We start from the raw sequence: 57671 nt of genomic DNA, 5'->3' as shown, positions 1-57671 counted from the left end.
GCCGGGGCCCAATTGGAAAGGTCGCAGTAGCGAAGCGCCGCGCTCAGTTTAGAGACGCTGCCTAAGCAGCCTCCTCAACCCGCGGATCAGGCACGTCGAGCGTCGCGCACGTCCCTACCGCAGCATTTTCGATCGTCACGGTCCCGCGCAACTGTCGCGCAAGGCTGCCGATCATCCGCATCCCGAGACTCTTGCGTGATGCTACCTTCAGGTCGAAATCCACTGGCAATCCGCCGCCCTCGTCAGACACCGTCAGCACAATCCGCCCATCCGCGCTGCGCACGGTGATCAGGATCACGCCACCGTCGTCGCCATAGGCATATTTGATCGCGTTGGTGACCAACTCGGTGACCAGCAGCCCCATCGGGATCGCCACGTCCGCGCTGATCAGGATCGGTTCGATATTGCAGTCGATCCGGTGGTTGAGCGATTGCTCGCCCAGTCCGGTCGCGATCCCGCAGACCAGATCGTTAAGCGCGACGATACCGACCTGATCGCCGCGCCAAAGCTGGTCGTGCGTCTGCGCGATCGCGGTGATCCGCGCCTGCGCATCGCCGAGCAGCCGCCGGATCCGCGGATCATCGTCCTCCTGCATCTGGAGGTTGAGCATCGCCGAAACCAGAGCAAGGCTGTTCTTGACGCGGTGGCTGGCCTCCCGCGTGAGCAACTCCTGATGCTCCATCGCTTCGCTCAGCCGCTGCTCCGCCTGCTGCCGCTCGATCGCGACGCCAATGAGGTTTGCAAACCCCTGCATGAAGGCGAAATCGGCCGGCTCGAACTGGCCCTCGTCGGGGCTGTCGACTTCGAGCACGCCAAAGCGCTTGCCCGACGTCTCGACCAGCACGTTGATCGCGCGCCGGATATTGTGCCGTGCCATGAACTCGGGGGTCCGAAACCGCTGCTCGTTCTCGAGGTGGTTCGAGATCACTGGCAGGCCCGTCTCCAGCGCAAACCCCGCGGGCGATCCGAGATCGGTCCGCATCTCGGTCGACCCGACCACCCCCGGCTCCCAGCCGATGCCCGCCCGCACCAGCAGCGTATCCTGTTCGGGACGATATTCGAGGAACTTGCAATATTTCGAGCGCATCCCCTCGCCGCACAATTCGGTGGCGCGCTGCAACATCGGCTGCAGATCGCGCGCGCGCAGAGCCTCGATCCCGAAATCGGCGAGGATCGACTGCTGGCGAAGGCGATACTGAAGCTCGCCCGCACCCGGAGCAGTATCCCCGCCGGGAGAGTTTTCGACGATAGCCACGTTGAACTCCGCTATACTGGACGCGTCCGGGGGCGTGATCGGAACGCCTTGGGGACTCTTGCAGATCATGGTAGATTGCCCCCATGAACGAGATGGTGCCTCTTACCACCGTGCCGCTCCCCGTAAAGCTTCGGGTCGAGGACTATCTGATGCTCGACGCCGCCGGCGCGTTCGAGGGCTATGGCAAGACCGAGCTGCTGGACGGGGAAATCGTCTACATGAACGCGCAGCACCGGCCGCACGCGCGGATCAAGTCACGGCTGTTCCGCCTGATCGCTGATGCGCTCGATAATCTGCCGATCAATCTGGAGGCGTTGGTCGAAGGATCGGTTTCGATGCCGCCCTACAACGTCCCGGAGCCCGATATCGCCGTGACCGCAGAGCCGGAGGGCGAGGGCCTGATCCCGCTTGCATCGCTCGCACTGGTGATCGAAGTTGCCGATACTACGCTGCGCAACGACCTCGGCCGCAAGCGCAAGATCTATGCGCGCGAAGGTATTGCTGAATATTGGGTAGTCAACGTCCGCGCCGGGATGATCCACCAGATGTGGGCGCCAGTCGGTGATCGCTTCACCCAGTCGCGTGATGTGCCCTTCGACACGGGAATCGAGTCAACGACGATCTCGGACTTGAGGGTAAACACCACCGCGCTTTAGTCAGTGCATCGCCTGCCGGACGAAACTCTGTGCGCCTGCCGGATCGAGCAACGCCAACGTGCCGCCCTGAAAGTTCGGATCATACGTGACCTCGGACCGGGCCCATTCGGGCACCTGCACCGCGTCCAGCGAGGCGGCATCCGACTGCTCTATTTCCGCGAGCTCAAGCCCGGGCAGCGCCGCGAACAGCGCGTATTCCTCAAGCGTCAGATACGTCGTCACCAGCGGCCGCGCGAGCGGATCAGGGACGTCGTATTTCTTCGACAACTTCAGCACCACGCGCCCGCCGACGCTGTCGGTCATCCGCCGCAGCCGGCACCGCGTATCCGTAATGTAGAGATCCTCGATCAGGATCGACCGGCAACCAGCCAGCGATGGCCGCTTCAGAGGATCGACGAGGAACCGCCGCTCACGCTCGACATGCGAGTATTTGTGAGCTGCCAGTTCCTCGTCGAGCCTCTCAAACCGCATGATCAGCGGGTCAGCTTCTTGTAGGACAGCGCGGTCGGACGATCCGCCGCATCGCCCAGACGGCGGCGCTTGTCCTCTTCGTAGGATTCAAAATTGCCTTCGAACCATTCGACATGGCTGTTGCCCTCGAACGCCAGGATGTGCGTGGCGAGACGATCCAGGAAGAAGCGGTCGTGGCTGATCACCACCGCGCACCCGGCGAAGTTCTCGATCGCTTCCTCGAGCGCGCCCAAGGTCTCGACATCGAGATCGTTGGTGGGCTCGTCGAGCAGCAGCACGTTGCCGCCGCGCTTCAACATCTTGGCGATGTTGACGCGGTTGCGCTCGCCGCCCGACAGCTTGCCGACGTTCTTCTGCTGGTCCTGGCCCTTGAAGTTGAACGCCCCGACATAGGCGCGCGTCGACTGGTCGAACCCGTTGACCTTCATCGAGTCGAGGCCGTCGGAAATTTCTTCCCAGACGTTCTTCTTGTCGTCGAGATGGTCGCGGCTCTGGTCGACATAGCCGAGCCGCACGGTCGAACCCTTGTCGATCGTGCCGCTGTCCGGCGTCTCCTGCCCAGTGATCAGCTTGAATAGCGTCGACTTGCCGGCGCCGTTGGGACCGATGACGCCGACGATGCCGCCCGCGGGCAGCGTGAATGAGAGGTTCTCGAACAACAGCTTGTCGCCGTAAGCCTTGGAGACGTTGTCGAGCTCGATGACCTTGCCGCCGAGACGCTCGGGCACCTGGATGACGATCTGCGCCTTGCCCGGCGAGCGGTTCTCCTGTGCGGAGACGAGGCGTTCGAAGTTGGCGATACGCGCCTTGGACTTGGTCTGGCGCGCCTTGGCACCCTGACGAATCCATTCGAGCTCGTTCTTGATCGCGGTCTGACGACCGGACTCCTCACGATCCTCCTGTTCGAGGCGCTTCGCCTTCTTCTCGAGATAGGTCGAGTAATTGCCCTCATACGGGAAATACTTGCCACGATCGAGTTCGAGCACCCAGCCGACGACGTTGTCGAGGAAATAGCGGTCATGGGTGATCATCAGCACCGCGCCGGCATAATCCTTCAGGTGGTTCTCCAGCCACTGGACGCTTTCGGCGTCGAGATGGTTGGTGGGCTCGTCGAGCAGCAGGATCCCCGGCTTCTGGATCAGCAGGCGGGTCAGCGCGACGCGGCGCTTCTCACCACCCGACAGCTTGTCGACCGGCCAGTCGCCCGGCGGGCAGCGCAGCGCTTCCATCGCGACCTCGAGCTGGTTGTCGAGCGTCCAGCCGTCGACCGCGTCGATCTTTTCCTGGAGCGTGCCCATCTCTTCGAGCAGCGCGTCGAAGTCGGTGTCGTCCTGGGGATCGCCCATCTCGGCCGAAATCGCGTTGAAACGGTCGACCATGTCCGCAACGCCGCGCGCGCCGTCCTTGACGTTCTCCAGCACCGTCTTCGAGGCGTCGAGCTGCGGCTCCTGCTCGAGATAGCCGACGGTGACGTTCTCGCCCGGCCATGCCTCGCCGGTATAATCCTTGTCGATGCCGGCCATGATCTTGATCAGCGTCGACTTGCCCGCACCGTTGGGCCCGACGATGCCGATCTTGGCGCCATGATAGAATTGCAGGTTGATGTTCGACAGCACCGGCTTGGGCGCGCCGGGGAAGGTCTTCGTCATGTCCTTCATGACATAGGCGTATTGGCCGGCCACGTGGGTCTCCGTTCGGGTGTTCGTGAGGGCGGGATTGATCTGCGCATGTAAGGGCAGGCGCGAAGGTTGGCAACGCGCGCGCTCGGACCTAACGGTGGGTCGACTACCAAGGGGAATAGCCGATGACGCGTATCGCACCACTTCTGGCGGCCTGTGCCGTCATCACCGCCGTTCCCGTCGTGGCGCAGCGCACCGCCGCCCCGCCGACTGCGGCGGATGCGAAGGTCGCTGCACTCCGCGACAAGGCGCTGACCGACGACACCGCCTACAAGATCGTCGAGGGGATCACGACCGAGGTCGGCCCGCGCATGACCGGCACCGAGGCGGCACCGCGGGCGCGCGCCTGGTCGGTCGCCAAGCTGAAGGCGCTGGGGTTCAAGAACGTGCGGGTCGAGCCATACCAGCTGCCGGTATGGTCGCGCGGCACGGAGAGCGGGGAGTTGGTCGCACCCTATGCGCAGAAGCTGCATCTGGTCGGCCTCGGCAATTCGGGCGCGACACCGCCGGGCGGGCTGACGCTGCCGATCGTGTATTTCGCGACGTACAACGATCTGGCGCTCGCCGCCGACGGCAGCCTGAAAGGCAAGATCGCGTTCGTCTCGAACGCGATGCAGCCGACCCAGGACGGGTCGAGCTATGGATCGCAGGGCACCGCGCGCTTCGTCGGACCGAACGTCGCCGCCAAGAAGGGCGCGGCGGCGATCGTGATCCGGTCGATCGGCACCGATCACGGCCGCGGGCCGCACGCGGGCAACACCAATTTCGACGCGGGCGTGACGCCGATCCCCGCCGCCGCGCTGTCGGTCGCGGACGCCGAGCATGTCGAGCGGCTGGTGAAGCTCGGCAAGCCGGTGACGCTGAAACTGGTGCTCGAGGACAAGCAGGCCGGGATGCGCGAATCCGGCAACGTTGTCGCCGAAGTCCCCGGCACCGACCCCAAGGCCGGAATCGTGCTGGTCGGTGGCCATCTCGACAGCTGGGATCTCGGTACCGGCGCAATCGACGACGGCGCGGGGATCGCAATCACTGCGGCTGCCGCCAAGATCGTCATGGACAGCGGCCAGCGCCCACGCCGCACCATCCGCGTCGTCTGGTTCGGCGACGAGGAGAGCGGCGGCTTCGGCGGGCTCGCCTACGCGAAGGCACATGCCGGCGAACGTCACGCCACAGCCGCCGAATCCGATTTCGGCGCGGATCGCGTCTGGCGGTTCGAAAGCAGCCTGCCCGCCGGGGCCAAGCCCATCGAGGATCGCCTGGCTGTCGCGCTCGCCCCGCTCGGGATCGTCCGTGGTGCCGACACCCCCCATGGTGGCACCGATGTCGGCCCGGTAATCGCCACGGGGGTAGCCGGAATCGACCTCAATCAATCGGGCCTGCGCTACTTCGATTACCATCATACGCCCGAGGATACGCTGGATCTGATCGACCCCGAACAGCTTCGCCAGAACGTCGCCGCATGGACCGCGATGATCGCGACGGTCGCCAACGCGCCTGAGGAAATCGGTTCAATCGTGCCCGGAAAGTGACCAGTTGCAGCAACCGAAACGTCATCGTTCTGCCGCAAACCTTGCGGACAGATGAATTTAGCGGATTGACCGCCCGCCGGGGTCCGCTATTTGACGTGACTTCGCGACGGCAATCGGGTCGGCCGCGAGTGAAACTATGCTTGGGAGCATTCGAATGAAGAAGATCGTTCTGATCGCTGCTGCCGCCGGCCTGATGTCCGTCGCAGCCTGCAGCAAGTCGCCAGAAGCCGCCGCCGTTGAGAACAACGCGGACATGCTGGCTGACAACATGGAAATGCAGGCTGACAACATGGACGCCATGGCGGACAACACCTCGAACGCAGTCGCTACCGACGTGCTCGAGAACGCTGCTGACAACATGAACGCAGCTGCCGACAACGTCCGTGACGCTGCCGACGAGAAGACCGACAACATGAACTAAAATCTGTCGGGCGTTTCTACGCTCGATAGGATTTAGTGTCGGAAAGGGCGTTCCTTCGGGAGCGCCCTTTTTCTTTGCGCATTTGCTTTGCGCCCTTTTGCCCGATGATCGCTTGCGCTAACGCAGGCGCCGGTGGGGCCTGTAGCTCAACGGTTAGAGCTGGCCGCTCATAACGGCTAGGTTGCGGGTTCGATTCCTGCCGGGCCCACCAATCTCCTCGATCATCACTACCTTACCTCGTCAAGAAGCCGCAGAAATGCGTGGTTTGTGGGGGTCTTTCTTCTCACACGTTCCATATGGCGAACTGAGAGAGTGGTGCAGATGGGGGGATATTTGGGGGTATCGCCTGAAACGGCGCCGACGATACCCCCAAGCAGTGCGATTCTGCCGGGCCCACCAACTGCTCCGCATTTCGCGCGGCATATAATTTGCGCTGAGCCGCTGCCCCCCCCCGATCCATCGAAAATCCCGGTTCGCTAAAAACCTAGTGGCGGTTCTCGTGGCTTTAAATTCTCGAATAACAACAGCTTGCCCGCCATATCTAGCCGGGAGCAGCTTGCGGTGAACTGTGGCGGACATACTACCCACCACAACTTTATAAATATTAGTGCCCCGGTCTTTAACGTTTGTGAACATTCGACCCTGCATGTAGGTTTTTGGTGGCTACGGCGGTGTTCGCCGTGCTCTCGGGAGACTTTGTAATGTTTATCAAATCCTTCGCCATGGCGACTGCTGGCCTCGCCCTCGTTGCCGCACCTGTCGCTGCAAGTGCTGCTCCGGCCGCCAGCCTGTCGGTCAGCAAGGCTGCTCGCTCGGGTTCGCAGACCGCAGACAAGAGCAAGGTCGGCGGCGATGGCGGCATCATCATCATCGCGCTCGCCGCGATCGCAGTTGGCGGTGGTCTGTATCTCGCCATCGACGGCGATAGCGACAACTCGGACAGCAACTAATCTACTGGGCCGGTGTGCAAGCACCGGCCCGCATTCTGTCTCGTGCCAGGTATCCGGTAACCGGCTGAACCCGATATCGCACCGAACCGCTGACCTTGAGCCTCAGGCGACGACCCCGCCGGTCTTCAACGCCGCGATAGCTGCGGTCGTATAGCCGATCTCCGCCAGCACGTTCTCCGTATCGGTCTGTTCGCCCGCCATTTGCGGTGTGGTGGTCGGTGTTACCGAGTAGCGCGGCGCAGGCGCTGGCTGGATCACACCACCCGCCTCGACGAACGTCCCCCGTATGGCATTGTGCGGATGCGCGGGCGCCTCGGCCAGCGACAGTACCGGCGCGAAACACGCATCGGTGTGTTCGAGGATCGCGCACCAATCATCGCGGGTCCGGGTCGCGAACACCGCTGCCAGCTTTTCTTTCAGCGCAGGCCAGCCGCGCGGATCCATCTGGCGATCGAACGCGGGATCTGCCGCCAGCCCCGCCTTTTCGCGCAGCACCGCGTAGAATTGCGGCTCGATCGCACCGATCGACACGTATCTGCCGTCAGCGCAGGCGTAGGTCTCGTAGAAATGCGCACCGCTATCGAGCAGGTTCACGCCGCGCTCGTCGCGCCACAAGCCCTGCCCGTGAAAACTCCAGATCATGCTCATAAGTAGCGCAGCACCATCGGTCATCGCGCAGTCGATCACCTGCCCCTGCCCGGTCGTCCGCGCGTGGAGCAGCGCGCTGACCATGCCGAATGCGAGCATCATCGCACCCCCGCCGAAATCGCCGACCATGTTGATCGGCGGCGTCGGCTTCTCGCCTGCGCGTCCGAACGCGTGCAGGGCGCCGGCCAGCGCGATATAATTAATGTCGTGCCCTGCAGCCTGCGCGTACGGCCCATCCTGCCCCCAGCCGGTCATCCGGCCATATACGAGCCGCGGATTGCTCCCGAGCAGCACGTCCGGCCCGAGCCCCAATCGTTCGGTCACGCCAGGCCGGAACCCCTCGACGAAGCCATCCGCCGATGCGACCAGATCGCGGACGACACCGATTCCCGCGGCGGACTTGAGATCGATCGCAATCGTTTTCCGCGATCGCAGGAGGATGTCCTTGGCAGGATCGCCGCCCGGCCCGCCCCTTTTCGCGTCCGGGCGCTCGATCCGGATTACTTCTGCCCCGTGATCCGCGAGCATCATGCAGGCGAACGGCGCGGGGCCGATCCCGGCAAGCTCGACGATCCGGATCCCGGCGAGCGGGCCACTCATTGCCGCAGCCCCATACCGCGCCAAAGACGATATCCTGCCATGACGCCTCTCCGATGGCTTATTATCGGAGTAGGGTCACAGCATTCGCAGACCCGGTCAAGCGACCGGCACTTAACCGATAGGCAGGTCGAGCAGCAGCTCGCGGACATAGCGGACCGGCGGCGAACCATGCGCGAGCAGCGCATCGTTATAGTGCTTCAGGTCGAACGCCGCGCCTTCACGCTTCCTGACCTCGTCCCGCAGCGCCATGTGCTCCGAATAGCCGGTGAAATAGCTCAGCAACTGCGTCGAGCCGAGCGACGCGCGGACCCATTTGCCCGCCGCCTCGCGCTCCTGCTGGAACGCGGTATGCGTCATCAGATGCATCGCCTGCTCGCGCGTCATGCCCTCGGTATGAATGCCGATGTCGAGCAGCGAGTTCGAGATCGAGCGCAGCCGCATTTTCAGCACGGTCAGCTTGAACAGCGGATCGCCGTTCAGATAGCCCTCGTCCGCCATCATCCCCTCGGCATACACCGCCCAGCCCTCGACGAACGGTCCCGAGCCGAGCACCGCGCGCAGCGTCGATTGCGTCGCGTTGGCGTGCGCGAGCTGGAGGAAATGCCCCGGCATCGCCTCGTGCACCGCCAGGTCGTGGATCATATAGTCGTTATATTCGCTCAGGAACGACGTCGCCTGCGCCTCGGTCCAGTCGTCGGGGATCGGCGACACGGCGAAGAACGTGCCGAGGTTCTTCTCCAGCGGGCCCGGCGAATCGCAATAGGCGACCGCGACGCCCTGCTGGAACTTGGGCATCGTGATGATCTTCACCGGACCGTCGGGCATCCCGACCAGCCCCTTGTCGCGGACGAACGCGGTCGCCTGCGCCAGCGCCTTGGTCGAGGCGTCGATCATGCCGTCGCGCGCCGGGCGCTTGGCGTAGGTGAGTTCGAGCGCGAGCTGGATCGCGGCCTGTTGCTGTGCGTCGGACGGCGTGTCGGGGAGCAGGAGCGCGCCCTTCTTGGCACCGAATATCTGCCGGGCGATGGCGTACATCTGCGCGCGGGTGTGGACGATCGCCGCCTGCGCACGACGCTTGATCTCGGTGCGGGTCAGGTCGGATTGGAGCGCGAAGCTGAGCTTCTTGTCGTAGAGCGCGGCACCCAAACGGAAGTCGCCCTTCGCGCCGGGGACCAGAGTCTTGTCGAGCCAGACCTGATGCTCGGCGACCGCCGCCTTCAGTTTCACGAGCGCAGCGTCGAACCGCTTGGCGTCCGCTGCCGACAACTCGCTCTTATGCGGCGCGAGCATGCTCTCGGCGATATCGACGATACCGCTGTTCTGCTTCGCCACCGTCGTCGCATAGATCGAGGGCACGCGCGCCACCACGATGTTCGCACGCGCCTGCGCCAGCAGTGCGGGAAGCGCCTCCATCCGCGCGGTCGCCGCGTTCAGGCGCTGCGGCCACGGCGCGAAATCGCGCGCGGCGAGCGAGTAGAGCGAGCTGCCGGCGATGTCGTTATAGACCTGCGGATCCCACGCCCACCCGCCGAGCGTCTCGGTGTCCCAGATGTCGTAGCGCAGTGCATTGTCGAGCAACGCCGCATCGACCTGCTCCTCGCGCGACAGGGCTTTCCGGTCGATCCGCTGGAGGTCGGCGAGCATCGCCTTCGAGAACGCCTCGCGCTTCGCCCGACCGGCGGCGGACATGTCGGTGATCTGCGCATCGAACCGGTGATCGCCGAGCGATGTCGCCGACGATGGATTGAGACGGGCGAGGCCATCGACATAGCGCTTCGACAGCGACGCGAACGCGGTGTTCTCGGTTTGCGCGGCGAGCACGGGCGCAGGGATCGACAAAACGGGGAGCGCCAGGATCGCGGCGCCGAGTAGCAGACGGAAATTACGCATCATGAATTCCTGATAATCAGCGCTGCGGCGCGGTGACGAGTTGCGAGTTCAGATAGACGGTGACGAGCGCCGCGCGCTTGGCGTCCTCGATCTTGTCGGCGCCCGCCGCATGGCCGCCCTCGGGGTTCTCGTAATAGAAGAACGGATCACCATACGCCTCCAAGCGCGCCGCGAATTTCCGCGCGTGGCCGGGGTGGACGCGGTCGTCCTCGGTCGAGGTGTAGATGAACGGCACCGGGTATTTCACCCCGCGCGTGAGGTTCTGATACGGCGAGTATTTCGAGATGAACGCCCAGTCCGCCGGCTTGTCCGGGTCGCCATATTCACCCATCCACGACGCCCCCGCCGACAGATGCGAGTATTTCTGCATATCGAGCAGCGGTGATCCCATCACGATCGCGCCATACAGGTCCGGCCGCTGCTCCATCGCGACGCCGACCAGCAGGCCGCCGTTCGAGCGCCCCGACACCGCGATCTTGCGCTTCGCACTGACCCCGGTCCGCACGAGGTCGTCGCCGACCGCGTGAAGATCGTCATACGCCTTTTGCCGGTTCTCGCGCAGCGTCGCCTGATGCCAGCGCGGCCCGTATTCGCCGCCGCCACGGATGTTGGCGAGCACGAACGCGTTGCCCTCCTCGACCCAGAACAGCCCCGCCGGGCCCGACCGGTACGGCTGGTCGACCAGATAGGTCGGCGTCTGCGCATTGCGGAACCCGCCATAGGCATGGACGAGAGCAGGCACCGGGCCGGTCGTGCCCTTCTTGCGGACGAGGAAATACGGAATCTTGGTCCCGTCCTTCGACGTGGCGAACCGCTGTTCGACCTGCATCGTCGACGCATCGAACCGGGCGGGCAGCGTGTCGACCGCGACCGGCTTGGCGGCGGGGCGGATGGCGTAGAGCGCGGGCGGGCTGAGGAAACTCTCGACCATCGCGAACGCGAGATCGTCCTTGCCCGCGGTCGCATCGAGATGGATCGTCGAGGATGCAGGCAGTGCCGCGACCGATTGCGTCCAGCTGCCGTCCGCACCGCGCGCGAGCGACACCAGCCGCCCCGACACGTTGTCGAGCATCTTCACCCACAGCACCGACTTGCTCGAATCGACCTGCTCCACCGCCTGCGTCGCGGTCGGCACCAGCACCCGCTCGATCGTCGGCGCACGGCCAGCCAGCACGTCGGCGATGCTGTAGGCGACGATCGCCCCCGCCGGCACCCCGCGCCAGTCAGAGGCGAGCGTCGCGATTAGCCGGCCGTCGAGCACGGTGTTGATCACCGCATCGTCGGGCAGCGGCGATGCCACGAGCCGTCCGTCGCTGGCGATATGGCTTCGTTTCGAATGGAAGAAATCGGTGTCGCGGACGACCAGCGGATAGCGCTGCTCGCCATCCGGAAACACGCTGACGTTGATCCCTACGTCGTCCTGCGTCGCGCTGGCGATCTCGGTTGCGGCGGTCAGTGGCGTACCGCGGCGCCACAGCTTGGCGGTGCGCGGATAGCCCGACTTGGTCAGGCTGTCGGCGCCAAAGTCGGTTGCGACATACAGCGCGTCCGGCCCGGCCCAGCTCAGCCGCGTCTTGAAGATCGGCACGACAAAACCGTCGGTCACGAACTTGCCCGAGGGGATATCGAACTCGCGCTCGACCACCGCATCGCCGCCGCCGTCCGACAGCGCGACCATGCAGCGGTCATAGGACGGCGAGCGACACGTCACGCCCTTCCACACCCAGCTCTTGCCCTCCGCCTTACCCAGCGCATCAACGTCGATCAGCGTCCGCCACACCGGCTTGCCGCTCGTGAACGACGCCAGCGACGCGACCCGCCACAGGCCCCGCACGTTGGTCTTGTCCTGCCACAGGTTCAGCACCTGGTCGCCGAGCACGTCGTCGGGCGTCGCGATCTGGCGGTCGGCCTGCAACAGGTCGAGCGCACGCTGGCGGTAGCGCGCAAAGCCCGGCTTCGCCTCCAGCGCAGCGAGCGACCGCGTGTTCCACTGCTTCACCGTCTCGAATGCACGCGCGCCGTGAATATCCTCGAGATACGTGTTCGGATCGGCGGCTGGCGTCTGGGCGATCGCGCTCGTCGACAATGCAAGAAGAGCGAGAAGAGGCAGGCGAAGGGACATCGTCGGACTTTCTGTAATCGGTCGCGCATCCTTAGGCACAAGGAATGACTTCGTCACCGGTAGCGCCGTATAAGGCCCGCAAAACATAGGAGAGGATGATGGCCGTGGCCCCGAAGACTGCGCCGCATTTCGGCGATTACCAGAACGCGATCTACTTCGCCGGGCTGAACGGCGTGGTGCCGAGCGTGCCGGTCGATTTCGCGACGCTGGAGGCGCGCGCGTCCGCGGCATTGCCCCCAGCGACGCTCGCCTATCTCCAGGGCGGCTGCGGCGACGAGCATACCCAACGCCACAATGCCGACGCGTTCGCGCACTGGGGGATGACCCCGCGGATGATGGTCGACTGCACCCGCCGCGACCTGTCGATCGAGCTGTTCGGGATGACGCTGCCGACGCCGCTGTTCATGGCCCCGGTCGGCATCAACGGTATCTGCACGCAGGATGGCCATGGCGATCTCGCGGCGGCGCAGGCGGCGGCGATCACCGGCGTACCCTTATGCCAGTCGACGCTGTCGAACGATCCGCTCGAGGACGTCGCCGCGCGGTTCGGCGACACCCCCGGGTTGTTCCAGCTCTACACGCCGAAGAACGATGCGCTGACCGAAAGCCTCGTGCGCCGCGCCGAATCTGCCGGGTACAAGGCGATCGTCGTCACGCTCGACACATGGGTGACCGGCTGGCGCCCGCGCGACCTCAACACCGCGAACTTCCCGCAGCTCCGCGGCCAAGTGCTTGCCAATTATTTCAGCGACCCGGTATTCCGCGCGATGCTCGAGCGCCCGCCCGAGGAGGACGGCGCGGCAGCGGTCCGGCAATGGGCAGGCGTGTTCGGCAAGGTGCTGACCTGGGCCGACATGCCCTGGCTGCGCTCGCTGACCAAATTGCCGCTGGTCTTGAAAGGCATCTGCCACCCCGACGATGCACGCCGCGCGATCGATGCGGGCGCCGACGCGATCTATTGCTCGAACCATGGCGGGCGGCAGGCGAATGGCGGGATCGCCGCGATCGACATGCTGCCTGAAATCGTAGCGGCGTCGGGCGCGACGCCGGTGCTGTTCGATTCCGGCGTGCGATCGGGCACCGACATGGTGAAGGCGCTCGCGCTCGGTGCCACTGCGGTCGGGGTGGGCCGCCCCTATGCTTACGGCCTCGCGCTGGGCGGCGCGGCGGGCGCGGCGCATGTGTTGGAATGCCTGCTCGCGGAGGCGGACCTGCTGATGGCGGTCAACGGCTACCCGACGATTGCCGACGTCCGGTCCGCCGGTGCGATCCGTCAGCGCTGACCGATCTTCCCCGCCAGGGGAGGATCAACTACTGTGATCGGCGATGATCTGCCACGCTGTACCACGCCGCGCGAAGACCAACGTCGTCATGCCGCTTTCGGTCGTCGATGGCCCGGTCAGCGTCCAGCGCGCGAACAGCATCGCATGACGCGGATCGATCCCGCGCATCTCCAGGAATGCGAACGACAGCGTGCCGCGCGCATTGCCGACGCCGCGAAAACTCGGTCGGTATTTATCGGCGATCGCCGGCTTGCCGCGCAGCAATCCCTTCGGCGTCACGAACACCGCATCATCGGCATACACCGCCATGAACCGCGCGAGATCACCCGCATTCCACCCCGCCGCGCTCGCCTCCATCGCCTGGCGAATCGCGGTCTCGGCGGGCACGGGCGCCGCCGCCGTGGCCGCCGCCGTGGCAGCGATCAGCGCGAAGGGAACGATCAAGGCCTGCATCATTCCCTCGCCATCAGTTCGAGCAACCCCGCCTCGCCGACCGGCTCGGACAGCAGGAACCCCTGATACAGGCTGCACCCTCCCGCGGCGAGCAATTCGAGTTGCGACGGCGTCTCCACCCCCTCGGCCACCACTGCGAGGCCGAGCGAGCGCGCCATCGTGATCGCGCCCGCCACCACCACGCGGTCACGCGCGCTGCCGTCGATATCGCGCACCAGCGATTTGTCGATCTTCACGTAATCGAGTGGCAGCGACTTGAGATAGGCGAGGCTAGAATAGCCCGTCCCGAAATCGTCGATCGCAACGCGACACCCCGCCCCACGCAGCTCCGCAAGCAAGGCAGACGCCGCCGCCAGATCCTCGATCAGCCCCGTCTCGGTGATCTCGACGGTCAGCCGCCCGCGCGGAAACCCGCTCTCGTCGATCCGCGCGAGGAACAGCGCCGCGAACCCCGGCCGCGTGATATCCGCCGCAGTCAGGTTGAGCGACACCCGCAGCGTTCCCAGCGCCTCCGGCCACGCCACGGCACGCGCGAGCACAAGCCGCTGGATATGATCCGACAACGCGATGCCGAGGTCCGCGCGATCGGCGGCATCGAACAGTGTATCCGCCCCGAGCGGCCCCAAGGTCCGGTGGTTCCACCGTGCCAGCGCCTCGACCCCGGTGATCCTGCCGCTCGCAATCTCGACCTGCGGCTGCCAGCGCAGATCAATCTCGTCGCGCTCGATCGCGTGATGCAGGTCGATCGCGAGCGCATCGATCGGCGCGACGCCATCGGGCAGCGCGACGTGGAGCACCGACCCGTCGCTCACCTTCGCCTCCGCCAGCGCCTCGCTCGCCCGCCGCAGCAGCGCCGCCGCATCGTCGCCCGGCTGGCGCTGCGCCACGCCGAACCGACAGCCGAGCACCGCACGCGTATCCGCCACCCGGAACGGCCGTGCGAGCGCCGCATCGAGCGCGGTGATCGCCGCGGTCACCGCAGCCCCCGACGCCTCGATCGCCAGCGCGAATTCGGACCCGCCTAGCCGCGCGACGATCGAATCGACGCCGATCGCGGCATGCGCGATCGTCTCGGTCCGTCGCACCGCCGCCTCGATCAGCGCATCGACCGCAGGCCGGCCATGCGCGGCATTGACGATATCGAGCCGCGACAGTGACACCAGCACCACCGCGACGGGCAGGTCGGCGGCGATCCGCCCGACGATCCAACGACGGACGTCACCGGTCTCGCGGTCGTACAGCGACACGCCGGGAATCCTGCGCCGATCGATCGCGCTGCCCGCAGTGCGCACCGCATGGCGCCCGGCAAACCGCAACGCCTGGACGAGTTCGCCGTCGCTCGCCGGGCTGGTGAGGAACTGCGTCGCGCCCGCATCGAAGAGCTCGCCGACCGCGCCGACGTCGCCGCGCGACACCAGCACCAGCAGCGCGGCGCCATTGGTCGCAATCAATCCGCCCAGCGCCAGCGTCGCCGCCAGCCCCTCGTCGAACGCCCCACGTGCGTCGATCAGCGCGACCGCCGCACCGCTCGCCAGAAAGCGGCTTTCGATCGCTTCGGCATCGCTCACGACCTGCGCGTGCCAGTCCGCGCTGACCCCGGCACACGCCAAAATCTCTGCGATTTCACCGCGTTGACGGAACGATACCGCGAACAGCGTCGTTGCCGTCTGCATGTCTTCCATATCCGTCGCACCCTGCTCCATCGGTGCGAGCCTAGCTGGCGTATCGCCCCCAGCCAATCCATTACCAGCCGATCCGGCCTTGTTCCCGGGACAGTCCGGTCCTAGCTCTGAAGGCATGACGCTCGCGCCCGCCCTCAACCAGAAGCCGTTGCGCGACACGCATGGTCGTACGATCAAGTATCTGCGGATTTCGGTCACCGATCGCTGTGACCTGCGCTGCCGCTACTGCATGTCGGAGAAGATGACGTTCCTGCCGCGATCGAAGCTGTTGAGCCTCGAAGAGATCGCGATCATCGCCGAGCGCTTCATCGCGCGCGGCGTGACCAAGATCCGCCTTTCCGGCGGCGAGCCCCTCGTGCGGCGCGATGTCGCCGAACTGGTCCAGCGGTTAGGCCACAACATCGGCGCCAATGGACAAGGGGAGTCTCGAAGAGCTCACGATGACCACCAACGGCACGCGCCTCGCACAGCATGCCGAGGCGATGGTCGATGCGGGCATCCGCCGCGTCAACGTCAGCATGGACAGCCGCGACCCTGAGCGCTTCCGCTACATTACCCGCCACGGCGACGTGTCGCAGGTGATCGGCGGCATCTACGCGGCGCGTGATGCAGGGCTGGCGATCAAGATCAACATGGTCGCGCTGAAGGGCTTCAATGAGGACGAGATCGCGCCGATGCTGGCCTGGTGCCGCGACGAGGGCTTCGACCTGTCGCTGATCGAGACGATGCCGCTCGGCGCGATCGACGAGGACCGCACCGACCGCTTCCTGCCGCTGACCAAGGTGTTCGAAGACCTCGGGCAGCGGTTCACGCTCGCCCGCGACGCGCACAAGACCGGCGGCCCGGCACGCTACTGGAATGTCGACGGCACGCGCACGCGCCTCGGGTTGATCTCGCCGCTGACCGCCAATTTCTGCGACGGCTGCAACCGCGTCCGCCTGACCACCGAGGGCAAGCTGTACATGTGCCTAGGCCATGACGATCAGGTCGATCTCAAGGCCGCGCTGCGCGAAGGCGGCACCGCTGGCCTCGACGAGGCGATCGACGCTGGCCTGTTCGCCAAGCCGAAAGCGCACGACTTCCGCATCGGCCAGGGCGAAGGGCCCGCCGTCGCGCGCCACATGAGCGTCACCGGCGGATGAGCCGATACGAGCGGCGGGCGCTGGTCGCGTCCAACACCCCGCCTGCTCGTGCCGCCGAGGCCCAGCTCGCCGACATGGCCGACTGGGTGCCTGTCGAGGATGCCGACGTGATCATCGCGCTCGGCGGCGACGGCTTCATGCTCCAAACGCTTCACGCGATGCTGGAGCGCCGCAAGCCGCCCGTGCCGGTATTCGGAATGAACCTCGGCACGGTCGGCTTCTTGATGAACGAATGGCGCCACCACGGTCTCACGGACCGTCTGGAGCGTGCAAAACCGTTCAAGGTCGTCCCGCTCAGCATGACCGCGCTCGGCGTCGACGGACGTACCCACACGCTTCCCGCGATCAACGAGGTGTCGTTCCTGCGCGAAACCCGCCAGACCGCGAACCTCGAAGTGACGGTGAACGACCGCATCGTCCTGCCCGAACTCGCCTGTGACGGCATCCTCGTCGCCACCCCCGCGGGTTCGACCGCGTACAACCTCTCCGCGCATGGTCCGATCCTGCCGCTCGGTTCGGGTATGATCGCGCTGACCCCGATCAGCCCGTTCCGCCCGCGGCGCTGGCGCGGCGCGATCCTGCCCGACAAGGCGCGCATCGGCATCCGCGTGCTCGATCCCGGCAAGCGCCCCGTCTCCGCGGTCGCCGACCAGCGCGAGATCCGCGACGTCGCGCAGGTCGACATCTGCATGGACCGCGCGCGCGAACTGACGCTGCTGTTCGATCCCGAGCACGCGCTCGACGACCGGATCACGATGGAACAGTTCGTCTCCTGACCGCGGTTTATCGCGCTCATTGCATTTTTGCGGAGAAACCCGCTTGCATCGTCCGACTGGCCGTTTATAGAGCCGCCTCCGGCAACGTTCCCTGATAGCTCAGCGGTAGAGCTCTCGACTGTTAATCGAGTGGCCGTAGGTTCGAATCCTACTCAGGGAGCCATTTTTTGCCAGGAAATCCTCGGCTTTTGCTGAGATTGGCCGGCGGCAACGCCCCGCCGTTATTACATACATTATGACATTCGCGGTTCGTTCTCACGCGTTGATACGGCCGGTCTGTTGTCACCGCACGATCAGATTGTCATCCGCCCCGCCGTACTCTGCGCCCAAGGAATTAGCGCCAGCACGACCGTCGCTAGCGACAACTCGCGCGGCCCGCTCTTCGCAAAACACTTGCCAGCGTCCAAGACTGAAGCCGGATCTCTCGGCTATTGCATTTATTTACCGAGGGTTAACCCGCCAGCACCTACCCGAAGCCTACGGGCCATTCACGTCGTCCGCGAGAAATCTAGGCCTCTGGCAAGAGAAGGTTCGTTTCATGATCGGTGTGGATCACGACAAAGTTTTTGACGATTCGGGCACCGCAGCAAATCTGCCCGATGTGGACCGCAGACTCATACTTGCCTTTCTCTCCAGCGTCCCCGCTCTTGCATGGGCGGCCGGTAGCGGCAGCGGTAGCGACGCAACGCCTGCAACGGGCGCAGCCTCCGCAACGGATGGCATAACGGTCGTGACCGGTTCGCCCGCCACACAGAACGCGGTGTCGGCAACGGCGGCAAAGAAAGTGGCAGCGTCCACGACCTCGAAGACGAGCACAACGCCCAGCTTGTTTTCTGCGCAATCTCCGTGGAACTCGACGCCGATCAAACCCCGGCTCGGCAACAACACCCTGCCGACCGCGAAGCAGGTTCCCTGGATCGAAGAGAGCGCATACTCGTCCAAGATCTTCCGCGCCGCGGCAAACGATAGCCCGATGACCGTCATTGCGGACGACATCGCCAACCAGCTTCAGGCCGGTGCGGTGACGATCCCGCGGTTTCCCGCAGCGACCATGCCGGCGACCGGTCAGGATGGCCATTGCGAGATCCTGGACCCGGTCGACGGTACGCTGCACAGCTTTTACCAACTGCGTCGGACCGCGGGGACATGGCGCGCGGGGAAGTATGCCCGTACGTCCGCGCAGGGAAGTGGCTGGGGCACGGTGGCCAATCCAGACAATGTGCGCGCGGCTGGCTGCTCGACGGCCGGCGGCCTTCTGCTCGCGTCCGAACTGGGACTGGATATCGTGCCGCACGCCTTGGCGATCGGCATGGATAAAAACGCGTTCCTGTCGGGGCCGGTCTGGCCGGCAACGCTCCAGGACTATACCGGCGCGACCACGTACAAGGGCGTGCCGGGGCAACGCTTCCCGATGGGCAGGCTGTTGATGCTGCCCGCTAGTTTCGACGTCGATAAACTCGGCCTGCCGGAATCGAGGGCGATCGCCCGGACTCTCAAAAAATACGGCGGGTATATCGTCGACGCGACGGTCGGTTCGCTCAACTTCTACGCGGAGATCGGCAGCGGTTGGAACAAGAGCTACGTCAACGGCAAGTACACGGCTGCGTTCAGTCCCGACATGCAGGCGATCAAGGCGGGATTGCGCCAGCTTTTGGCGCAAGACGGTTTCCTCGATCGCGACGGCAAGCCCTACACGCCCACGCCGTTCCGCTCGATGAACCTCTTGTCGATGCGCGGGCCGTGGCAGAGCTATAACGGGTCGAAGTCGTTCGGTAAGTATGATGCGGCGACCGATCTGTTCCAGGCCGAGGCGACCGCCGAGTCGCGCACCGTCCGCCAGTTATTGAGCACACATGATGAGGCCGACCGGTTCGGGTACAAGAAACAAAGCTGGAACCTCAACCCCGAACCCGGCGTGCGGTATCTCGTGAAAGCGATCGGCGCGGGCGACATAACGGCCACGCTCGCGGTCAACGCCAAGAGTTTCAAACGATATGCGGCGACCACAAAGCTTGCGCCCGGTGGTTCCGTGGCGTTCACCTGGCCGACCGATCCGGCGACCGTGACCGAAATCTTCGTCGACAAGCCCGCCGGTGCAACGGCAAGCATCCGGTTGGAACTGGTCAAGGCCTAGCTCAAGCGGCCGGCGGCGACGCGGCGACGAAGGACGAGCCAATCAAGGGTGACACCGCAGCGGGGAGGCGTCTTGGGAAAGCTCAACCCGCTGCGATTGGTGTAATTTGCCACTGCCCCATGCGGTAATCAATCCCCCGCGGGTCCCATTTTGACGCATTGTCGCGGCGAACACGTGTGACGAGCACGATTGAATAAAAGTTCGCCGCGACCTGCACGGCATATCTCGTTCCGGCTTGGCAGGGCACCCTGAATTGACCCGAGCGCGATCAGTGCCACGGCGCCTCGCGCTGACGTGGCGGTGATGCGGCGTCGGCACCGAACTGTATCAGATGTACTGGCCGCACTTTGATGCGCCAATCTCACGCGGACGCGGGTCTGCAGACCTTGGCCAGTTTCCACTGGCCTCCCGACATTCGAACAGTCTGCGATCCTCAACTGGACCGACTATTCCTGGTAATAGTTTGCATACCGCGCGACGCGATAGCGACCCCGGGTCCGGTATGCCCAGCCCGACAAGGCGAGCCCGAACAGCGGAAATACCACTGACAGGACGCTGGTCGCCGTCAGATGCGACGCGATTGCGAGAACGGACGAAACGCCACCCCCGACGGCAAAGACCAGACACGCGTTCATCACGCGGGTCCGCCGTGGGCGTGTATTTGCGACGAAGGGTACGACCGCGAGCAGGGCAGCAACGCCGACCATCAGCGGGACCAGCGTCCAGATCGAAACGCCGCTGCTGTACAGCCGGTAGCCCACCAACGCGGATATGATAATCGCTATCGAACAGATAGCACGCAACAGACCCATCCGTGATTCCTCGTGGTAGTAAATTGTCCCAAAGAAGGCACCGTCGTCAGGTTACGCGCCGCCGGGTCGTGCTTCCATGCACGCCGCCGGGTTAACGGCACCATACCGACTCCGCTCTGAAACGGCTTCTTCAGCCTATGTAACACATATCAAACTTTTTTCGGCTTCACAGCGCAACTTACCAGGATGACGACGACGCCGAAGCCCGCTTGGCCAGTCTCGTTCGCCACGCATCCCCTCCGCGAACGCTACGAAGAAAGCGATGCCTTGCGTCACCCCGACGTCACGGATGCAGACGACTTAGACGTCCGCCCAAGTGGTCCGAAATCTGGAAGCGCTGCTCACCCTACCGATTCCCGTTCCCGGAAAGTGAAGCGGCGGGCGCGGCTACGCTGCAACCGTCAGGCGCTGGATGTCACCGCCCTCCCCTGCAGCCCGCCAAATTTCGCTCAGGCTTTGACCAATTCGAGCCGGATGTTGGCCGCGGCACCGGCGGGCTTGTCGAGATAGATTTCGGTAACGGTGCCCGAATCGGTAGGCCATGTGAACGTCGCCGACTGGCCTGGCGCCAGCTTTCCGGTCGTGCCGTAATTGGCTTTGTAGTCGCTCTTCTTCACGCTGAGCGTCGCCATGATGTCACCGTCACCGATCGCGCGAACGCTGTATTTCGCACCCGGCTCTGGGTTGAGGTTCCAACTCTGCTTCTTCCATTTGAAGCGGTCGGGATCGTTCTCGTCGTGCGTGTAGAGAATCTGTCGAATGGTGCGGGCGTCGGCGGTCGCCTCGGCTTGGTAGAGGTCCGCCGCCGCATCGTACCGGCCGAACACCTTCGAGCCATTATAGCTCTGCCAAAGACCGCGCATCGACAGCAGGTTCATCGCGCGGAACGGGGTCGGCGTGAACGGCGTGCCATCCCGGTCCAGATAGCCGCTCTGCGAGACGACCTGACGCATCGCGGCCTTGATCGCCTGCATGTCGGGACTGAACGAGGCGGTGTATTTGCCGTCGACTATGCTCTTGTTCCAGCCGCTGCCGGTCTCGGCGTAGATGTTCATCGACCCGACCGTCGCGTCGACGATATACCCGCCATATTTCTTCAACGTCCGCGCGATCGCCCTCGACTCCGCGAGGCCCAGCTTGTCGACGTCGAAACTGGCTGGCAGCATGAGGAGCGCCCCCATCGGGAAACGCTGCCCCGCCACACCCTTGTAGGTGGTTGCACCGGTGTAATCCTCGAGAGTCGCAGGCCAGATCGGTCCTGGCATGAAGGCGTTCTTGTCCATCCCGATCGCAAGCGCGTGCGGCACGATGTCGAGACCAAGTTCGGACGCGAGCAACAGGCCACCGGCCGTCGAGCAGCCAGCCGCGCGCACATTGTCCGGATTGGCGACCGTGCCCCAACCGCTGCCCTGCCACGATGTCCGCGCATACTTGCCCGCGTGCCAACTACCGGCTGTCTTGCGCAATTGGTAAAAGCTGTGAAGCGTACCGTCGATCGTGTCCAGGATCTCACAATGGCCATCCTGCCCCGTCGCCGGCATGGTCGCTGCGGGAAACCGCGGGATCGTCACGGTGCCCGCTTCGAGCTGGTTGGCGATATCGTCCGTGGTGACGGTCATCGGACTGTCGCTGGCCACTGCGCGGAAGATCTTGGAGGAGTATGCGCCTTCCTCGACCCACGGGGTCTGGTTGGCGCTCGGCAGGGTATCACTGCCGAGTACGGGATTGACCGGCGTCGCGTTCCAGGCCGACTGCGCGGAGAACAGGCTGGACGATGAACTCGCTGGAGTCGTTGATGGGGCTGGTGTCACCACCGCTACCGGCGTCGCGACCGGCGCAGCGGCGGAAGCAGGCACGACCGTCACGCTATCTGTGGCCGGTGCTGCGCCGCTCCCGCCACCACAGCCCCCCAATGCCAGAATGGGCGCGCTGGAGAGAAACGCGAGGAGTTGCCTGCGATCGAAATCAGGCAGCTCCACAGCTGTACCCAAATTCCCAAAATTTTCCTGGTGATCCAAGGCGATCATGCAACAAACCTTCTCAAGCCATGGACCCGGATTACCCGCCGGTTAAGGATGGCCCACGACCTGAGAAGTAGTGCTGCGGGGTAAACCGTTGGTAAATTTTCGCTGAGAGTTCATCCAGGATAAGGCACCTGACAAACACCAGGATCATGCCGCGCAGATACGACAGCCGAAAAATCGCCACCGCGAAGCCTCGCGCGGAACCGTCCAGGTACGGCTCCGCGGGGTACGGCTAGAACGATTACTCCGAGCATCCGGAGACACGGCAATCACGCATCGAAGCGTTCGCCGCATCCCCCGATAGATCAGGGAACGGCGACGGGATCGGGCAGCGCATCAGTCACGCGCGAGCCCCAGACCGCGTAGAACAGGATGTAGAGTTCGCAAACCGCGGTCAGCAGGAACGAGATCTGCAACCCGTACGTGTCGGCGAGCCAGCCCTGGACGATCACTAGCGCACCGCCGGCGATCGCCATGATCAGCAGCCCCGACCCTTCCTCGGTCAGCGGTCCCAGCCCGCGGATGCCGAGCGTGAAGATCGTCGGGAACATGATCGAGTGGAACAGCCCGACCGAGATCAGCGCCCACATCGCGACGTGGCCGGTGGTGAAGGTCGCGATCAGCATGACGACGAACGCGCCGATGCTCGCCACCGCCAGCACGCGCTCCGCCGGGATCGTCCGCATGACGACGCTGCCGATCAACCGGCCGACCATCATCCCGCCCCACAGGACGAACAGGTAATGCGAGGCCTGTTCATGCGTCAAATTGCCGATCTGCGGCTGGCTGACGAAGTTGATGAACAGATTGGCGACGCCGATCTCGGCGATCAGGTAGATGAAGATCGCCGGGATGCCGAGCACGAGGTTGCGATGCGACCAGAGCGACAGGCCCTTGCGGTCCGCCTTCGCCGAGCGCTGCGTCGCAGTACCCATCGCCGGCAGCGGGAAACGCGCGATCACGATCGCCAGCACCACGAGCACGCCCGCGACGATCAGATACGGCAATACCACAGACTGCGCATCGGCAAGCCGCTCGGCCGGGGTCAGCACCGCGGTCGATCCGGCAACCGCGGTCCCCGACGTCGAACGCCCGAGGATCAAATAGCCGCCGAACAACGGCGCAAGCGTCGCGCCCGCCGAGTTGAACGCCTGCACGAGATTGAGCCGCGACGACGCGGTCTCGGGCGGACCGACGACGGCCACATAGGGATTGGCGGCGACCTGCAGCAAGGTGATGCCGCTGGCGATTACGAACAGCGCGAACAGCGTCACGCCGTAACTCGGCAACCGCGCGGCGGGCACCATCATCAGCGCGCCGACCGCCATCAGCCCCAACCCGAACACCATCGCGCGTTGATAGCCGACCCGCTCGATCAGCTTGGCGGACGGGATCGAGGCGAAGAAATAAGCGATGAACCAGACGCTCTCGATCAGCGTGGTCTGCGTATAGCTGAGGTCGAACACGCTGCGCAGGTGCGGCAGCAACGTGTTGTTGATGACGGTGATGAAGCCCCACATGAAGAACAGGCTGGCGAGCAGCGTCAGCGCGGAGCGGTAACTGGGGCTGCCCGTCGCGGTGACGGGTGCAGCGCCGGTCTGTGTCTGTGTCGGCTGTATCGGCATGGCCATATTCGTTCATCCTCCGCGCCATGTCGGTGACTGGAACAGTCTTTTCCCGCACGGCTTGCCCAGAAATATATTGTCTGACTATATAGCCGAACAAGGCGCGTCAACGGCGTCGGCGATCAGGGATGGGAACCGGAATGCGTGCAATCAGGAAGACGGGGATCATCGTGGCAACCTTGCTGGCAGCGCTTTCGGCGCACGCAGCCGACGCGGCAGAGGCGAAGCGCACGCCCGCCGGAACGCTGAAGGACGGCACCGCGATCGAGGCGGTGACGCTTAGCAATGCGCACGGCGTTTCCGCGAAGATCCTGTCCTATGGCGCGACGCTCCAATCGTTGATGGGCCCCGACCGTGCCGGCAAGATCGCCGATGTCGTGCTCGGCTACGATGACCTCGCCTCCTATGTCGACCATCCCAATTTCTTCGGCGTGACGGTCGGGCGTTACGCCAACCGCATCGCCGGTGGCCGCTTCACGCTCGACGGCAAGGCCTATCAGTTACCGCTCAACGACAAGGTCAACTCGCTGCATGGCGGCGGCAAAGGCTTCGACAAGGTCGCCTGGACGGTCGTGTCGGTGAAGAGCGGACCGACCGCGACGCTCGTGCTCGGTCATCGCAGCCCCGACGGCGAGTCGGGCTATCCGGGCAACCTCGACGTCACCGTCACCTACACGCTCGACGAAGCCGGCAACCTCGGCATTGCGTATGACGCGAAGACCGACGCGCCGACGATCGTCAACATGACCAACCACGCGATCTTCGATCTCGGCGGCGAGGGCTCGGCGATGGGCGCGAACGGCCACCGGCTGACGATCCCCGCCAAGGCGATCACGCCCGTCGACGATAAACTGATTCCGACCGGCGCGCTGCAACCCGTCCAAGGCACGGTATTCGACTTCCGCAGCGGCCGGATCGTCGGCGAGGGTATTCGCGACGGCCGAGACCAGCAGATCCGCTACGGCCATGGCTACGACCACAATTTCGCGCTCGACAAGGGCCTGACGGCCAAACCCGAACTGGCCGCACGGCTGGAGGATCCCGTGTCCGGAAGAGTCCTCGACGTGCTCACGACCGAACCCGGCGTACAGTTCTACACCGGCAATTTCCTCGACGGCACGTTCGTCGGCAAGAAGGGCCATCTGTATCGCATGGGCGACGGCATCGCACTCGAACCACAGAAATTCCCGGATGCGCCGAACAAGCCCAGTTTCATTTCCGCCCGCGTCGACCCAGGCAAACCCTATCACCATGCGATGATCTACCGCCTCTCCGTCGCGCGCTGATAGTCGATCTCCAGAAAGCTCTCCGATGACTGACATGCCTAAGCTTCCCCAGCCGCTCAGAAGCCGCGCGTGGTTCGACAACCCCGAGAACATCGACATGACCGCGCTCTATCTGGAGCGCTATCTAAACTTCGGGTTGTCCTTAGAGGAACTGCGCTCGGGCAAGCCGATCATCGGCATCGCGCAGACCGGCAGCGACCTGAGCCCGTGCAACCGCCACCACCTCGTGCTCGCCGAACGCCTGCGCGAAGGCATCCGTGAAGCGGGCGGGATCGCGCTGGAATTCCCGGTCCACCCGATCCAGGAAACCGGCAAGCGCCCGACCGCCGGGCTCGACCGCAACCTCGCCTATCTGGCGCTAGTCGAGGTGCTCTACGGCTATCCGCTCGACGGCGTGGTGCTGACGATCGGCTGCGACAAGACCACGCCGGCGTGCCTGATGGCCGCTGCGACCGTGAACATTCCGGCGATCGCGCTGTCGGTGGGGCCGATGCTCAACGGCTGGCACAAGGGCGAGCGGACCGGTTCGGGGACGATCGTGTGGAAGGCGCGTGAGCTGCTCGCGACCGGTGCGATCGACGACGAGGGCTTCATCAAGCTCGTCGCCTCGTCGGCACCATCAACGGGTTACTGCAACACGATGGGCACCGCGACGACGATGAACAGCCTCGCTGAGGCGCTCGGCATGCAGCTGCCCGGCTCGGCCGCGATCCCCGCGCCGTACCGCGACCGCCAGGAGGTCGCCTATCGCACCGGCAAGCGCATCGTCGACATGGTCGCCGCGGATCTCAAGCCCAGCGACATCCTGACCAAGGAAGCGTTCCACAACGCGATCGTCGTCAATTCGGCGATCGGCGGCTCGACCAACGCGCCGATCCATCTCGCCGCGATCGCACGCCACATCGGCGTCGACCTGCCGATCGACGACTGGCAGACTCACGGCCACAAGGTGCCGCTGATGGTCAACCTGCAGCCCGCCGGCGAATATCTGGGCGAAGATTACTACCATGCCGGCGGCGTCCCCGCGGTGGTCGCCGAACTGATGAAGCAGGGCCTGATCCACGAAGACGCGATGACCGCGAACGGCAAGTCGATCGGCGACAATTGCCGGACCGCGACGATCGAGGACGAGCGCGTTATCCGCCCGTTCGCGACGCCGTTGCTGGAAGATGCCGGGTTCATCGTGTTGCGCGGCAATCTGTTCCACTCGGCGATCATGAAGACCAGCGTGATCTCACCGGAGTTCCGCGAGCGTTATCTGTCCAACCCGGACGATCTTGAAGCGTTCGAGGGCCCCGCGGTCGTATTCGACGGCCCGGAGGATTACCATCACCGGATCGACGATCCCTCGCTCGGCATCACGACCGACACGTTGCTGTTCATGCGCGGCGCCGGCCCGATCGGCTATCCGGGCGCGGCCGAGGTCGTCAACATGCGCCCGCCCGCCTATCTGATCCGCGAAGGCGTCCATGCCCTCCCCTGCATCGGCGACGGCCGCCAGTCCGGCACGTCGGGCTCCCCCTCGATCCTCAACGCCAGCCCCGAAGCGGCAGCAATGGGCGGCCTCGCGCTGATCCGCACCGGCGATCGCGTCCGCATTGATCTCGCCAAGGGATCGGCAAACGTCCTGATCTCCGACGAGGACCTCGCCGAGCGTCGCCGGGCACTCACCGAAGCTGGCGGCTATGCGTATCCCCGATCGCAGACGCCCTGGCAGGAAATCCAGCGCGCCACCGTCGGCCAGATGGAGACGGGTGCGATCCTCGAAGGCGCCGAGAAATATCAGCGCATCGCACAGACCATGGGCCTGCCCCGCGACAATCACTGAGGTCACCCGCGCGGTACGGATCCGTTCAGATTAGGAGTTCCTATGACTCGATCCATACCGCGCCTCGTGACGGCGCTGTCAGCACTGGTTGTGGCCCAGGCGGCAGCCGCGCAAACTGCGCGCTTCGACCGCTTCAGCTATGATGGCCGGTCGCAGGAGCGCGTCGTTGTGGTACCGAACGCGTACCGCAATCCTATCCTGTCGGGCTATTATCCCGATCCCTCGGTAACGCGCGTCGGCGACGACTATTACCTCGTCAATTCGAGCTTCGCGCATTTTCCGGGCCTGCCGATCTTTCACTCGAAGGATTTGGTCAGCTGGGTCCAGATCGGCAACGCGATCTCCCGCCCCAGCCAGCTCGATTTCACCGGGCGCGCCGTGTCGCAAGGCGTCTTCGCGCCCGACATCTCCTGGCACGCGGGCGTCTTCTACATCGTCAACACCTGCGTAGAATGCAAAGGCAATTTCGTGATCACCGCGAAGGACCCGGCGGGGCCGTGGTCCGACCCGATCTGGCTGCCGTTCGAGGGGATCGATCCGTCGCTCTACTGGGAAGGCGACAAGGCCTATATCGTCAACAATCGCGCGCCGAACGAGCCGCCGCGCTATGACGGGCACCGCGCGATCTGGGTGCAGGAATATGACTGGCGCGCGGGCAAGATGGTCGGGCCGAGCACGCAGATCGTCAATGGCGGCGTCGATCTCGCGACCAAGCCGGTCTGGATCGAAGGCCCCCATCTCATCAAGCATGACGGCTTCTATCATCTGATCGCGGCCGAAGGTGGCACCGGCGACAATCATTCCGAGGTCGTGTTCCGGTCGAAAAGCCTGACCGGACCGTTCGCCCCCTATGTCGGCAACCCGATCCTGACGCAGCGCGGGCTCGCCGCCGATCGATCGAACCCGGTGACGTCGGCCGGGCACGCCAAGTTCGTCCAGACGCAGAATGGCGACTGGTGGGCGACGTTCCTCGCGACGCGTCCTTATGCGCCCGAGCGCTATGCGATCGGCCGCGAGACGTTCCTGTTGCCCGTCACCTGGTCCAATGGCTGGCCGCACATTCTCGCGCCGAAGACCCCGATCCCGTTCGCCGCCCCCAAGCCGAACCTGCCCGTACAGCCACGACCGACGACGCCCGTCACCGGCGATTTCGGTTATAGCGATACGTTCCGCGGCAAGAGCCTGGCGATGCAATGGATCGGCATCCGCACGCCGGCCACGCCGTTCTATACGCTTGGTACTGGCGGGCTGACGCTGCACTCGCGGGCCGCGCTGGGCGATCGGCAGGGCGTGCCGGCGTTTCTCGGGCGCCGGCAACAGCATCACGTCGCGACGATCATGACGCGCGTGACGTTCGTACCCGGGACCGATGGTGCACGAGCCGGGCTCGCCGCGGTGCAGAACGACGAGTCGTTCCTGTTCTTCGGCCTGACGCGGATTGCCGGCAAATCCGTCGTCGCGCTGTATGCCCGCGACAAAGCACAATCCGATACGCTCGTCGCCGCTGCACCGGTGGACCTGTCGGGACCGGTCACGTTGACGATCCGTGCCGATGCCGGTGAGATGACGTTCGATTACCAGACCCGGGCTGGTCGCCGCACGCTGAAGTCGAAGTTCGATGCGAACCTGCTGACCACCGCGCGCGCGGGTGGGTTCGTCGGTACGATCGTCGGCCCTTATGTCTATGACCCCGCCGCCGGGACGCGGTGAAGATGCGCGGCATGGGTATCGGCCTGCTCGCGATCGCGTTGCTCGGATCGGCCTCGGTGGTGGCAGCGCAGGCGTGGCAATCCGACCGAGGCGACGGCACCTACGCCAACCCGCCACTGAACGCCGACTATCCCGACCCTGACATTATTCGCGTCGGCGGCGATTTCTATTTCATCACCAGCACCTTCGCCGATGTGCCGGGGCTGACGATCCTGAGGTCGAAGGATCTCGTCAATTGGCGGTTCGCGTCGCACGTCGTCGCGACGCTGACCGGGCGCCCGGAATACGACCTGAAGACTGGTGGCGCCTATCGCCACGGCATCTTCGCGCCGAGCCTGCGCCACCACGACGGCGTGTTCTACGTTGCGGTTACGCCGGTCGGCGAGCCGACGCGGATCTACCGCGCTAAAGACGTCGCTGGTCCATGGACGATGAACCGGCTGAGCGAGTCCGCCTTCGATCCGGGGTTGTTCTTCGATGCTGACGGGACGGCCTATATCGCCACAGCAAGCAGTGCCGACGGGACCGAGACTCTGCTGAGCCTCGACCCGACGCTGCGACGGATCACCGCCCGACGCGTGATCCACTACATCAAGGGCGCCGAGGGATCGAAGCTCGTCCGACGCGGCAATCATTACTACCTGTTCAATGCGATACCGCACCGGCTCGGGTTGACGGTCTCACGCGCCACTGCGCTGGCGGGACCGTGGGAGACACGCAACCAGATCGACGACACGACCGGCGGGCATCAGGGCGCGATCGTCGATCTGCCCGACGGCAGCGACTATGGCTTCGTCATGATCGACGCGGGCGCGGTCGGCCGCACCACCAGCATCAGCCCGATCCACTGGCGCGATGGCTGGCCGATCTGGGGAACCCCCGCGGCGCCGAACCGCGTGCCCGCGACCGCCCGCAAGCCGATCCAGGGCATGCCTATCGAAACTCCCGCCGCCGCCGACGACTTCGCGCAGCCGACGCTCGGCCTGCAATGGCAATGGAACCACAACCCGATCCCCGATCGATGGTCGCTGACCGATCGCCCCGGCTTCCTGCGCTTGCACGCCGCACCCGGCAGCTCGATCTGGACAGCACGCAACACGCTTCTTCAGAAGGGACAGGCGCCATCGAGCCGCGCGACGATCACGATCGACGCGACGCACATCGCGCGCGGCGATCGATGCGGAGCGGGTGTCTTCGGTAAATATAGCGGCGGCATCGCACTGGGCCGCAATGCGGCTGGTCGCCTGACGCTGTCGATGCAGATCGTCGAGGATCGGGCAGGTCCGGCGAAGACGACGATCCAGCACGCCATTCGCGAGAGCCCGGCCATCACGATCGGCACGTCACATCTGACGCTACGAACCGAGATGGATTTCATCCGCAACACCGGCATGGTGGCGTACAGCGTCGATGGCACGACGTTCATGCCGCTCGGCACGCCCTTCCCGCTTGCGTTCGACTGGCGCACGGGCACGTTCCAGGGCCAGCAATTCAGCCTGTTCTGCTACAATCCTGCCGGCCGTGGCGGCTATCTCGACATCGACGCTTTCGCGCTCGATGGCCGCCGATGACGGGCCGGCGCCGAGCGCTCGTCTAGCGCCCCATCTTGGGGGCGGCGTGGAAACAGTCCCACCGCCCGGTAACGCTGCCTATTCGCCTAGGCGCATGCGGCAATGCTGCGATCGACATCGTGAACAGGTTCCCGGAGAACCGGATTGCAGCGTCATGCAAGCGCGCTCCATGAAGCATCCGCGCTGAACATTGCAGTATGCCGCATCGCACAGTCGTCCAATGATACCACCGACAAAGCACAAACCGGCGCACAGGGCTATCATGACCTCGAACTAGTACACTGCACTCCTATCATGGTAAAAACGAATACAAGAGTCATAAAAATGGTACATTACATTCACTATGAATATACGTTAGCAATCTCGTCGAAACTAATCCCTAATCATCATATCTTCATTTCAAAAGGAATGATTTTATCTGATTCGACACAATATTAAGGACGACGTGATGCGCAAATACACAGTATATTTAGGTGCTATCGCACTGATTATGTGCGGGTCTTCGGCCTATGCTCAGTCCACGACGTTTCGCGGCTTTCGCATTGAAGCGAAAGCTGGCGTCGATCGACTTCAAGCTCATGGCAATCACGACGACCGCTTCGTCTACGGCGGCGCTGCTGGCTGGGATGGGATCATCGGCGACAAGATCGTCATCGGCCCTGAGGCCAGCTATCTGGATACGCAGGGTAAAAGCTGCGCGGCCGGCGTCCTGGGAGGGGAAGTCTGCACACGTTCGCGACGCGAAGTCGGCGCAGCGGTCCGGGCGGGGTATCTGGCAACGCCGGCTTTGCTGATCTTCGGCAAGGCCGGGTACGTCAGCGACAGCCAGCGCAAAACGTTCACCGGGGATCCGGCTGGCGGGACGGCCTTCAAAACTCGCCACGGCACGGACGGGTATCAGGTTGGCGGCGGTATCGAATATTCACTGGTCCGCAATTTCTACGTTAGCGCAGAGTATAAATACGCAAACTTCCATAATCATACCTCGCGTCAGAATGTTCTGGGCGGTGTAGGCGTTCGCTTCTAGCCAAACCGGCGCGCACCCCGCGGTGCGCGCCCGCCTTCCCCGACGATTTGACCATCAGCCATCCTGTCGATCCCGTCATAGTCAAAGCGGGACGATTACGGTTGCCGAGCAACCAAGCTTTTACCGTTCACGCGTTACTCTGCGGCGTCGATCGATCGGGAGCAGCTATGAACAAGGCGTATGTAGTAGCAACGCTGCTCGGTCTGGAGGGCTGCACGGCCGCTGGGGCTTCGGCGATCAATCCATCCGATGATCTACACTGCGCCATTATGATTCGGACTCTGGAGCAAAATGCTGATGAGCTTGGCGCCACCCCTGTCGCCAAAAAAGGGCTTTACGTGCTTCAGACGTGGTATTTTTCGAAGATAAAACGGGAGCATCTCGCTCAGGCTCAAGGTGTCGTCGAAGCGATGAAAGACAATCCCGGACAAATATCATCGGCGAGCCAACAGTGCTCGAACCGAGCGTTCGGCGATCCGGGTTTTGCTCGCTGGAAGTCGATCGCTTCCGACGATTACGACCAAAAGGCCATGCGCTAGATCGCTGCCGGTCGAACCACCATTCCCGGAACAGCATGATTAGCACGACCGCGGTTACCACGCCGGCGGCCGCAGAGCGACCGCACCGCCTCCTCCCGCTACCGAGATCCGTCGCGTACCTCGCTGGAGAGGCGACGATCGGCGACAATCATCATCCGGTCATCGTAGCAGCCTTGCATTCGCCCAGACCGCCGGACGCGGTTGCACGGCGTCGCCCGGCCCGCTCGATCGCGTGACGAGTTCGACGATCTTCACGCCGGAAACGTCGGCCTCCAGCACGGTTGCCGGATCGCCAAAGTCGATCGGCGGCGAGGTCGCGAGCAGCTTGCCGTCGCCATAGACCGCGAAGCGCATCGGCCCGCCTGCCGCCAGCCCGGCATCGTCGATACCGACCTCGGCGGCAAACCGGCGGAACCCTGCGTTGCGCACCTCCAACCGTGACCCCGCGAGCACCCCCAGCCCCGTGTCATAGTCCTTGCCGGCGACACGCAGCACTTGGCCGTATACCGCCCGGTCCGCCCGTGCGCCGCCCCAACCGCCATATTGGACATGCTCGCCCGGCCCCTTCGTACCCGACCATGCGGTGACCGAATGATGGATCGTCGGGTCCGCCCGCGGCGTATCGACGCCGTCGACCGCAGGATTCACGCGACCGGGCTGCTCGGACACATACATCCCCCACCAAGCCGCCGCGCACCCTGAGCGCGAAACACCAGCGTCTGGTGCGGCGCCAGCGTGAAGCGCTGCTCGCCGGTGAACCTTGTGGTCGTCTTGTTCCACAGGTCGACCAGCGTCACCGGCACGTCGTCGCGAAACTTCAGTTGCCCGGCATGCAGGACGACATCGACCGGGGCTGCGTCGCGGTTGAACAGCGCGACGCCCTTGCTGCCGTCGGCGAGCGTCTTCACAAGGAATTGCACGTCGTCGCTGTCATAGGCGATCACCGCCTGGTTGCCCGCCGGATCCTGGTTGAGCGCGATGATGTCGCGGTTTCCGAATATTTCTAGCAGGGACGGCGTGAGCCTGCGCAGGTCGTAGCCGATCACGAGCGGCGAATTGATCATCGCCCACAGCGCAAAATGCGATTTCGCTTCGGTCATGTGCTGCGCATCGAACTCACCGGTGCCCACGAACAGCATATCGGCATCGTTCCACGATCCCGGATGGGCATAGAGTTCGCGCTTGGCCGCGGTATCGAAGTTGGTCAGCATTCGCGTCCAGTGCGGCGTGATGTCGTCGCTTGTCCGCGAGATATTGCCGAGATCCTTGCCCCACGCGCGAACATCGGCAGATCCCCAGAGACACAGCGAGAGCAAATAGTCGCCCCGCGGACGTTCGCGGTGGAGCGCCGCGCCAACCGATGTGTAGAGCGCGCGGACTGCGACGACGTTGGTCCGGCCGAGCGATTGCATGTCGATGATCGGTGGAAACGCGCGGTACAGTCCCGACCGGACGCGCGGATGATCCGCGGGCAACCCGCGTACGCCGCAGCCATCGACCTTGATCAGATCGAACCCCCAGTCGGTGAAGAAGAGGCGGATGTCCTGGTCGACGTGGCCGTAAAGCCCGACCTCCCGTTCGGCGACGGTTCCAACCGGCTGGTTGTCGAACTGCGCGGTGTAGATCTGACCGCAACTGTTGCGCCCGATGTCCGAATAGATCCCGGCTTTCAGACCCAGGGCATGGAGCCGGTCGGTCAGCGGGCGAAAACTGGTAGTGTCCGCGCCCTGTCCCGATGTGGCCGACGCGCGTGCCGACGGGAATTGCGCAGTCCGGATGACCATGCGTCCGTCCGAGGCGCGCCGCTTGAGCCACCAGCCATCATCGATATTGACGTAGCGATACCCCATCGCCGACAGCCCGGTATCGACCAGCGCCTGTGCGGACGCCAGGATCTTCTCCTCGTCGATCCCGCTGTTGAACGCGTTCCAGCTGTTCCAGCCCATCGGCGGCACCGCGGCCTGCCCCTGTTCATTCGCGCTCCAGCGACCGGTCGGGGCGAGCGGGTCGGCCGTCGCAGAACCTGCTACCAGCGTCGATGCCAACAGCATGCCGAGCGCAGATGTCCAGCGGCGGGGCGACGTGTCGGACTTGGCACAGTTCGGCATTACAGGTCTCCCGAAGAAACGATTGCGACGGCGGGGTGGAACGCGGTCGTGCGTGCGTTGGTCAATAAGTCCCGCCATAGTGTCGGACGGCGGTTGAAGCCGGGCGCATCTCGGCGCGACGTGATGGCATCAGACCTCTGTCCCGAGTGGGCCAAGATGCTGATACCGCTAACAGACGCGAATCCTTCGCGGACCGGCTTCGCTGCTCCTCGCAAAGGCACCCGCCACCCGAAATCGGCGGGCAATATCCCCGCCCTGATCTCACACGCTCGATATGCAACGGAGCCGCCCGATCGGGTCAGCCGCAGGTTGGCCTACCTGGCTGCGGTCAATCATTCCCATGCTTCATGTCCCCTCTCGCGACACCCGCATTCGCAGCATTATCTGCCGTCGTTCGCAGCACTTGGCACCGATCCCCGGCAGTCGCGCTGACCGCTCGTATGGGATCTGGACGGTGCACAGGATGGCAGGTTCGCGGATACAAGAAAAGAGTTGCTGCCGATCTTTGTCCGCGTATAAATCGACGTGTGAGCGATACCATACGGTGATGTCGGGCGATGCCCGATGTGACGTAAAAAAATGGACCGCTTCACGCTCTCTGCCTGATCGACAGTCGCAGCGGAGAGGCGTCACGAACGCAGGGAGAGGGTGAGGACAGTGGCTTACCGATTAGCAATCACAGCTGCGTCGGCTAACGATATCGATAGCGTGGTCGATGCCGCCGAGATCGCGAACACACCGTTCGTCGATTGCACCGGCATGGCGACCCGTCCGATCGGGATGGCTCTCGGTGTGCCGTTCAAAAACTCCGCAAAAATATACGGTCCGAGTGCGATCTCCGGCCGGCTGCGCGGGCTCGTGGCGCTATGCCAGCAGCCTGCGCCGTGCAGCATGCCCGATCCCGTTCCTCGCAGCGAAGTAGCACACGTATGAAGATCCGTCCGTCGAACGCCCTGCCTGCTGCCTTGCTCGGGATCGCCGTACCGCTCGGCGCAACGCAACTCGGCGCGGCGGCGATGGCGGAAGAGACGCAGATCGCCCCTAGCCTCGATGGACTGATCGGCGACCACGCCGTTATCCAGCGGGACCAGCCGATCGTGCTGCGTGGCACGAGTGAACCGGGCACATCGGTCACGGCCCGGCTTGCGGGGCGCACCTCGACGGTGAAGGCGGATCGCGATGGCCGGTTCGAGCTGCGCCTGAAATCGCTGCCCGCAGGCGGTCCCTACGATCTGAAAATTGCCGGTAGCACGGGCAGCACGACGGTGCGTGACCTGCTGATCGGCGACGTGTTCCTGTGTTCGGGGCAGAGCAACATGGAACTGCCGGTCAACGCCGCGCAGGACCTGATCCCCGATGCGCATCCGCCGCTCGACGATAAGTTGCGCCTCGTGACAATCGCCAAGGCGAGCAGCGAGACACCGCTTACGCGGTTCGCGGCGAGGCCGAAGTGGACAGCAGCGGGCGCCGCTACTGTTCCGAGCTTCTCGGCCGCGTGCTTCTACATGGTGCAGGCCTTGCGGCGGAGCGAAGGCGTGCCGATCGGGGGGATCCACGCAAGCTGGGGCGGCTCGCGGATCAGCGCGTGGATGGGCGACGCCGCCTTGCGCTCCGCCGGGATGGCGCGCGAGGCGGACCTGCTCGCGCTGCACGCCAAGGATCCAGTGGCGGCGGAGCGCGGCGCATCGACGATCTGGGAGGATTGGTGGCGACGCGGCGCGGGCGATGCGCCGGGTCGCGAACCGTGGCAGCCCGATGCCGCGCTCGACTGGAAACCGGTGCCGAAGATCGGCAATTTCGAGCAATGGGGCGTGCCCGCGCTCGCCGACTATAACGGCATGGTGTGGTATCAGCGCGTCGTGACGCTGACCGCGGCGCAGGCACGCGGTACGGCGACGCTGGCGATCGGCGTGGTCGACGATGCGGACCGCACCTGGGTCAACGGGATCGGCGTCGGCGGCAACAGCAATGCGGCGCGCGCGCGCGTCTACACGCTGCCGGCGGGCGCACTTAAGCCCGGGCGCAACGTCATCACCGTCAACGACGACGACGTCTATGCCTATGGCGGGATGACGGGTCCGGCGGACACGATGATGCTGACGCTGGCCGACGGCACCCACGTGCCGATCGGCGACGGCTGGCGCTATGCGATCGCCAAGCGCGTGCCGGGCAACGCGCCACGCTCGCCCTGGGACGACATCAACGGCGCGGGGACGCTGTACAACGGCATGATCGCGCCGCTCGGGCCGACCGCGCTCGCCGGGATTGCCTGGTACCAGGGCGAATCCGACACCGGCCTGCCCGGATACGAGACCCGGCTCACGGCAATGACCCGTGGCTGGCGGCAGCAGTTCGGCAAGCCGACGATCCCGCTGGCGATCGCGCAGCTCGCCAATTACGGCACGCCGCCGATCGCGCCGGGCGAGAGCGGCTGGGCCGACGTCCGAGAGGCACAGCGGCTGATGGCCGCGCGCGACGGTCATGCCGGCGTCGCGGTGACGATCGACCTCGGCGATCCGCTCGACATCCATCCAGGCGAGAAGCATGCGGTCGGCCAGCGTCTCGCGCGCGTCCTCCGTCCGCTCGCCTATGCCGGACGCGAGCCGGTAGGCCCGAGCATCGCCACCGCCAACCGCACAGCCGATGGCGGCGTGACACTGCGCTTCACCGGGGTGACCGGATCGCTCCACGCGCAAGCATCGCGCACCGCGATCGGCTTCGAACTCTGCGGCCCCGCGGCCGGCAGTTGCCGCTACGCCGACGGCCTCGTCCAAGGCGACCGCGTAACGCTAGCGTCAGACGGCAAGCCAGTCGTCCGCGTCCGCTACGCCTGGGCGGACAGCCCGGTCGTCAATCTCGCCGACGACGCGCAACTGCCGGTCGGACCGTTCGAGATCCCGCTTCCCTGACGTGACACGAAAGAGAACCGCCATGCGTTCATATCCAATTTTGTGGCGCGGTGGCGTGGCGCTCGCGGCGGTCCTGGCGGCGACCGGGCCGATCGGCGCGCAGGCCCCTGCCCCGGCGGTCGCGTCGGACGCCGTGGAAGCCGATGCGGATCGGGCCGCGGCGGCGCTGGTCGCGAGGCTGACGATCGACGAGAAGATCGCGCAGTTGCTCAACGTCGCGCCCGCGATCCCGCGGCTCGGCATCCCGGCGTATAACTGGTGGACCGAATCGCTCCACGGTGCGCTCGGCCCGGTACCGACCACCAATTTTCCCGAGCCGATCGGCCTTGCCGCGAGCTTCGATGCGCCGTTGCTAAAATCCGTCGCAGCCGCGATCAGTACCGAGGTGCGCGCGCTGCATACGCTCGGCCGCACGACCGGGCGGCTGGGGAAGATCGGCACCGGGCTCGACACCTGGTCGCCCAACATCAACATGTTCCGCGATCCGCGCTGGGGCCGCGGGCAGGAAACCTATGGCGAGGATCCGTATCTGACCGCCACGCTCGGCGTCGCATTCATCGAAGGCATGCAGGGGCCGAACCCGGCTTTGCCCGACGTGATCGCCACGCCAAAGCATTTCGCGGTGCACAGCGGTCCTGAATCGACGCGCCACAGCGCCAATGTGATCGTCTCGCCGCACGACCTAGAGGACACCTATCTGCCCGCGTTCCGCGCCGCGATCGTCGAGGGCAAGGCCGGCTCGATCATGTGCGCGTACAACCGCGTCGACGGCCAGCCAGCGTGCGGCAGCGACCTGCTGCTCAAGGACCACTTACGCGGCGCATGGGGGTTTCGCGGCTATGTCGTGTCCGATTGCGATGCGGTCGTCGACATCTCCGAGCATCACAAATACGCCGCGGATCCGGCGGGAGGCGTCGCAGTCGCGCTGAAGGCGGGAGTCGACAACGAGTGCAACGGCGCGACGCTGTCGGGAACGCCGAACCTCGGCGCGCGCTACCAAGAGGCGCTGTCCCGCGGGCTGATCGCGCAGGCCGACATCGATCGCGCGCTCGTCCGACTGTTTTCCGCCCGCTATCGCAACGGCGATCTCGCGCACGGGACCATGGCGCGCACGCCGACCCCGGTCGCGGCGATCGACACCGCGGAGCACCGCGCGTTGGCGCAGCGTATCGCGGCCGAGAGCCTCGTACTTCTCAAGAACGACGGCATCCTGCCGCTCAAGCCCGGCACGCGGATCACGCTGATCGGTCCGCTCGCAGATGCGACACGCGTGCTGCGCGGCAATTACTCGTCGTCGCAGAGCGCCCCGCCGATCTCGATCGATGCGGGCTTGCGACAGGTAATGCCGACGGGACAAGTGACCCTGGTCCCCTTCACCGCGTCGATCACCGATGGCGATCCGGTCCCCGATACGGCCTTCGTCACACCCGATGGCCAGCCAGGCCTGCGCGCCGACTATTTCAACGCGCGCGCTTCGGCGGGCAACGGTCCGGCCAAGGCGACCTACGACACCAAAGCGATCGCGACCCGCACGGAGCGCAACGTCCGGTCCGAAGCCGGCCAACTCAGCACTGTCGGCGAGCGCCACAAGATCGTCTGGACGGGCGCGCTCGTCGCCCCCGAAACCGGCACGTACCGGATCGCGCTGACCGGCGTGACGGGCGCGATCACGCTTGGTGGTAATCGCAGCGTCGCCGCCACCACCGCATCGCGCTGGGCCGAACCGCTCCACCTGAGCGACGTCGACCTGGTCAAGGGCGAGCGCTATCCGCTGCGGCTCGAAGCCGAGTCGAGCGGGTCGGGCATTCCCGGATTGGTCTGGAAACGCATCACCCGGACGCCCGAGCGCGATCTGGCCGCGGGGATCGCCGACGCCGACGTGGTGATCGCGGTGGTCGGATTGACCTCCGATCTCGAAGGCGAGGAGATGCCCGTCAAGGTCGACGGGTTCGCAGGCGGGGATCGCACCTCGCTGTCGCTGCCCGCCGACCAGATCGCGCTGCTCGAACAGGCGAAGCGCACCGGCAAGCCGCTGATCGTCGTCGCGATGAACGGCAGCGCGATCGACCTGCGTTGGGCGAAAGCCAACGCGTCGGCGATCGTCGAGGCCTGGTATCCGGGACAGTCGGGCGGACGCGCGGTCGCCGAGACGCTGGTCGGCACGACCAATCCCGCCGGGCGCCTCCCCGTCACCTTCTACGGCGACGTTGCCGCGCTGCCCGCGTTCGACGATTACGCGATGACTGGGCGCACCTATCGCTATTATGCGGGCACGCCGGTCTATCCGTTCGGCCACGGGCTCAGCTACACGACGTTCGGCTATGCCCCACTCCACCTGACGCCCAAACCAGGCGGTGCCGAGCATGGGCTCCGCGTCACGACCGCCGTCCGCAACACCGGCAAGCGGGCGGGCGACGAGGTGGTTCAGCTGTATCTGAATTTTCCCGCATCACCCGGCGTGCCGAGGGTCGCACTACGCGGGTATCGCCGCATCACGCTCGCACCGGGCGAAAGCAAGGCCGTAACGTTCGACCTGTCACCCCGCGACCTGAGCAGCGTCACGCCCGATGGCGTCCGCAAGGTCGCAGCAGGGCGATACCGGGTGAGCGTCGGCGGGGGCCAGCCCGACACCGGCGTCCCCACGCGCTCGGCGAATTTCACCACCGTATCGACGATCGCGCTTCCCCGTTGACCCACGCGTACACCGCGGCCGAACGCACGTGAAAATGCCGGTCTCACACGCTGCCAGCTTGCAAACGCGGCCAGGATGTCGCTAATGTTACCGCTACCGTTTTCGAACCGCGGAGGAGAGGATGTGTCGACGCCGATGATGCGTTCGTCGGTCGTTGCCCGCGGGTCGACGAGAAGCCCGACCTGATCCCATTCCTGCCCTACCCCTTTTCCGATACAGACTCGCCGGAGACGTTGCCGTGACATTCGCTTTCGATACCCTCGACGCCCTTGGACCCGATTGGCGCGAGGGGCGCTGGATCGGTCGGATCGACCGCGGTGAAGGACCCAGCCCGGTCATCGTCGCAGGCGGCACCGTGTTCGATATGAGCAAGGTCGCGCCGACCGTGGCCGAGCTCGTCGCACGCGATCTGCTCGACGCGAGCGCGGGCGAGGCGATCGGCGATCTCGACACGCTAGGCCTGTCGGTCGAGAGCGTACCGCGGCTGCTCAGTCCGATCGACGTCCAGTGCGTCAAGGCGGCCGGAGTCACCTTCGCCGTCTCCGCACTCGAACGCGTGATCGAGGAACAGGCGCGCGGCGATGCCGGTGCCGCGACCGCGGTGCGTGCGCGTCTCGAGGAGCGGATCGGCGGCGGGCTCGCGCGCGTCGTCCCCGGCACGCCCGAGGCAGCAGCGCTGAAGACCGCGTTGATCGAGGAAGGCCTGTGGTCGCAATATCTCGAGGTCGCGATCGGCCCCGATGCGGAGATCTTCACCAAGGCACCGTCGTTGTCGACGGTCGGCTGGGGCGCGCAGATCGGCGTGCGCTCGGATTCGACCTGGAACAATCCCGAGCCCGAGATCGTGCTGCTGGTCGCCCCCAACGGCCGTGCGGTCGGCGCGACAATCGGCAACGACGTCAACCTACGCGATTTCGAGGGACGCTCGGCGCTGCTGCTCGGCAAGGCGAAGGACAATAACGCCTCCTGCTCGCTCGGCGCGTTCATCCGCTTGTTCGACGAGAGCTTCACGATGGATCACGTTCGCACCGCCGAAGTCGCGCTGCGGATCGAGGGCACCGACGGCTATGTCCTCGACGGCGCCAGCTCGATGAGCCAGATCAGTCGTGATCCTCAGGAGCTGGTGCGCCAGGCGCTCAGCGAGCATCAATATCCCGACGGCTTCGTGCTGTTCCTCGGCACGCTGTTCGCGCCGACCAAGGATCGCGACGATGCCGGTCGCGGCTTCACGCACAAGCCCGGCGATACCGTGTCGATCGCCACGCCCGGCCTCGGGCGCCTCATCAACACCGTGACCACCTCGAAGGCCGCACCGCCCTGGGAGTTCGGGCTGGTCGCGCTGATGCGCAACCTCGCCGCGCGCGGGCTGTTGTCGGCATGACCTATTCGGAGAACGACGTGCTGCAGAAAACCGCCGGCCGCCACGAAGGCGCCGTCTATCCCTCGCTCCGCAACAAGCGCGTCATCGTCACCGGCGGCGGATCGGGCATCGGCGCAGGGCTCGTCGAGGCGTTCGTCGCGCAGGGGGCGAAGGTCGCGTTCGTCGACGTCGCACAGGACGATAGCCGCGCGCTGGTCGAGCGGCTGACCGAGGGCGCGGAGCATGCGCCGAGCTTCCACCCGCTCGACCTGACCGATCTCGACGCGCTGAACACCACGTTCACGGCGATGATCGACGAGCTCGGCGGCGTCGACATCCTGCTCAACAACGCCGCCAACGACGATCGCCACACCGTCGGCGAAGTCACCGCGGATTATTGGGACCAGCGGATGAACGTCAACCTGCGCCACGTGTTCTTCGCGGCACAGGCGGTGGTGCCGTCGATGAAGGCCGCGGGTGGCGGCGCGATCGTCAATTTCGGGTCGATCAGCTGGCATCTCGCGCTCAAGGAACTGATCCTCTACCAGACCGCCAAAGCCGCGATCGAGGGCATGACGCGCAGCCTCGCGCGCGATCTCGGCCGCGACAATATCCGCGTCAACGCGATCGTGCCGGGCAACGTCCAGACCCCGCGTCAGGAGAAATGGTACACCCCCGAGGGCGAGGCGGAGATCGTCGAGGCGCAGTGTCTCGATGGCCGCATCCAGCCGTCCGATATCGCCGCGATGGCGCTGTTTCTTGCGTCGGACGATGCGCGTATGTGCACCGGACATAATTATTGGGTGGATGCAGGATGGCGGTAAACGGCGGTACGAGCGACGGCCTGGGCGGCGGCGTGGAACGCGTTCTGGGTGTCGGTGCGACGCTCGGCGAAGGACCGTTGTGGCTCGACGATGCGCTGTGGTTCGTCGACATCAAACAGCACAAGGTTCACCGCTTCGACCCCGCGACCGGCGATCACCGGACATGGACCGCCCCCGCGCAGGTCGGCTGGGTCCAGCCGATGGCGGATGGCGCCATGCTGGCCGGCTTGCAGACCGGGCTCCACCGGTTCGATCCGGCCGACGGCAGCTTTACGCATCTCCACGCGGTCGAGCCTGACGCGCCGGGCAACCGTCTTAACGACTCGACCGTCGATGCCACAGGACGGCTCTGGTTCGGGTCGATGGACGATGGTGAGAACACCGCATCGGGGCTGATCTACCGCGCGGATGCGGACGGCGTCGCGCCGGTGGTCGACGGGATCGTCATCACCAACGGCCCTGCTGTCTCGCCCGACGGCACGACGCTCTATCACTGCGACACGCTGGCCGGCACGATCCACGCCTGCACGATCGGCGACGACGGCAGCCTGCGCGACACGCGCGTCTTCGCAGCGGTCGACGTCGCGACACAGGGGTATCCCGACGGCCCGATCGTCGATGCCGAGGGGCATGTGTGGGTGTCGTTCTACGGCGGCTGGTGCGTGCGGCGCTATGCCCCCGACGGAACCCAGGTTGCCGAGGTCCGGTTGCCGGTCTCGAACGTCACCAAGATCGCGATCGGCGGCGCCGATGGTCGCACCGCCTATGTCACGACCGCGTCCAAGGGATTGAGCGACGAAGATCGCGCGCGACAGCCGCTCGCGGGCGATGTGTTTACGTTCGATGCGGGTGTGGCGGGGCAACCTGCCTATGAGATTACGTCATCGGCGTTTCGACCGCTCGACGCCTAACGTCGCACCGCCAGCATCGCGCCGACCATGCCGCCGATCCAGGCAGATGCGGCGAGTGCGCCACCCACGATGAAAAATGCCGCAAAGGCCATAGCCCCGGCGTCCGTCTCATGCGGCCCCGGCGGCTTTGACACGAAGTAGAACGCGGTCGTCCAGAACACCGCGAGGATCACGACGGCGAGCAGCGACCCGCCGACACCGATCGCTAGTCCCCGCGACCAACCCAGGCGGCGCAGGCCAGACGCCGTGCGTCCGCCTGCAAACCATCCGATGGCGAGAACGAACAGGAGCATGACGGTGCCAATCATCGTGATGGTGCCCTACACGCTCCTTCTCTCGATCAGCCGGTCATATCCTCGAGTTCGCGACCACGCGTCTCGTTGACCAGCGCCTTCACGAAGAAGAACGAGACCGCCGCGAAGAACGCGTAACCGGCATAGGTCACCGCAAGGCCAGGCGACACCGCCAGCGCGGGGAAGCTGACCGAGATCGCCGCGTTGGCGATCCACTGCGCAAAGCCCGACACCGCCAGACCCGATCCGCGGATCTGGTTCGGGAACATCTCGCCGAGCATCACCCACATCACCGGGCCCCAGCTGGCGTTGAAGAAGATGACGTACAGGTTGGCCGCAATCAGCGCGATCATGCCGTTGTGGCCGGGCAGCGATACCGCGCCGTCCGCGCCGGTCACCGCGGTCGAGAAGGCGTAGGCGACCACCGCCAGCGTCACCGCCATGCCGGCCGAACCGACCAGCAGCAGCGGCTTGCGACCGATCCTGTCGACCGTCGCGATCGTGAACAGGCAGGCCGCGATCGACAGCACGCCCGACAGGATGTTGATCTGCAGCGCGTTGTCCTCGGTAAAGCCGACCGCTTCCCACAGCACCGCGCCGTAATAGAACACGACGTTGATGCCGACGAGCTGCTGGAACACGGCCAGGCCGATGCCCGCCCACAGGATCGGGCGGATCTTGCCGGTCTTCTTGTCGACCAGATCGCTGAGCTTGGGCTTGTGATGATCGGCGGCGAGCGAGTTGCGGATCTCGACGACCTTGCGGTCCGCCTCTTCGCTGCCGAACAGCCGCGTGAGGACGACGTGCGCCTCGGCTTCGCGACCCTTGGCGACCAGGAAGCGCGGGCTCTCCGGGATCACGAGCAGCGCGAAGAAATAGATCGCGGCGGGGATCGCCTGCAGCCAGAACATCCAGCGCCAGGCGGGGTAGCCGAGCCAGAAGTCCGCGGTCGAGCCGCCGGCATAGCGGGCGAGCGCGAAGTTCGCGACGAACGCGCCGGTCAGGCCCGAGATGATCATGACCTGCTGCACGCTCGACAAGCGCCCGCGGATCGAGGCTGGCGTGACTTCGGAAATGTAGACCGGCGAGATGACACTAGCCGCACCGACGCCAAGACCGCCGATGATCCGCGCGAAGATGAAGATGCCCGATCCGGTTGCGGCACCGGCAAGCAGCGCGCTGAACAGGAAGAGCCCGGCAGCGAGCATCATCACGTTGCGGCGACCGATCGCGTCGGCCATCCGCCCGGCGCCGAACGCGCCGACCGCCGAACCGACGAGGATCGCGCCGACATTGACGCCGATCCCGAGCCGGCCGAGACCGAACGCGGCCTCCAGCCCCTTTTGCGTGCCGTTGATGACACCCGAATCATAGCCGAACATGAAGCCGCCAATGGTCGCCACCGCGACGATCGCGGCAATGAAGCCGTGATTGACCGCGGCGCTCCCCTGTAGTCCGGCCCCCGGATCTCCGCTGTGCATATTCGCCATGATGTTCCTCTCCTGTGCGCCGACCGTTGCGGCCTGGTGTCGTCTTTGCGTGTATTCGTCGAACCGGTCAGTGATTATGCCGCGGCGTCCGCGCCGCGATACCGCGGTACTTCACCGCGAAATCGAGCACCGCGCCATCGGCGAGTTGCCCCGTCTTCTCGCGGTACAGCTCCTCCCACGGCGTGTTGCTCGCTGGCACCGGTGGTGCTGGCTCGCCACGCCGCCGCGCGATCTCGTCATCGTCGACCAGCGCGTCGCACCGCCCCGCCTTCAGGTCGATACGAATGATGTCGCCGGTCCGCAGCCACGACAAGCCGCCGCCAACCGCGCTCTCGGGGCTCGCATTCAGGATCGACGGACTGTCCGACGTCCCCGACTGGCGCCCGTCGCCGAGCGTCGGCAGCGTCATGATGCCGCGCTGGATCAAATGATCGGGCGGCTGCATGTTGACGACCTCGGCCGAGCCCGGCCAGCCGATCGGCCCGGCGCCGCGGATCACGAGGATGCAGTCCTCGTCGATGTCGAGCGCGGGATCGTTGATCCGGTGGTGATAATCGTCCGAGCCCTCGAACACGATCGCGCGCGATTCGAACACGTCCTCCGCACCCGACCGCTCCAGGTAACGTGCGCGGAACGCGGGCGAGATCACGCTCGTCTTCATGATCGCGACGTCGAACAGATTGCCCGACAGCACCAGGAACCCGGCCTGTTCCTTCAACGGCGTGTCGTAGGCGCGGATCACCTCACGGTCGGTGGCGACGCGGCCGGTGATGTTCTCGGCGAGCGTTCGGCCGGTGACGGTCAGGCAGTCGCCGTCGAGCTTGCCCGCCGCCAGCAGCTCGCTCAGCACCGCAGGCACGCCGCCCGCGCGGTGGAAGCGTTCGCCGAGGAAGCGCCCGGCGGGCTGCACGTCGACCAGCAACGGCAGGTCATAGCCATGATCCGACCAGTCGGCGGCGGTGATCTCGATCCCGGCATGCTTCGCCATCGCATGGATGTGCGGCTGCGCGTTCGACGACCCGCCGATCGCGGTCACGACGCGGATCGCGTTGAGGAAGCTTTCGCGGCTGAGGATCTGCGAGGGGCGCAGGTCCTCATACGCCATGTCGACGATCCGCCGCCCGGTCTCGTACGCGAACTGGCCGCGCTCGCGGTACGGCGCGGGGATCGCCGCGCAGCCGGTCAGCGACAGCCCGAGCGCCTCGGCGACCGCGTTCATCGTCGAGGCGGTGCCCATCGTGTTGCAATGCCCGGCCGACGGCGCACTGTCGGTCGCGCGCTGGAGGAACTCCTCCTCGTCGATCTCGCCCGCCGCCAGCTTGCGTCGCGAGCGCCAGATGACGGTGCCCGATCCGACCAGCTCGCCCTCGTGCCAGCCGTCGAGCATCGGTCCGCCCGACAACACGATCGCGGGGATATCGACGGTCGACGCCGCCATGATCCCCGACGGCGTGGTCTTGTCGCAACCGGTGGTAAGAACGACCGCGTCGATCGGATAGCCGTACAGCGTCTCGACCAGTCCTAGATAGGCCAAGTTGCGATCGAGCGCGGCGGTCGGCCGGCGGCAATTCTCGAAGATCGGGTGGACCGGAAATTCCATCGCGATCCCGCCCGCGTCGCGGATGCCGTCGCGAACGCGGCGCGCCAGATCGAGATGGATGCGGTTGCACGGTGACAGGTCGCTGCCGGTCTGCGCGATGCCGATGATCGGCCGCCCCGAGCGCAATTCCGCAGGCGTCAGGCCATAGTTCATGAATCGTTCGAGATAGAGCGCGGTCATGTCCGAGCGCGCGGGGTCCGCGAACCAGTCACGCGATCGGAAGGGCCGAACCGGTTGCCGTTGCACGCAAAACTCTCCTGTCGAACGATCACCGATCCGTCGGCGTCCATTTATGCTGGTATCGCTACCATCTCCTGTGCCGACGTCAAGCGTGCTCCGCTGCCGTCTGCCCTGCGAATTTCCGTCTTACACCGCGTGGCTCATCCCACGTCCGCGCGCGGACGCCGCCGTGGCGCGGCATCTGACTGGCGGCGGATCAGCGTATAATCGAGCAGCCGGTGGCGATCCGCGGGGACGATACCGCTGGGGCGACGAATCGCCGCGACCAGCATCTCGACCGCGATCTCGCGCCATGTCCGCGATCGGCTGGTAGATCGTCGTGAGCTCGGGCCAGATCGCGGTCGACATGATCGTGTCGTCGAACCCGCACACCGTCAGGTCGCCCGGCACATCGAGCCCGCGGCGATGCGCGACCGCGACGGTGGCGGCGGCCATGTCGTCATTGGACGAGAAGATCGCGGTCGGTGGCTCGGGCAGCGCGAGCAACGCCTCGGCGGCATCGAGCCCCGACCGATAGGTATAGAGCCCGGACTGGATCAGCGTCTCGTCGACCGCGATCCCGGCCTCGTGCAACGCGGCGCCATAGCCTTCGAGACGGCGCGCACTCGCCGAGAGATTGGGGTTGCCGGTAATGAAGCCGATCCGGCGATGGCCCAGCGTCATGATGTGCCGCGTCATCGTCAGCGCGGCCTCACGATCGTCGATCCGCACCGCAAGGACATCGTCCGACGGACGGCCGCTGGCGACCGACACCGTCGGAATCCGCGCCTCGGCGAGCAGTTCGAGGATCGCCTCGGCTTCGCACAGCGGTGGCGGCAGGACGATGCCGTCGATCCCACCCGCGATCAGATGCCGCGTAACCTCGAGCTCATGCTCGCCCAGGTCGCATTTCTCGACGATGATCTGGACGTCGCTGCGAGCCGCCTGATCTAGACTGCCAAGCAGGAACTCGCTGAGAAAGCCCGCGCTCGGGTTACTATAGAGCAGGCCGATCCGCGTCTGCCCTGCCCCGGCCAAGCTGCGCGCGGCGGGGTTGGGCGCATAGTTCAGCGCGGTGATCGCGGCGTTGACTGCCTCGCGCGTGACCGGGCGAACGTTGCTCTCGCCGTTGATGACGCGCGAGACGGTCATCGGCGAGACGCCGGCGCGGCGGGCGACGTCGCTGATCGTCGGTGCACCGCCGGCGCGGCGTGATGGCTTGGCTGTGGGAAGCGGAGTGGTCATTTGTCATATCGTTAGCGCAACCGCTCGCCGCATGAAATGGCCGACGACTTTGGACCTTGGTCGTGGTGCCCTGTGCAGCATCGCCCGCGTCCAAGCCGCGGTCGACGCACGGCAACATACGCGGCACAAGTCCCCTTGCCCGCCCCGTACAGACTGTTATGGTAGCGCTATTTCCGCAAAACGACGGAAGCCAGATCTCGTAGAAGATCGCTTGAATTAGGAAGGATCGACTGGCCATGCCACTGCGTATACCCACCCTTGCCGCGAGCCTGTCGCTCGCGCTCGTCGGCAGCGTCGCGCTGGCCCAGACCGCACCAGCGCCCACACCGAAGACGGCCAAGGCCGAACCGCGCAGTCCCGACGGCAAGCGCTATCTCTCGCAGCCGCTGGTGACGTCGATCTACACTGCCGATCCCTCGGCGCACGTGTTCAACGGCAAGATCTACGTCTATCCGAGCCATGACATCGATGCGGCGATCGGCGACGACGATCTCGGCAACCAATATGCAATGCGCGACTACCGCGTGCTGTCGATGGATCGCATTGGCGGCCCGGTGAAGGTCAACGGCGTCGCACTCGACGTGAAGGATGTGCCCTGGGCGTCGAAGCAGATGTGGGCACCCGACGCAGCCTACAAGAACGGCACCTATTTCCTCTACTTCCCGGTCCGCGACAAACAGCTCGACAAGAACGGCCTCGGCACGTTCCGGATCGGCGTCGCCACCTCGAAGAGCCCGGTCGGCCCGTTCAAGGCCGATCCCAAGCCGATCGCCGGCAGCTTCTCGATGGACCCCGCCGTGTTCACCGACGCGAACGGCGCCAGCTACATGTATTTCGGCGGCATCTGGGGCGGCCAGCTCCAGCGCTGGAAGGACGGCAAGTTCGACGCCAACGGCTCGGACACCGATCTCGGCAAGGACGATCAGCCCGCGCTGTCGGGCAAGATCGCCAAGCTCAATCCGGACATGAAGAGCTTCGCCGAGACCCCGCGCGACGTCCAGATCCTCGACGAGGCCGGCAAGCCCGTGCTCGGCGGCGACCATGAACGCCGCTTCTTCGAGGCGTCGTGGGTCTTCACGCGGGGGGTAAATATTACTACACCTACTCAACCGGCGACACGCACTTCCTGAACTACGCGACCGGTGACAACCCGTACGGCCCGTTCACCTACCGCGGCCATATCCTGAAGCCGGTACAGGGCTGGACCAGCCATCATTCGATCGTCGAATGGAACAAGAAATGGTGGCTGTTCTATGCGGATACGCAGATGAGCAACAAGAACCACCTGCGCAACGTCAAGGTGACCGAGCTGAAGTTCGCGCCCGACGGCTCGATCCCGACCATCGATCCGTTCGTCAACTGATGTTCGTCGGAATCGATATCGGCACCTCGGGTGTCAAGGCCGTAGTGCTCGACCAGCATGGCAGCGTGGTGGGCCAGGGTACCGCCGCGCTGACCGTGCAGCGGCCGCATCCGCTCTGGTCCGAACAGGATCCGGACGCGTGGTGGAAGGCGACGATCGCCGCGGTCCAGGCGATCGATCCGAGCGTCCGCCGCTCGGTGCGCGGCGTCGGGCTCGCCGGCCAGATGCATGGTGCCACCTTGCTCGACGCCGACGACAAGCCGCTGCGCCCCGCGATCCTGTGGAACGATGGCCGTTGCTTCGCCGAGTGCGAGGCACTGGAGCGCGCCGTCCCCGATCTGCGCAAAATCTTGGGCAACATCGCGATGCCGGGCTTCACCGCGCCGAAGCTGCTGTGGGTGCGCGAGCATGAACCCGAGGTCTTTGCGAAGATCGCGACGGTGTTGCTGCCCAAGGATTATGTCCGGCTGCTGATGACCGGCGACAAGGCGTCGGACCTGTCGGACAGCGCCGGCACCTTGTGGCTCGACGTCGGCAGTCGCTGCTGGAGCGACGAGATCCTCGCCGCGTGCGGCCTGGCGCGGGCGCAGATGCCGACGCTGTACGAGGGCACGGAGATCACCGGCACGCTTACCGCCGAGGTCGCCGAACTCTGGGGCATGCCGCAGGTCCCGGTCGCCGCGGGCGGCAGCGACAATGCGGCGGGCGCGGTCGGTGTCGGCGTCGTCAAGGACGGCGATGCGCTGCTGTCGCTCGGCACGTCGGGTGTGATCTTCGTCGCGACCAAGGATTTCCGCCCCAATCCGGCGCGCGCGGTCCACGCCTTCTGTCACGCGCTCCCCGGCATGTGGCACCAGATGTCGGTCCACCTTTCGGCCGCGTCGTGCATCGATTGGGTCGCGCGGATCACCGGTGCCGCCGGTGCCGCAGACCTATTCGCGCGCGCCGAGGCCGCAGGCCCCGCCAGTGGCCCCGAGATCTTCCTTCCCTACCTCTCTGGCGAGCGCACGCCGCACAACGATCCGGAGGTTCGCGGCGCGTTCCTCCGCCTCGACAACGACACCGACGCCGGCCGCCTGTCGCAGGCGGTGCTGGAAGGCGTGGCATTCGCGCTCGCCGACGGTCTCGACGTGTTGCGTGAGGCCGGCACGACCGTCGAGCGCCTCGCGGTGATCGGCGGCGGCGCCCGCTCGCGCTATTGGGGGCAGGTGATCGCCGCGGCGATGGAGGTCGAGCTCGTCTATCTCCAGGGCGGCGAGGTCGGCCCCGCGCTCGGTGCCGCCCGCCTCGCGCAACTCGGCGTCGACGGCGGCGATCCCGCCGACATCTGCGTCGCGCCTCCCGTCTCGTACACCATCGTCCCCGACCCTGCCCTCGTCTCGGCGCTCGCCGAGAAGAAGGCCGCGTTCCGCCAAGCCTATTCCCGCATCACCCCAAAATCGTAGGAAGCTTTGATGTCCGACTTCTTCGCCGATATCCCCCAGATCAAATATGAGGGCCCCGACAGCACCAACGAGCTGGCCTACCGCTTCTACGACAAGGACAAGATGGTCCTCGGCAAGCGCATGGAGGATCACCTCCGCTTCGCCGCATGCTTCTGGCACACCTTCTGCTGGCCCGGCTCCGACGTGTTCGGCGGCGGCACGTTCGATCGCCCGTGGCACCGCGGCGCCAACGACAGCGCCGCCGCGGCGATGAAGCGCGAGGTCGCGTTCGAGTTCTTCAAGACGCTCGACGTGCCCTATTACTGCTTCCACGACGTCGACGTGATGGCCGACGCCGCCAACATCACTGAGCACCGCAAGTTCTTCGCCGAAGCGGTCGATCATCTCGAACAGCTCCAGGCTGCATCGGGCCGGAAACTCCTTTGGGGCACCGCCAACCTGTTCAGCCACCCGCGCTTCGCCGCCGGCGGCGCGACCAACCCCGATCCGGAAGTGTTCGCGTTCGGCGCGATGCAGGTCCGCGACGCGCTCGAGGCAACCCACCGTCTCGGTGGCCAGAACTACGTGCTGTGGGGCGGTCGCGAGGGTTACGAGACGCTGCTCAACACCGACATGAAGCGCGAGCTCGACAATTTCGGCCGCTTCCTGAGCCTGGTGGTCGAGCACAAGCACAAGATCGGCTTCACCGGCACGATCCTGATCGAGCCGAAGCCGTTCGAGCCGACCAAGCACCAGTACGACTTCGACACCGCGACGGTGTACGGCTTCCTCAAGCGCTATGGCCTGGAGAACGAGGTCAAGGTCAACATCGAGGCGAACCACGCGACGCTCGCCAGCCACACGTTCGAGCACGAGATCGCGACTGCCGCGGCGCTCGGCATCTTCGGCTCGATCGATGCCAATCGCGGCGATCCGCAGAATGGCTGGGATACCGATCAATTCCCGAATTCGGTCGAGGAACTGACGCTCGCCAATCTCGAGATCATCCGCGCGGGCGGGTTCACCACCGGCGGCTTCAACTTCGACGCCAAGGTGCGGCGCCAGAGCATGGACCCGGCCGACCTGTTCTACGGTCATGTCGGCGCGATCGACGTCGTCGCGAAGGGCCTTCTCAATGCCGCCAAGCTGATCGAAGACGGTCGTATCGATGCGATCAAGACCAAGCGCTACGCCGGCTGGGACGGCGAGTTCGGCGGCGCAATCGGCGGGCTCGACCTTGCTGGCATCGCGGATCTGGCCGTCGAGCGCGGCATCGATCCCAAGCCGGTCTCCGGCCAGCAGGAGCGGATCGAAAACCTGATCAACCGCGTCCTCTAAGCGAACGCTAAACCGCACCCGTCGGGCGACCCGCATGTCGCCGACGGGTGCGGGATCACGATGAAGGCGGAGCGAACCGCAGGACGATTGCCGTGCCACGGTCGACGTCGACAAATCCGACGGTCGCCGTCAAACGCGTGGCCGCTGACCGAACGATCGCCAGTCCGAGACCACTTCCTCCGGGCTGTTCGCGGTGCCAAGCCGGACAAAACGGTCGAACACCTTTTCGCGATATGCCGGCGCGATCCCCGGGCCATCGTCGGCGACCACGACCGCGATCTGTGTATCATCCGCCTGCAACGCAACGGACACCATCCCGCCACGCCGATTGTAACGGATGCCGTTGTCGATGAGGTTCGACAGGATTTCGAAGATCAGCGTCCGGTGACCGGAGACCATGTACTGGGTTTGCCCATCGCTTTCGAGAACCAGATCGACACCCGCCCTGATCGCCTGGTTGATCTGCCGAGCGATGACCGCAGAAGCGACTTCGCGCAGATCGACCGCTTCGAGCGGGGCCGAAACGCCGGCTTCCTCGGCCCGCGCGAGCGCCAAGAGTTGGGTTACCAGACGTTCGAGACGGATTGCGACATCGGCGATCTCGTCCAACGCCTCGCGGCGTTCGGCGTCGGAGCCGCGGCGGGCAAGCGCGACCTGGACCTTCAGCACCGACAGCGGCGTGCGCATCTGGTGCGAGGCGTCGGCGGTGAAGCGGCGGACGCCGACGGTTGCGGTGTCGAGCTGCGCCAGGAGACGGTCGAACGCGCTGGCGAGCGGGCGGAGTTCGCTTGGCAACGGACCGGTGTCGAGCGGCGAGAAATCCGGACGCGCGCGTTCGTCGCGCGCTTCGACGGCACCACGAAGGCGCGCGAGTGGCCGCAGCGACCACCCCAACGCAGGGCGGAGCAATAGCGCCGCGGCACCGACCAGGACACATTCGCCGATCAGCAGCGCGAGCATCAGGCGGCGGGTCAATGCGCCACGGTTGTCGAGTGTCTCGGCGATTTGGACGATCACGGGCTTGTCGATGCGTGGGAGCGCGCGGCGGACTTCGGCGATGCGGATCTGCTGGTCGCGGTAGCGGGCGAAGCGGTAGCGCGGCACGTCGATCGCGAGCGTCGCGGGATCGGGCGCGGGCAAGTCCGCATAGCCCGTGAGCAGGTCGGTCCCCACGGCGACGCGGTAATAGACGTTGTCGCGCTCGGTGTTCTCCAGCATCCCGAACGCGGCGGCGGGCAGGTCGAGCGTCACCTCGCCGCGCTCGACCTGCACCGTCTCCGCGATCGCGCCGAGCGCACCGCCGAGCACGCGGTCGTTGGTGCGGCGGACCACGTCGGCGATCAGCGTCGCGCCGACCACGCCGATCAGGATCGCCGCCGCCAGCAACGGGCCGAGCACCGCTACCAGCAACCGCGTCCTGAGCGCCGGAGTGCGGGGTTTAGCCGGCATCGAGCATGTAGCCGACGCCGCGCACGGTGCGGATGCCGGGGCCGTCGGGCGCAAGCTTGGTGCGCAGGCGGGTGACGTGGACTTCGATCGCGTTGCCGCCGACCGGCTCGTCAAACCCGAACACCTCGCCGATCAGCAATTCGCGCGGGACGACGCGACCGGCACGTGTCGCGAGGGCCTCCAGCACCGCGCGTTCGCGACGGCGCAGGTCCAGTGCTCGACCGGCGATGTCGGCGTCGCCGGTCGAGCGGTTGATCGTCAGCGTGCCGACGCTGAGCACCGGCAGCGGATCGCCGCCGCGTCGCCGGCCGAGCGCGCGGACGCGGGCCTCGAGTTCCTCGGGCTCGAACGGTTTACGGAGGTAATCGTCGGCGCCGAGATCGAGCCCGCGCACCCTGTCGTCGAGCGCATCGCGCGCGGTGAGCATCAATACCGGAACACGCTCGCCACGACGCCGCAAGGTTTCCAGCACGGTGAAGCCGTCGATCCCGGGCAGGCCGACGTCGAGGATCACCAGCGCGTACGGCTCGCCCGCGACCACCGCCAGCGCGTCCTCGCCGGTCGCGACGTGATCGACCGCATTGCCACCCGCGCGCAGCAACGCGCCGATGCTGCGCGCGAGCGCCGCGTCGTCCTCGATCAGCAGGATGCGCATGAAAAACCATGAAAGGTTGGTGACAGGTTCGGTTCGTACTCCACCGTTGCAGTCTATCCGAACACAGAGACGGAAGGCGAGGAGAGTGATGATGGCACGAATTTTTCTGAAGATCGCACTGCTGGCTACGAGTTTCACCGCGACCGCCGTCGTGGCGCAGCGCCCTGCCAACTATCCGCGCTCCTACGACCAGCTCATCTCCGACGCGCGCGCCGAGCGGCAGGTGCGGATCTACGGCAATGCCGATCGCGCAGAATTGCTGCCGGTCGTTGCAGCGTTCCGGAAGCGGTATCCGGGCATCACCGTGCTGTACGCGGACATCGGCTCGACCGAGATGTACCGCCGCTTCGTTACCGAAACACGCGCGAAAAAGATGTCCGCCGATCTCGTCTGGTCGTCGGCGATGGACCTGCAGGTGAAGCTGATCAACGACGGCTTCGCGCAAGGCTATGCGAGCCCCGAAAAGCCTGCGCTGCCGCCGGTGTCGGTGTGGAAGAACATGGGCTTCGGCGTCACCGCGGAGCCGATCGGGATCGTCTACAACAAGCGCCTCGTGCCCGCCGGACAGGTGCCGCGCACGCATGCCGCGCTGGAGACATGGCTGCGAAAGAACGTGGGAGCGCTGACCGGCCGCGTCACGACATTCGACCCGGCACGCTCCAACGTCGGCTATCTGTACCTGTCCGAGGACATGGCGATCACCCGCGATACGCGGTCGCTGCTGGAGGCGATCGCGGCGACCAGGCCGGTGCTGTCGCGGACCAGCGAGCCGATGCTGCGCGGCGTCGCCGAGGGGCGGCAGGCGATCGCGTACAACGTCATCGGCTCTTATGCCCTGGAGCGCGCGCGGACCGATCCCCGCATCGGCGTCGCGTTCCTCCAGGACTATACGATCGTCACGTCGCGGATCGCGTTCATCGCGCGCGAGGCCGCGCACCCCGCGGCGGCGAAGCTGTTCCTCGACTTCCTGCTGTCGCGCGAGGGCCAGTCGCTGCTCGCCAAGCGCAGCCTGTGGCCGGTCCGCACCGACGTTGCCGCGCGCCGTCTTCCCTCGAGCCAGGCGCGACCGATCCGCGTGGGGCCACAACTTCTCGTCAACCTCGACCGCGTCAAGCGCCAGCGTTTCCTGCGCGACTGGACCGCGATTCTCGCCACCGGAGCCAAAGCCCAATGACCCTCTTCCGTACCGGGTGCGCCGCACTCGCCTTGATTGCAGCAACCCCGGCACTCGCGCAGGCTCCGACCGATGCCGACCTCGCCGCGCTGGTGCGTGCGCAGGCGGCTGAGATCGCCGCGCTGAAGTCGCGGCTCGACCGGCTGGAGAACAACGCCGCCGTCGCGCAGGTGTCCGCGCCCGTGCCGCCCGTCCAAATCGCACCGCAGGCAGTCGCGCAGAACTCCGAGCCGCGTCGCACCGTGCCGTTCGCGCCGCAGCTCGCCCCTCCCGGCCCCGCCGATCGCAGCGTCGCGCAGGCAGTTGCCGCGCGCGACAATCCGTCGGGCGTGACCACCGAATGGGGCGCCGGCCTGCCCGTCTTCCACTCGGCGGACGGCGTCTACACGTTCAAGCCGCGCGGCCGCATCCTGACCGACGTCAGCTCCAGCTTCGGCTCGAAGTACGACGGCCGCAACATCACCACGACCGGCATGCGCGCGCTGCGCCTCGGCCTCGAAGGCGGCGTCGGCACGCATTTCTTCTACCAGTTCGAGAGCGACTTCTCAGAGAACGAGGTCGACGTCGTCACCGCGTTCGTCGGCTGGCGCAACAAGATCAAGCCGGGCCTCGACTACGACGTCCGCGCCGGCCATCTGTTCAATGACCGCAGCTTCGAGGGCTCGACTGGCTCGGATTCGACGCCGTTCCTCGAACGCTCCACCGTCTCGACCGCGATCATCCCGCAGCGCGGCTTCTACGGCATCGGCGTGATGCCGCGCGTCTTCTGGAAGACCGGCCACGCCTCGGTCACCGTTACCGGCGACCGGATCGACGGCACGCAGACCGTCGGCGACAGCCGCACGGTGCTCGGCCGCTCGCACTGGAACCCGATCAAGTCCGACACCGGCGTGCTGCACATCGGCGCCTGGGGCTTCGACGAGTCGCTGTCGTCGGTCGCCGGCACACTGACGCGCAACACGGTGATCGGCGGCCGCTTCAACGGCGCGCTGCGCGTGTCGACCGGCCCGCTGATCGGCGGGACGGGCACGACCGGCTACGGCGTCGAGCTCGGCGGCTATCGCGGGCCGTTGTGGGTGATGGGCGAAGCGGGCCGCCGCAACGCGCGGCTCGACGGCGGACGCCCCGATTTCGTCAGCAAGGCCTGGAGCGTGTCGGGCGGTCTGTTCCTGACCGGCGACCTGCCGCCGTACAACCCGCGGCTCGGCAGCTTCGGCCAGCCCAAGGTGTTGAAGCCGACGTTCGACGGCGGGGTCGGCGCGATCGAGCTCACTGCGCGCTACGAAAGCCTCGATTTCGACAATCTGCTGACCGGCGGCGACGGCTGGGCGGCGACCGTCGGGGTCAACTGGTATTTGAATTCCTTCACCCGTTTCCAGGTGAACGCGATCCAGTGGAACACCGACAACCGCGCCGGCGACTATGTCGGCAACGACAGCGGCCAGACGGTAAGCGCCCGCGTCGGGGTTACGTTCTGATGTTGGCCGGCATGCGATCTGCCACGACGGCCCGGCCCCACCCCGCCGTCATCCTGACGAAAGTCAGGATCCAGAGCCACGAGGGACCACGCTCCGTAACCCTGGATCCTGACTTTCGTCAGGATGACGGAGTGTTCGTGGCGGCCCCCGCGACAGTAACTGCGGCGACGTCTGCGATGCCTGCAACCCCCAACCCCCTATTCACGCCCTTTCCTAGGACGATGCGATGAACCTTGCCCTGCTCGGCTTCCTGATGGTCGCCACGTTCATGACGTTGATCATGACCAAGAAGATGACGCCGCTGGTTGCGCTCATCGTGATCCCGTCGATCTTCGGCGTGTTCGCGGGCGAGGCCGCGGGTCTTGGCCCGATGATGATCGACGGCATCAAGAACCTCGCGCCGACCGGCGTCATGCTGCTGTTCGCGATCCTGTTCTTCTCGACGATGACCGACACGGGCCTGTTCGATCCGCTGGTCGGCAGGCTGATCCGGATGGTCCACGGCGATCCGATGCGGATCCTGATCGGGACGGTCGTGCTGTGCGCGCTCGTCAGCCTCGATGGCGACGGGTCGACCACCTACATCATCACGATCGCCGCGCTGCTGCCGCTCTACAAGCGCTTCAACATGAACCGGCTGTACCTCGTCTGCCTGTTGATGACGACGAGCGGGATCATGAACCTGACGCCGTGGGGCGGACCGACCGCGCGTGCCGCAAGCGCGCTGAAGCTCGATCCGGCGACGCTGTTCCTGCCGCTGATCCCCGGCATGATCGCCGGCCTCGCGTTCCTGATCGGTCTCGCCGTGTATTTCGGGCGAAAAGAGCGCGTCCGGATGGGTGAAGCGGGGATCACGGCGGACACCGAGTTCACCGGCATGGCCGTTTCGCAATATCCTGAGGCGCGTCGCCCGAAGCTGATCTGGTTCAACGCCGCGCTCGTCGTCACGCTGCTGACGTTGCTGGTCTGGGGCATTCTCCCGCTGTCGGTGCTGATGATGCTGGCGTTCGCGATCGCGATGATCGT

At 65.5% G+C, this 57671-nt stretch carries 42 protein-coding genes, 2 tRNA genes and 3 pseudogenes (1 of these 47 running past the window's edge); 28 read left to right on the top strand and 19 right to left on the bottom strand.

The window, feature by feature from the left end:
* Positions 1–61 precede the first annotated feature (61 nt).
* On the bottom strand, positions 62–1255 hold the full coding sequence (locus QP164_RS02430) for a sensor histidine kinase (protein WP_333922000.1): 1194 nt from the start codon (positions 1253–1255) through the stop codon (positions 62–64).
* Between the two features lie 149 nt (positions 1256–1404).
* On the opposite strand from QP164_RS02430, the gene QP164_RS02425 reads away from it, so the two are divergent.
* Positions 1405–1911: a Uma2 family endonuclease gene (locus tag QP164_RS02425; RefSeq protein ID WP_333921998.1), complete on the top strand. Its 507-nt coding sequence runs from the start codon at positions 1405–1407 to the stop codon at positions 1909–1911.
* Here QP164_RS02425 and QP164_RS02420 read toward each other — a convergent pair whose 3' ends face one another.
* Entirely contained in the window at positions 1912–2382 is a 471-nt protein-coding gene (locus tag QP164_RS02420) for a hypothetical protein (RefSeq protein WP_333921996.1), read from the bottom strand.
* Between the two features lie 2 nt (positions 2383–2384).
* The gene (ettA, locus tag QP164_RS02415) at positions 2385–4064 is read right to left on the bottom strand and encodes an energy-dependent translational throttle protein EttA (RefSeq protein WP_060526979.1); all 1680 of its coding nucleotides are present in this window, start codon (positions 4062–4064) and stop codon (positions 2385–2387) included.
* 122 nt (positions 4065–4186) lie between these two features.
* On the opposite strand from ettA, the gene QP164_RS02410 reads away from it, so the two are divergent.
* The 4 genes from QP164_RS02410 to QP164_RS02395 all read left to right on the top strand — a co-directional run bounded on the left by QP164_RS02410 (position 4187) and on the right by QP164_RS02395 (position 6961).
* A complete protein-coding gene (locus QP164_RS02410; RefSeq protein ID WP_333921995.1) occupies positions 4187–5590 on the top strand; it encodes a M20/M25/M40 family metallo-hydrolase in 1404 nt (467 codons plus the stop codon).
* 154 nt (positions 5591–5744) lie between these two features.
* On the top strand, positions 5745–6011 hold the full coding sequence (locus QP164_RS02405) for a hypothetical protein (protein ID WP_031393308.1): 267 nt from the start codon (positions 5745–5747) through the stop codon (positions 6009–6011).
* Between the two features lie 135 nt (positions 6012–6146).
* Positions 6147–6222 (top strand) — tRNA-Ile (locus QP164_RS02400).
* A 490-nt stretch (positions 6223–6712) separates the two neighbouring features.
* Positions 6713–6961: a hypothetical protein gene (locus QP164_RS02395; RefSeq protein ID WP_132897901.1), complete on the top strand. Its 249-nt coding sequence runs from the start codon at positions 6713–6715 to the stop codon at positions 6959–6961.
* Positions 6962–7063: 102 nt separating this feature from the next.
* Here QP164_RS02395 and QP164_RS02390 read toward each other — a convergent pair whose 3' ends face one another.
* The 3 genes from QP164_RS02390 to QP164_RS02380 all read right to left on the bottom strand — a co-directional run bounded on the left by QP164_RS02390 (position 7064) and on the right by QP164_RS02380 (position 12221).
* Entirely contained in the window at positions 7064–8209 is a 1146-nt protein-coding gene (locus QP164_RS02390) for a CaiB/BaiF CoA transferase family protein (RefSeq protein WP_333921994.1), read from the bottom strand.
* 111 nt (positions 8210–8320) lie between these two features.
* On the bottom strand, positions 8321–10099 hold the full coding sequence (locus QP164_RS02385; RefSeq protein ID WP_333921993.1) for a DUF885 domain-containing protein: 1779 nt from the start codon (positions 10097–10099) through the stop codon (positions 8321–8323).
* A 16-nt stretch (positions 10100–10115) separates the two neighbouring features.
* Positions 10116–12221, bottom strand: coding sequence for a prolyl oligopeptidase family serine peptidase (locus QP164_RS02380; RefSeq protein WP_333921992.1), 2106 nt, complete (start codon positions 12219–12221; stop codon positions 10116–10118).
* Between the two features lie 98 nt (positions 12222–12319).
* Here QP164_RS02380 and QP164_RS02375 point away from each other — a divergent pair, with 98 nt between their 5' ends.
* Positions 12320–13504, top strand: a complete 1185-nt coding sequence (locus QP164_RS02375; protein WP_132897897.1) for an alpha-hydroxy-acid oxidizing protein — start codon at positions 12320–12322, stop codon at positions 13502–13504.
* A 24-nt stretch (positions 13505–13528) separates the two neighbouring features.
* Here the strand turns inward: QP164_RS02375 and QP164_RS02370 are convergent, their stop codons facing one another.
* Both QP164_RS02370 and QP164_RS02365 read right to left on the bottom strand, forming a co-directional pair.
* Positions 13529–13957: a YybH family protein gene (locus QP164_RS02370; protein ID WP_132897994.1), complete on the bottom strand. Its 429-nt coding sequence runs from the start codon at positions 13955–13957 to the stop codon at positions 13529–13531.
* Entirely contained in the window at positions 13957–15639 is a 1683-nt protein-coding gene (locus QP164_RS02365) for an EAL domain-containing protein (RefSeq protein WP_443027466.1), read from the bottom strand. The genes QP164_RS02370 and QP164_RS02365 overlap by 1 nt, the downstream gene beginning before the upstream one ends.
* Positions 15640–15754: 115 nt before the next feature.
* On the opposite strand from QP164_RS02365, the pseudogene moaA reads away from it, so the two are divergent.
* The 4 genes and pseudogenes from moaA to QP164_RS02345 all read left to right on the top strand — a co-directional run bounded on the left by moaA (position 15755) and on the right by QP164_RS02345 (position 19691).
* Positions 15755–16781, top strand: a pseudogene (gene moaA, locus QP164_RS02360) (GTP 3',8-cyclase MoaA).
* The gene (locus QP164_RS02355; protein WP_132738563.1) at positions 16778–17557 is read left to right on the top strand and encodes an NAD kinase; all 780 of its coding nucleotides are present in this window, start codon (positions 16778–16780) and stop codon (positions 17555–17557) included. The pseudogene moaA and the gene QP164_RS02355 overlap by 4 nt, the downstream one beginning before the upstream one ends.
* 88 nt (positions 17558–17645) lie before the next feature.
* A tRNA-Asn gene (locus tag QP164_RS02350) sits at positions 17646–17720 on the top strand.
* A gap of 135 nt (positions 17721–17855) precedes the next feature.
* The gene (locus QP164_RS02345) at positions 17856–19691 is read left to right on the top strand and encodes a hypothetical protein (protein WP_333921990.1); all 1836 of its coding nucleotides are present in this window, start codon (positions 17856–17858) and stop codon (positions 19689–19691) included.
* A 446-nt stretch (positions 19692–20137) separates the two neighbouring features.
* Here the strand turns inward: QP164_RS02345 and QP164_RS02340 are convergent, their stop codons facing one another.
* The 3 genes from QP164_RS02340 to QP164_RS02330 all read right to left on the bottom strand — a co-directional run bounded on the left by QP164_RS02340 (position 20138) and on the right by QP164_RS02330 (position 24158).
* A complete protein-coding gene (locus tag QP164_RS02340; protein WP_132738572.1) occupies positions 20138–20503 on the bottom strand; it encodes a hypothetical protein in 366 nt (121 codons plus the stop codon).
* A gap of 449 nt (positions 20504–20952) precedes the next feature.
* Complete coding sequence (locus QP164_RS02335; protein ID WP_333921989.1) at positions 20953–22359, bottom strand: hypothetical protein; 1407 nt, start codon at positions 22357–22359, stop codon at positions 20953–20955.
* A 473-nt stretch (positions 22360–22832) separates the two neighbouring features.
* The gene (locus tag QP164_RS02330; protein WP_435368396.1) at positions 22833–24158 is read right to left on the bottom strand and encodes a sugar MFS transporter; all 1326 of its coding nucleotides are present in this window, start codon (positions 24156–24158) and stop codon (positions 22833–22835) included.
* Between the two features lie 134 nt (positions 24159–24292).
* On the opposite strand from QP164_RS02330, the gene QP164_RS02325 reads away from it, so the two are divergent.
* From QP164_RS02325 to QP164_RS02300, 6 genes are all read left to right on the top strand, one after another.
* A complete protein-coding gene (locus QP164_RS02325; protein ID WP_333921987.1) occupies positions 24293–25438 on the top strand; it encodes an aldose epimerase family protein in 1146 nt (381 codons plus the stop codon).
* Between the two features lie 25 nt (positions 25439–25463).
* Positions 25464–27266, top strand: coding sequence for an IlvD/Edd family dehydratase (locus tag QP164_RS02320; protein ID WP_443027410.1), 1803 nt, complete (start codon positions 25464–25466; stop codon positions 27264–27266).
* A gap of 42 nt (positions 27267–27308) precedes the next feature.
* The gene (locus QP164_RS02315) at positions 27309–28976 is read left to right on the top strand and encodes a glycoside hydrolase family 43 protein (protein ID WP_333921986.1); all 1668 of its coding nucleotides are present in this window, start codon (positions 27309–27311) and stop codon (positions 28974–28976) included.
* A gap of 11 nt (positions 28977–28987) precedes the next feature.
* On the top strand, positions 28988–30547 hold the full coding sequence (locus QP164_RS02310) for a glycoside hydrolase family 43 protein (RefSeq protein WP_333921985.1): 1560 nt from the start codon (positions 28988–28990) through the stop codon (positions 30545–30547).
* A 448-nt stretch (positions 30548–30995) separates the two neighbouring features.
* Entirely contained in the window at positions 30996–31574 is a 579-nt protein-coding gene (locus tag QP164_RS02305; protein ID WP_132738586.1) for an outer membrane protein, read from the top strand.
* 167 nt (positions 31575–31741) lie between these two features.
* Positions 31742–32113, top strand: a complete 372-nt coding sequence (locus tag QP164_RS02300; protein WP_333921984.1) for a hypothetical protein — start codon at positions 31742–31744, stop codon at positions 32111–32113.
* Between the two features lie 159 nt (positions 32114–32272).
* Here the strand turns inward: QP164_RS02300 and QP164_RS19700 are convergent, their stop codons facing one another.
* Both QP164_RS19700 and QP164_RS02295 read right to left on the bottom strand, forming a co-directional pair.
* Complete coding sequence (locus QP164_RS19700) at positions 32273–32782, bottom strand: NPCBM/NEW2 domain-containing protein (protein ID WP_443027409.1); 510 nt, start codon at positions 32780–32782, stop codon at positions 32273–32275.
* Positions 32758–34221, bottom strand: coding sequence for a glycoside hydrolase family 27 protein (locus QP164_RS02295; protein WP_443027408.1), 1464 nt, complete (start codon positions 34219–34221; stop codon positions 32758–32760). The genes QP164_RS19700 and QP164_RS02295 overlap by 25 nt, the downstream gene beginning before the upstream one ends.
* A 708-nt stretch (positions 34222–34929) precedes the next feature.
* On the opposite strand from QP164_RS02295, the gene QP164_RS02290 reads away from it, so the two are divergent.
* The 6 genes from QP164_RS02290 to QP164_RS02265 all read left to right on the top strand — a co-directional run bounded on the left by QP164_RS02290 (position 34930) and on the right by QP164_RS02265 (position 42917).
* Positions 34930–35154 (top strand): hypothetical protein, encoded by a 225-nt coding sequence (locus QP164_RS02290; protein ID WP_165911483.1) that lies wholly within the window; start codon positions 34930–34932, stop codon positions 35152–35154.
* On the top strand, positions 35151–37130 hold the full coding sequence (locus QP164_RS02285; protein WP_333921983.1) for a sialate O-acetylesterase: 1980 nt from the start codon (positions 35151–35153) through the stop codon (positions 37128–37130). Before QP164_RS02290 ends, QP164_RS02285 begins: the two co-directional genes overlap by 4 nt.
* 22 nt (positions 37131–37152) lie before the next feature.
* The gene (locus QP164_RS02280; RefSeq protein ID WP_333921982.1) at positions 37153–39822 is read left to right on the top strand and encodes a glycoside hydrolase family 3 C-terminal domain-containing protein; all 2670 of its coding nucleotides are present in this window, start codon (positions 37153–37155) and stop codon (positions 39820–39822) included.
* Positions 39823–40060: 238 nt separating this feature from the next.
* Positions 40061–41203 carry a fumarylacetoacetate hydrolase family protein gene (locus QP164_RS02275; protein ID WP_333921981.1) on the top strand — a complete coding sequence of 381 codons (1143 nt, stop codon included), beginning with the start codon at positions 40061–40063 and terminating at the stop codon, positions 41201–41203.
* Positions 41200–42006, top strand: coding sequence for an SDR family NAD(P)-dependent oxidoreductase (locus QP164_RS02270; protein WP_132897877.1), 807 nt, complete (start codon positions 41200–41202; stop codon positions 42004–42006). The genes QP164_RS02275 and QP164_RS02270 overlap by 4 nt, the downstream gene beginning before the upstream one ends.
* Positions 41997–42917, top strand: coding sequence for an SMP-30/gluconolactonase/LRE family protein (locus QP164_RS02265; RefSeq protein ID WP_333921980.1), 921 nt, complete (start codon positions 41997–41999; stop codon positions 42915–42917). The genes QP164_RS02270 and QP164_RS02265 overlap by 10 nt, the downstream gene beginning before the upstream one ends.
* Here the strand turns inward: QP164_RS02265 and QP164_RS02260 are convergent.
* From QP164_RS02260 to QP164_RS02245, 4 genes and pseudogenes are all read right to left on the bottom strand, one after another.
* Positions 42914–43225, bottom strand: a complete 312-nt coding sequence (locus tag QP164_RS02260) for a hypothetical protein (protein ID WP_333921979.1) — start codon at positions 43223–43225, stop codon at positions 42914–42916. The two genes, QP164_RS02265 and QP164_RS02260, sit on opposite strands and share 4 nt — an antisense overlap.
* 32 nt (positions 43226–43257) lie before the next feature.
* Positions 43258–44691: a sugar porter family MFS transporter gene (locus QP164_RS02255; protein WP_333924165.1), complete on the bottom strand. Its 1434-nt coding sequence runs from the start codon at positions 44689–44691 to the stop codon at positions 43258–43260.
* Between the two features lie 76 nt (positions 44692–44767).
* Positions 44768–46546 carry an IlvD/Edd family dehydratase gene (locus tag QP164_RS02250; protein ID WP_132738615.1) on the bottom strand — a complete coding sequence of 593 codons (1779 nt, stop codon included), beginning with the start codon at positions 46544–46546 and terminating at the stop codon, positions 44768–44770.
* Positions 46547–46680: 134 nt separating this feature from the next.
* Positions 46681–47764, bottom strand: a pseudogene (locus QP164_RS02245) (LacI family DNA-binding transcriptional regulator).
* Positions 47765–48000: 236 nt separating this feature from the next.
* Here QP164_RS02245 and QP164_RS02240 point away from each other — a divergent pair.
* The 3 genes and pseudogenes from QP164_RS02240 (at position 48001) to xylA (ending at position 51889) form a co-directional block, all read left to right on the top strand.
* Positions 48001–49127 (top strand): annotated as a pseudogene (locus QP164_RS02240) (glycoside hydrolase family 43 protein).
* Entirely contained in the window at positions 49127–50572 is a 1446-nt protein-coding gene (gene xylB, locus QP164_RS02235; protein WP_333921978.1) for a xylulokinase, read from the top strand. Before QP164_RS02240 ends, xylB begins: the two are co-directional and overlap by 1 nt.
* 6 nt (positions 50573–50578) lie before the next feature.
* Entirely contained in the window at positions 50579–51889 is a 1311-nt protein-coding gene (gene xylA / locus QP164_RS02230; protein ID WP_132897872.1) for a xylose isomerase, read from the top strand.
* Between the two features lie 129 nt (positions 51890–52018).
* Here the strand turns inward: xylA and QP164_RS02225 are convergent, their stop codons facing one another.
* Positions 52019–53338: a sensor histidine kinase gene (locus QP164_RS02225; RefSeq protein ID WP_333921977.1), complete on the bottom strand. Its 1320-nt coding sequence runs from the start codon at positions 53336–53338 to the stop codon at positions 52019–52021.
* Positions 53328–53993: a response regulator transcription factor gene (locus QP164_RS02220; protein ID WP_207901249.1), complete on the bottom strand. Its 666-nt coding sequence runs from the start codon at positions 53991–53993 to the stop codon at positions 53328–53330. Before QP164_RS02220 ends, QP164_RS02225 begins: the two co-directional genes overlap by 11 nt.
* 91 nt (positions 53994–54084) lie before the next feature.
* Here QP164_RS02220 and QP164_RS02215 point away from each other — a divergent pair, with 91 nt between their 5' ends.
* The 3 genes from QP164_RS02215 to QP164_RS02205 form a co-directional block, all read left to right on the top strand.
* Complete coding sequence (locus tag QP164_RS02215; RefSeq protein WP_333921976.1) at positions 54085–55167, top strand: ABC transporter substrate-binding protein; 1083 nt, start codon at positions 54085–54087, stop codon at positions 55165–55167.
* A complete protein-coding gene (locus QP164_RS02210) occupies positions 55164–56645 on the top strand; it encodes an OprO/OprP family phosphate-selective porin (protein ID WP_333921975.1) in 1482 nt (493 codons plus the stop codon). The genes QP164_RS02215 and QP164_RS02210 overlap by 4 nt, the downstream gene beginning before the upstream one ends.
* A 226-nt stretch (positions 56646–56871) precedes the next feature.
* Positions 56872–57671, top strand: partial view of a CitMHS family transporter gene (locus tag QP164_RS02205; RefSeq protein WP_333921974.1) — the 5' portion only. Its footprint extends 502 nt past the window's final position; the window shows 800 of its 1302 coding nt (coding positions 1–800); its start codon is at positions 56872–56874; the stop codon falls past the right edge of the window.

The organism is Sphingomonas sp. LR59, from assembly GCF_036855945.1.
Classification (GTDB): Bacteria; Pseudomonadota; Alphaproteobacteria; order Sphingomonadales; family Sphingomonadaceae; genus Sphingomonas.
The sequence above is the reverse complement of the archived record's forward strand: the minus strand, read 5'-3'. Positions and strand labels throughout refer to the sequence as shown.

What these genes read in the sequence shown, in the direction of transcription:
- QP164_RS02425 (WP_333921998.1), top strand. Translation starts at nt 1,405, where the DNA reads ATGCTCGACGCCGCCGGCGCGTTCGAGGGCTATGGCAAGACCGAGCTG.
- QP164_RS02420 (WP_333921996.1), bottom strand. Translation starts at nt 2,382, where the DNA reads ATGCGGTTTGAGAGGCTCGACGAGGAACTGGCAGCTCACAAATACTCG.
- QP164_RS02410 (WP_333921995.1), top strand. Translation starts at nt 4,187, where the DNA reads ATGACGCGTATCGCACCACTTCTGGCGGCCTGTGCCGTCATCACCGCC.
- QP164_RS02405 (WP_031393308.1), top strand. Translation starts at nt 5,745, where the DNA reads ATGAAGAAGATCGTTCTGATCGCTGCTGCCGCCGGCCTGATGTCCGTC.
- QP164_RS02395 (WP_132897901.1), top strand. Translation starts at nt 6,713, where the DNA reads ATGTTTATCAAATCCTTCGCCATGGCGACTGCTGGCCTCGCCCTCGTT.
- QP164_RS02390 (WP_333921994.1), bottom strand. Translation starts at nt 8,209, where the DNA reads ATGAGTGGCCCGCTCGCCGGGATCCGGATCGTCGAGCTTGCCGGGATC.
- QP164_RS02385 (WP_333921993.1), bottom strand. Translation starts at nt 10,099, where the DNA reads ATGCGTAATTTCCGTCTGCTACTCGGCGCCGCGATCCTGGCGCTCCCC.
- QP164_RS02380 (WP_333921992.1), bottom strand. Translation starts at nt 12,221, where the DNA reads ATGTCCCTTCGCCTGCCTCTTCTCGCTCTTCTTGCATTGTCGACGAGC.
- QP164_RS02375 (WP_132897897.1), top strand. Translation starts at nt 12,320, where the DNA reads ATGGCCGTGGCCCCGAAGACTGCGCCGCATTTCGGCGATTACCAGAAC.
- QP164_RS02370 (WP_132897994.1), bottom strand. Translation starts at nt 13,957, where the DNA reads ATGCAGGCCTTGATCGTTCCCTTCGCGCTGATCGCTGCCACGGCGGCG.
- QP164_RS02365 (WP_443027466.1), bottom strand. Translation starts at nt 15,639, where the DNA reads ATGGAAGACATGCAGACGGCAACGACGCTGTTCGCGGTATCGTTCCGT.
- QP164_RS02355 (WP_132738563.1), top strand. Translation starts at nt 16,778, where the DNA reads ATGAGCCGATACGAGCGGCGGGCGCTGGTCGCGTCCAACACCCCGCCT.
- QP164_RS02340 (WP_132738572.1), bottom strand. Translation starts at nt 20,503, where the DNA reads ATGGGTCTGTTGCGTGCTATCTGTTCGATAGCGATTATCATATCCGCG.
- QP164_RS02330 (WP_435368396.1), bottom strand. Translation starts at nt 24,158, where the DNA reads ATGGCCATGCCGATACAGCCGACACAGACACAGACCGGCGCTGCACCC.
- QP164_RS02325 (WP_333921987.1), top strand. Translation starts at nt 24,293, where the DNA reads ATGCGTGCAATCAGGAAGACGGGGATCATCGTGGCAACCTTGCTGGCA.
- QP164_RS02320 (WP_443027410.1), top strand. Translation starts at nt 25,464, where the DNA reads ATGACTGACATGCCTAAGCTTCCCCAGCCGCTCAGAAGCCGCGCGTGG.
- QP164_RS02315 (WP_333921986.1), top strand. Translation starts at nt 27,309, where the DNA reads ATGACTCGATCCATACCGCGCCTCGTGACGGCGCTGTCAGCACTGGTT.
- QP164_RS02310 (WP_333921985.1), top strand. Translation starts at nt 28,988, where the DNA reads ATGGGTATCGGCCTGCTCGCGATCGCGTTGCTCGGATCGGCCTCGGTG.
- QP164_RS02305 (WP_132738586.1), top strand. Translation starts at nt 30,996, where the DNA reads ATGCGCAAATACACAGTATATTTAGGTGCTATCGCACTGATTATGTGC.
- QP164_RS02300 (WP_333921984.1), top strand. Translation starts at nt 31,742, where the DNA reads ATGAACAAGGCGTATGTAGTAGCAACGCTGCTCGGTCTGGAGGGCTGC.
- QP164_RS02295 (WP_443027408.1), bottom strand. Translation starts at nt 34,221, where the DNA reads ATGCCGAACTGTGCCAAGTCCGACACGTCGCCCCGCCGCTGGACATCT.
- QP164_RS02285 (WP_333921983.1), top strand. Translation starts at nt 35,151, where the DNA reads ATGAAGATCCGTCCGTCGAACGCCCTGCCTGCTGCCTTGCTCGGGATC.
- QP164_RS02280 (WP_333921982.1), top strand. Translation starts at nt 37,153, where the DNA reads ATGCGTTCATATCCAATTTTGTGGCGCGGTGGCGTGGCGCTCGCGGCG.
- QP164_RS02270 (WP_132897877.1), top strand. Translation starts at nt 41,200, where the DNA reads ATGACCTATTCGGAGAACGACGTGCTGCAGAAAACCGCCGGCCGCCAC.
- QP164_RS02265 (WP_333921980.1), top strand. Translation starts at nt 41,997, where the DNA reads ATGGCGGTAAACGGCGGTACGAGCGACGGCCTGGGCGGCGGCGTGGAA.
- QP164_RS02260 (WP_333921979.1), bottom strand. Translation starts at nt 43,225, where the DNA reads ATGATTGGCACCGTCATGCTCCTGTTCGTTCTCGCCATCGGATGGTTT.
- QP164_RS02255 (WP_333924165.1), bottom strand. Translation starts at nt 44,691, where the DNA reads ATGCACAGCGGAGATCCGGGGGCCGGACTACAGGGGAGCGCCGCGGTC.
- xylB (WP_333921978.1), top strand. Translation starts at nt 49,127, where the DNA reads ATGTTCGTCGGAATCGATATCGGCACCTCGGGTGTCAAGGCCGTAGTG.
- QP164_RS02225 (WP_333921977.1), bottom strand. Translation starts at nt 53,338, where the DNA reads ATGCCGGCTAAACCCCGCACTCCGGCGCTCAGGACGCGGTTGCTGGTA.
- QP164_RS02220 (WP_207901249.1), bottom strand. Translation starts at nt 53,993, where the DNA reads ATGCGCATCCTGCTGATCGAGGACGACGCGGCGCTCGCGCGCAGCATC.
- QP164_RS02215 (WP_333921976.1), top strand. Translation starts at nt 54,085, where the DNA reads ATGGCACGAATTTTTCTGAAGATCGCACTGCTGGCTACGAGTTTCACC.
- QP164_RS02210 (WP_333921975.1), top strand. Translation starts at nt 55,164, where the DNA reads ATGACCCTCTTCCGTACCGGGTGCGCCGCACTCGCCTTGATTGCAGCA.